The sequence below is a fragment of the Rhizobium glycinendophyticum genome (assembly GCF_006443685.1).
GTDB lineage: Bacteria > Pseudomonadota > Alphaproteobacteria > Rhizobiales > Rhizobiaceae > Allorhizobium > Allorhizobium glycinendophyticum.
Window position 1 is genome coordinate 170,073 of record NZ_VFYP01000004.1, and the last position, 55,671, is coordinate 225,743.

General features: G+C 60.1%; 56 protein-coding genes and 3 pseudogenes (2 of these 59 running past the window's edge). 30 read left to right on the forward strand and 29 right to left on the reverse strand.

Going from position 1 to position 55,671, the window contains the following annotated elements:
• On the reverse strand, positions 1-79 hold the beginning of the coding sequence (locus FJQ55_RS19910; RefSeq protein WP_140831262.1) for an SMP-30/gluconolactonase/LRE family protein. Its footprint begins 809 nt before the window's first position; 79 of the gene's 888 nt are visible here — the first part of the coding sequence; the start codon lies at positions 77-79; its stop codon lies beyond the left edge, outside the window.
• Positions 80-159: 80 nt separating this feature from the next.
• Between FJQ55_RS19910 and FJQ55_RS19915 the strand changes: the two genes are divergently transcribed.
• Positions 160-579: a GlcG/HbpS family heme-binding protein gene (locus FJQ55_RS19915; protein WP_140831264.1), complete on the forward strand. Its 420-nt coding sequence runs from the start codon at positions 160-162 to the stop codon at positions 577-579.
• Between the two features lie 73 nt (positions 580-652).
• On the opposite strand, the gene FJQ55_RS19920 is transcribed toward FJQ55_RS19915, so the two are convergent.
• Both FJQ55_RS19920 and FJQ55_RS19925 read right to left on the reverse strand, forming a co-directional pair.
• The gene (locus tag FJQ55_RS19920) at positions 653-1,690 is read right to left on the reverse strand and encodes an L-idonate 5-dehydrogenase (RefSeq protein WP_140831265.1); all 1,038 of its coding nucleotides are present in this window, start codon (positions 1,688-1,690) and stop codon (positions 653-655) included.
• An 11-nt stretch (positions 1,691-1,701) separates the two neighbouring features.
• Complete coding sequence (locus FJQ55_RS19925) at positions 1,702-2,649, reverse strand: 2-hydroxyacid dehydrogenase (RefSeq protein WP_140831266.1); 948 nt, start codon at positions 2,647-2,649, stop codon at positions 1,702-1,704.
• Positions 2,650-2,745: 96 nt separating this feature from the next.
• On the opposite strand from FJQ55_RS19925, the gene FJQ55_RS19930 reads away from it, so the two are divergent.
• The 5 genes from FJQ55_RS19930 to FJQ55_RS19950 all read left to right on the forward strand — a co-directional run bounded on the left by FJQ55_RS19930 (position 2,746) and on the right by FJQ55_RS19950 (position 6,357).
• Positions 2,746-3,504: an SDR family oxidoreductase gene (locus tag FJQ55_RS19930; protein WP_140831268.1), complete on the forward strand. Its 759-nt coding sequence runs from the start codon at positions 2,746-2,748 to the stop codon at positions 3,502-3,504.
• Between the two features lies 1 nt (position 3,505).
• On the forward strand, positions 3,506-4,015 hold the full coding sequence (locus FJQ55_RS19935) for a gluconokinase (RefSeq protein ID WP_246085209.1): 510 nt from the start codon (positions 3,506-3,508) through the stop codon (positions 4,013-4,015).
• A complete protein-coding gene (locus FJQ55_RS19940; protein WP_140831272.1) occupies positions 4,012-4,899 on the forward strand; it encodes an NAD(P)-dependent oxidoreductase in 888 nt (295 codons plus the stop codon). The genes FJQ55_RS19935 and FJQ55_RS19940 overlap by 4 nt, the downstream gene beginning before the upstream one ends.
• Positions 4,896-5,228, forward strand: coding sequence for a hypothetical protein (locus FJQ55_RS19945; RefSeq protein WP_140831274.1), 333 nt, complete (start codon positions 4,896-4,898; stop codon positions 5,226-5,228). Before FJQ55_RS19940 ends, FJQ55_RS19945 begins: the two co-directional genes overlap by 4 nt.
• A gap of 115 nt (positions 5,229-5,343) precedes the next feature.
• Positions 5,344-6,357, forward strand: a complete 1,014-nt coding sequence (locus tag FJQ55_RS19950; protein ID WP_140831276.1) for a LacI family DNA-binding transcriptional regulator — start codon at positions 5,344-5,346, stop codon at positions 6,355-6,357.
• Positions 6,358-6,454: 97 nt separating this feature from the next.
• Here FJQ55_RS19950 and FJQ55_RS19955 read toward each other — a convergent pair whose 3' ends face one another.
• The 3 genes from FJQ55_RS19955 to FJQ55_RS19965 are packed head-to-tail and all read right to left on the reverse strand — an operon-like array spanning position 6,455 to position 10,176.
• Positions 6,455-7,555, reverse strand: a complete 1,101-nt coding sequence (locus tag FJQ55_RS19955) for a substrate-binding domain-containing protein (protein ID WP_140831278.1) — start codon at positions 7,553-7,555, stop codon at positions 6,455-6,457.
• 41 nt (positions 7,556-7,596) lie between these two features.
• A complete protein-coding gene (locus FJQ55_RS19960; protein ID WP_140831280.1) occupies positions 7,597-8,664 on the reverse strand; it encodes an ABC transporter permease in 1,068 nt (355 codons plus the stop codon).
• A gap of 15 nt (positions 8,665-8,679) precedes the next feature.
• On the reverse strand, positions 8,680-10,176 hold the full coding sequence (locus tag FJQ55_RS19965) for a sugar ABC transporter ATP-binding protein (protein WP_140831282.1): 1,497 nt from the start codon (positions 10,174-10,176) through the stop codon (positions 8,680-8,682).
• Positions 10,177-10,380: 204 nt separating this feature from the next.
• Between FJQ55_RS19965 and FJQ55_RS19970 the strand changes: the two genes are divergently transcribed.
• Positions 10,381-12,012: a phosphoethanolamine transferase gene (locus tag FJQ55_RS19970; protein ID WP_342781727.1), complete on the forward strand. Its 1,632-nt coding sequence runs from the start codon at positions 10,381-10,383 to the stop codon at positions 12,010-12,012.
• Positions 12,013-12,115: 103 nt separating this feature from the next.
• On the opposite strand, the pseudogene FJQ55_RS23725 reads toward FJQ55_RS19970, so the two are convergent.
• From FJQ55_RS23725 to FJQ55_RS19985, 3 genes and pseudogenes are all read right to left on the reverse strand, one after another.
• Positions 12,116-12,444, reverse strand: a pseudogene (locus FJQ55_RS23725) (transposase); the annotation flags it as partial.
• A 210-nt stretch (positions 12,445-12,654) separates the two neighbouring features.
• The gene (locus tag FJQ55_RS19980) at positions 12,655-12,921 is read right to left on the reverse strand and encodes a PepSY domain-containing protein (RefSeq protein ID WP_246085210.1); all 267 of its coding nucleotides are present in this window, start codon (positions 12,919-12,921) and stop codon (positions 12,655-12,657) included.
• Positions 12,922-13,840: 919 nt separating this feature from the next.
• Complete coding sequence (locus FJQ55_RS19985; RefSeq protein WP_140831284.1) at positions 13,841-14,773, reverse strand: recombinase family protein; 933 nt, start codon at positions 14,771-14,773, stop codon at positions 13,841-13,843.
• A 282-nt stretch (positions 14,774-15,055) separates the two neighbouring features.
• On the opposite strand from FJQ55_RS19985, the gene traI reads away from it, so the two are divergent.
• The 13 genes from traI (at position 15,056) to FJQ55_RS20050 (ending at position 26,082) form a co-directional block, all read left to right on the forward strand.
• On the forward strand, positions 15,056-15,682 hold the full coding sequence (gene traI / locus FJQ55_RS19990; protein ID WP_140831286.1) for an acyl-homoserine-lactone synthase: 627 nt from the start codon (positions 15,056-15,058) through the stop codon (positions 15,680-15,682).
• Between the two features lie 2 nt (positions 15,683-15,684).
• Positions 15,685-16,656, forward strand: a complete 972-nt coding sequence (gene trbB / locus FJQ55_RS19995; protein ID WP_140831288.1) for a P-type conjugative transfer ATPase TrbB — start codon at positions 15,685-15,687, stop codon at positions 16,654-16,656.
• Positions 16,646-17,023 (forward strand): TrbC/VirB2 family protein, encoded by a 378-nt coding sequence (locus FJQ55_RS20000; RefSeq protein ID WP_140831290.1) that lies wholly within the window; start codon positions 16,646-16,648, stop codon positions 17,021-17,023. The genes trbB and FJQ55_RS20000 overlap by 11 nt, the downstream gene beginning before the upstream one ends.
• The gene (locus tag FJQ55_RS20005) at positions 17,020-17,304 is read left to right on the forward strand and encodes a conjugal transfer protein TrbD (RefSeq protein WP_140831292.1); all 285 of its coding nucleotides are present in this window, start codon (positions 17,020-17,022) and stop codon (positions 17,302-17,304) included. Before FJQ55_RS20000 ends, FJQ55_RS20005 begins: the two co-directional genes overlap by 4 nt.
• A gap of 9 nt (positions 17,305-17,313) precedes the next feature.
• Positions 17,314-19,770 carry a conjugal transfer protein TrbE gene (locus FJQ55_RS20010; RefSeq protein ID WP_140831294.1) on the forward strand — a complete coding sequence of 819 codons (2,457 nt, stop codon included), beginning with the start codon at positions 17,314-17,316 and terminating at the stop codon, positions 19,768-19,770.
• Positions 19,742-20,545 (forward strand): P-type conjugative transfer protein TrbJ, encoded by an 804-nt coding sequence (gene trbJ, locus FJQ55_RS20015; RefSeq protein ID WP_140831296.1) that lies wholly within the window; start codon positions 19,742-19,744, stop codon positions 20,543-20,545. The genes FJQ55_RS20010 and trbJ overlap by 29 nt, the downstream gene beginning before the upstream one ends.
• Positions 20,539-20,715, forward strand: a complete 177-nt coding sequence (gene trbK / locus FJQ55_RS20020) for an entry exclusion protein TrbK (protein ID WP_140831298.1) — start codon at positions 20,539-20,541, stop codon at positions 20,713-20,715. The genes trbJ and trbK overlap by 7 nt, the downstream gene beginning before the upstream one ends.
• A 4-nt stretch (positions 20,716-20,719) precedes the next feature.
• Entirely contained in the window at positions 20,720-21,898 is a 1,179-nt protein-coding gene (gene trbL / locus FJQ55_RS20025; RefSeq protein ID WP_140831300.1) for a P-type conjugative transfer protein TrbL, read from the forward strand.
• A gap of 21 nt (positions 21,899-21,919) precedes the next feature.
• Positions 21,920-22,582 (forward strand): conjugal transfer protein TrbF, encoded by a 663-nt coding sequence (locus FJQ55_RS20030; RefSeq protein ID WP_140831302.1) that lies wholly within the window; start codon positions 21,920-21,922, stop codon positions 22,580-22,582.
• 16 nt (positions 22,583-22,598) lie between these two features.
• Positions 22,599-23,411: a P-type conjugative transfer protein TrbG gene (gene trbG / locus FJQ55_RS20035; RefSeq protein ID WP_140831304.1), complete on the forward strand. Its 813-nt coding sequence runs from the start codon at positions 22,599-22,601 to the stop codon at positions 23,409-23,411.
• Between the two features lie 3 nt (positions 23,412-23,414).
• The gene (gene trbH / locus FJQ55_RS20040; RefSeq protein WP_140831306.1) at positions 23,415-23,852 is read left to right on the forward strand and encodes a conjugal transfer protein TrbH; all 438 of its coding nucleotides are present in this window, start codon (positions 23,415-23,417) and stop codon (positions 23,850-23,852) included.
• A gap of 14 nt (positions 23,853-23,866) precedes the next feature.
• Positions 23,867-25,165 carry an IncP-type conjugal transfer protein TrbI gene (trbI, locus tag FJQ55_RS20045; RefSeq protein WP_140831308.1) on the forward strand — a complete coding sequence of 433 codons (1,299 nt, stop codon included), beginning with the start codon at positions 23,867-23,869 and terminating at the stop codon, positions 25,163-25,165.
• A 215-nt stretch (positions 25,166-25,380) separates the two neighbouring features.
• Entirely contained in the window at positions 25,381-26,082 is a 702-nt protein-coding gene (locus FJQ55_RS20050) for an autoinducer binding domain-containing protein (RefSeq protein ID WP_161597007.1), read from the forward strand.
• A 1-nt stretch (position 26,083) separates the two neighbouring features.
• Here FJQ55_RS20050 and FJQ55_RS20055 read toward each other — a convergent pair whose 3' ends face one another.
• Positions 26,084-26,509, reverse strand: a complete 426-nt coding sequence (locus FJQ55_RS20055) for a transcriptional repressor TraM (RefSeq protein WP_140831312.1) — start codon at positions 26,507-26,509, stop codon at positions 26,084-26,086.
• A gap of 62 nt (positions 26,510-26,571) precedes the next feature.
• On the opposite strand from FJQ55_RS20055, the pseudogene FJQ55_RS20060 reads away from it, so the two are divergent.
• From FJQ55_RS20060 to FJQ55_RS23730, 3 genes and pseudogenes are all read left to right on the forward strand, one after another.
• A pseudogene (locus FJQ55_RS20060) lies at positions 26,572-26,789 on the forward strand (helix-turn-helix domain-containing protein).
• A 120-nt stretch (positions 26,790-26,909) separates the two neighbouring features.
• A complete protein-coding gene (locus tag FJQ55_RS20065; RefSeq protein WP_140831314.1) occupies positions 26,910-27,533 on the forward strand; it encodes a DUF433 domain-containing protein in 624 nt (207 codons plus the stop codon).
• A 216-nt stretch (positions 27,534-27,749) separates the two neighbouring features.
• Positions 27,750-27,914, forward strand: a complete 165-nt coding sequence (locus FJQ55_RS23730) for a hypothetical protein (protein ID WP_246085211.1) — start codon at positions 27,750-27,752, stop codon at positions 27,912-27,914.
• Between the two features lie 397 nt (positions 27,915-28,311).
• Here the strand turns inward: FJQ55_RS23730 and FJQ55_RS20075 are convergent, their stop codons facing one another.
• From FJQ55_RS20075 to traA, 4 genes are read right to left on the reverse strand one after another with little or no spacing between them, the layout of a single operon-like run.
• A complete protein-coding gene (locus FJQ55_RS20075) occupies positions 28,312-28,923 on the reverse strand; it encodes a TraH family protein (protein ID WP_140831316.1) in 612 nt (203 codons plus the stop codon).
• 14 nt (positions 28,924-28,937) lie between these two features.
• On the reverse strand, positions 28,938-30,107 hold the full coding sequence (locus FJQ55_RS20080; protein ID WP_140831318.1) for a conjugal transfer protein TraB: 1,170 nt from the start codon (positions 30,105-30,107) through the stop codon (positions 28,938-28,940).
• Positions 30,097-30,627, reverse strand: coding sequence for a conjugative transfer signal peptidase TraF (traF, locus tag FJQ55_RS20085; RefSeq protein ID WP_246085212.1), 531 nt, complete (start codon positions 30,625-30,627; stop codon positions 30,097-30,099). Before traF ends, FJQ55_RS20080 begins: the two co-directional genes overlap by 11 nt.
• Before the next feature lie 32 nt (positions 30,628-30,659).
• The gene (gene traA / locus FJQ55_RS20090; protein ID WP_140831323.1) at positions 30,660-33,968 is read right to left on the reverse strand and encodes a Ti-type conjugative transfer relaxase TraA; all 3,309 of its coding nucleotides are present in this window, start codon (positions 33,966-33,968) and stop codon (positions 30,660-30,662) included.
• Between the two features lie 255 nt (positions 33,969-34,223).
• On the opposite strand from traA, the gene traC reads away from it, so the two are divergent.
• From traC to traG, 3 genes are read left to right on the forward strand one after another with little or no spacing between them, the layout of a single operon-like run.
• A complete protein-coding gene (traC, locus tag FJQ55_RS20095; protein ID WP_140831325.1) occupies positions 34,224-34,520 on the forward strand; it encodes a conjugal transfer protein TraC in 297 nt (98 codons plus the stop codon).
• Positions 34,521-34,524: 4 nt separating this feature from the next.
• Entirely contained in the window at positions 34,525-34,740 is a 216-nt protein-coding gene (gene traD, locus FJQ55_RS20100) for a type IV conjugative transfer system coupling protein TraD (protein WP_140831327.1), read from the forward strand.
• Positions 34,727-36,661 carry a Ti-type conjugative transfer system protein TraG gene (gene traG / locus FJQ55_RS20105; protein WP_140831329.1) on the forward strand — a complete coding sequence of 645 codons (1,935 nt, stop codon included), beginning with the start codon at positions 34,727-34,729 and terminating at the stop codon, positions 36,659-36,661. The genes traD and traG overlap by 14 nt, the downstream gene beginning before the upstream one ends.
• Before the next feature lie 169 nt (positions 36,662-36,830).
• On the opposite strand, the gene FJQ55_RS20110 is transcribed toward traG, so the two are convergent.
• On the reverse strand, positions 36,831-37,040 hold the full coding sequence (locus FJQ55_RS20110) for a hypothetical protein (RefSeq protein ID WP_140831331.1): 210 nt from the start codon (positions 37,038-37,040) through the stop codon (positions 36,831-36,833).
• A 1,322-nt stretch (positions 37,041-38,362) separates the two neighbouring features.
• Between FJQ55_RS20110 and FJQ55_RS23920 the strand changes: the two genes are divergently transcribed.
• Positions 38,363-38,425 (forward strand): hypothetical protein, encoded by a 63-nt coding sequence (locus FJQ55_RS23920; protein WP_342781729.1) that lies wholly within the window; start codon positions 38,363-38,365, stop codon positions 38,423-38,425.
• 236 nt (positions 38,426-38,661) lie between these two features.
• The gene (locus FJQ55_RS20125) at positions 38,662-39,093 is read left to right on the forward strand and encodes a thermonuclease family protein (RefSeq protein ID WP_425467562.1); all 432 of its coding nucleotides are present in this window, start codon (positions 38,662-38,664) and stop codon (positions 39,091-39,093) included.
• A gap of 39 nt (positions 39,094-39,132) precedes the next feature.
• On the opposite strand, the gene FJQ55_RS23460 is transcribed toward FJQ55_RS20125, so the two are convergent.
• The 3 genes from FJQ55_RS23460 to FJQ55_RS20130 form a co-directional block, all read right to left on the reverse strand.
• Complete coding sequence (locus FJQ55_RS23460) at positions 39,133-39,285, reverse strand: hypothetical protein (RefSeq protein WP_167507763.1); 153 nt, start codon at positions 39,283-39,285, stop codon at positions 39,133-39,135.
• Positions 39,286-39,570: 285 nt separating this feature from the next.
• Entirely contained in the window at positions 39,571-39,741 is a 171-nt protein-coding gene (locus FJQ55_RS23465; protein WP_167507768.1) for a hypothetical protein, read from the reverse strand.
• Between the two features lie 319 nt (positions 39,742-40,060).
• A complete protein-coding gene (locus tag FJQ55_RS20130) occupies positions 40,061-40,369 on the reverse strand; it encodes a DUF736 domain-containing protein (RefSeq protein WP_052821062.1) in 309 nt (102 codons plus the stop codon).
• A 459-nt stretch (positions 40,370-40,828) separates the two neighbouring features.
• Between FJQ55_RS20130 and FJQ55_RS23470 the strand changes: the two genes are divergently transcribed.
• On the forward strand, positions 40,829-41,002 hold the full coding sequence (locus tag FJQ55_RS23470; protein WP_167507769.1) for a hypothetical protein: 174 nt from the start codon (positions 40,829-40,831) through the stop codon (positions 41,000-41,002).
• A 3-nt stretch (positions 41,003-41,005) separates the two neighbouring features.
• Here the strand turns inward: FJQ55_RS23470 and FJQ55_RS20135 are convergent, their stop codons facing one another.
• The 6 genes from FJQ55_RS20135 to FJQ55_RS20160 all read right to left on the reverse strand — a co-directional run bounded on the left by FJQ55_RS20135 (position 41,006) and on the right by FJQ55_RS20160 (position 46,780).
• A complete protein-coding gene (locus FJQ55_RS20135; RefSeq protein ID WP_140831335.1) occupies positions 41,006-41,929 on the reverse strand; it encodes an ArdC family protein in 924 nt (307 codons plus the stop codon).
• Positions 41,930-42,206: 277 nt separating this feature from the next.
• Complete coding sequence (locus FJQ55_RS20140; RefSeq protein WP_140831337.1) at positions 42,207-42,794, reverse strand: hypothetical protein; 588 nt, start codon at positions 42,792-42,794, stop codon at positions 42,207-42,209.
• Positions 42,795-43,270: 476 nt separating this feature from the next.
• Positions 43,271-43,504 (reverse strand): hypothetical protein, encoded by a 234-nt coding sequence (locus FJQ55_RS20145; protein WP_246085213.1) that lies wholly within the window; start codon positions 43,502-43,504, stop codon positions 43,271-43,273.
• Positions 43,501-44,394, reverse strand: a complete 894-nt coding sequence (locus FJQ55_RS20150; protein ID WP_140831339.1) for a DUF7007 domain-containing protein — start codon at positions 44,392-44,394, stop codon at positions 43,501-43,503. The genes FJQ55_RS20145 and FJQ55_RS20150 overlap by 4 nt, the downstream gene beginning before the upstream one ends.
• Positions 44,391-46,136 carry a ParB N-terminal domain-containing protein gene (locus FJQ55_RS20155; RefSeq protein ID WP_140831341.1) on the reverse strand — a complete coding sequence of 582 codons (1,746 nt, stop codon included), beginning with the start codon at positions 46,134-46,136 and terminating at the stop codon, positions 44,391-44,393. Before FJQ55_RS20155 ends, FJQ55_RS20150 begins: the two co-directional genes overlap by 4 nt.
• Positions 46,137-46,462: 326 nt before the next feature.
• A complete protein-coding gene (locus tag FJQ55_RS20160; protein WP_140831343.1) occupies positions 46,463-46,780 on the reverse strand; it encodes a hypothetical protein in 318 nt (105 codons plus the stop codon).
• A 290-nt stretch (positions 46,781-47,070) separates the two neighbouring features.
• Here FJQ55_RS20160 and FJQ55_RS20165 point away from each other — a divergent pair, with 290 nt between their 5' ends.
• Positions 47,071-47,331 carry a hypothetical protein gene (locus FJQ55_RS20165; protein ID WP_140831344.1) on the forward strand — a complete coding sequence of 87 codons (261 nt, stop codon included), beginning with the start codon at positions 47,071-47,073 and terminating at the stop codon, positions 47,329-47,331.
• 165 nt (positions 47,332-47,496) lie between these two features.
• Here FJQ55_RS20165 and FJQ55_RS20170 read toward each other — a convergent pair whose 3' ends face one another.
• The 5 genes and pseudogenes from FJQ55_RS20170 to FJQ55_RS23570 form a co-directional block, all read right to left on the reverse strand.
• Positions 47,497-52,587 carry a DEAD/DEAH box helicase family protein gene (locus FJQ55_RS20170; protein WP_140831346.1) on the reverse strand — a complete coding sequence of 1,697 codons (5,091 nt, stop codon included), beginning with the start codon at positions 52,585-52,587 and terminating at the stop codon, positions 47,497-47,499.
• 90 nt (positions 52,588-52,677) lie between these two features.
• A complete protein-coding gene (locus FJQ55_RS20175; protein ID WP_140831348.1) occupies positions 52,678-53,283 on the reverse strand; it encodes a DUF1419 domain-containing protein in 606 nt (201 codons plus the stop codon).
• A gap of 74 nt (positions 53,284-53,357) precedes the next feature.
• Positions 53,358-54,431, reverse strand: a complete 1,074-nt coding sequence (locus tag FJQ55_RS20180) for a DUF3991 and toprim domain-containing protein (protein WP_246085214.1) — start codon at positions 54,429-54,431, stop codon at positions 53,358-53,360.
• A gap of 137 nt (positions 54,432-54,568) precedes the next feature.
• Positions 54,569-54,745 carry a hypothetical protein gene (locus tag FJQ55_RS23475; protein WP_167507770.1) on the reverse strand — a complete coding sequence of 59 codons (177 nt, stop codon included), beginning with the start codon at positions 54,743-54,745 and terminating at the stop codon, positions 54,569-54,571.
• Positions 54,746-55,505: 760 nt separating this feature from the next.
• Positions 55,506-55,671, reverse strand: a pseudogene (locus tag FJQ55_RS23570) (hypothetical protein) (its annotated part continues 152 nt past the right edge of the window); the annotation flags it as partial.

A 55,671-nucleotide genomic window follows, 5' to 3' on the forward strand; every position in this document is an offset into this window, starting at 1 on the left:
CGCTCGCGATTTCCTTGACGGGCGCGTTACCCAGTACATAGGTAGCAAAGATCGGATCGACGACTTCGAAGAATGCCATTGCGATTGCCTCCCGCATGCGTCCATGGTGTGATATCGATAACATAAACGGTTTTTGCCGCAAGCAGGAGAGTGACCGAGATGAGCTTTACACAGGACAGCGCCCGCCTGACGGATGCCGGCGTGCTCGCCATGCAGTCGGCTGCGATCGAGGCCGCATCCGGCATGGAGCAACCGCAATGCATCGTCATCGTCGATGCGAGTGGCGTCGTCTTGAGTTCCTTCCGGATGGTTGGATCACGTTTCCTGTCGTTGAAAAGTGCGCTGGCCAAGGCACGCACGGCCGCCTCGATCAACGGTCCGAGTGCCAGCATTCCAGAGCATGCCCGTCTGCTGATCGCCGGAGCCACGCAAGGGGAAGTCACGGGCCTGAAAGGCGGACTTCCGATCCGCATCAAAGGTGTGCTTGTCGGCGCCATCGGCGTCGGCTCCGGCTCTGGCGAGCAGGACGAGGTGGTCGCTCAGGCGGCGCTGGCTGCAATCGGCGCCGAAGCCGTTTGATTTCCATCCTCTGAAGCATTGGAGGCGGCGGGACAGGCAGGTCTCGCCGCATCGATTTCTTATAAGCCCTTGTTCACGCCGCCGAAAAGGTGATCTGCGCCTTCATCGCCCGGCTGCGATCCGAGGCGATCTCGAAGGCCGAGATGGCGTCGGAAAGCGGCACGGTATGGGTGATCAGCGGTTTCACATCGATCAGCCCCTTGCGCATCAGTTCGACCCCTGTCGCAAACTCCTCGTGGAAGCGGAAGGAGCCGCGCAGCTCCAGCTCCTTGGAGGTGATCGCCATCATCGGCAGGTTCATGTCTCCGCCGAGACCGAGCTGGACGATGACGCCGCGCGGGCGGAGCGCCGCAATGCCGCCGGAAAGTGCTGCAGCTGCGCCCGAGCATTCATAGAGCACATCGAATGTGCCCTTGTCAGCCGAATAGGCGGCCAGGGCTTCCGGCTCGTCTTTCGTATTGATCACCCGGTCGGCCCCGGCGGCCTTCGCTATGGCAAGCGTAAAGTCGGAGAGATCGGTGGCAACGATTTCCTTCGCACCCGCCCGTCTGGCGGACAGGATCGACAGGACGCCGATCGGACCGCAGCCCGTGACCAGCACGCGCTTGCCCAGCATCTCGCCGGCGCGGCGTGTCGCATGCAGCGTGACCGCCAGCGGTTCGGCCATGGCCGCTTCGCCGGCCGATAGGCCATCGGCCGCGACGCACTGGATGGCATCGGCGACCAGGCTTTCGCGAAAGGCCCCCTGGATATGGGGGAAGGGCATGGCACTGCCATAGAAGCGCATGTTGAGGCACTGATTGTGCAGGCCCTCCTGGCAGTAACGGCAGCTGCGACAGGGCCGGGACGGGGAGACGGCCACCAGCTGGCCGACCTCGGGCGCCGTCACGCCTGCGCCAAGCTCCTCGACGATAGCGGACACTTCGTGCCCAAGGATCATCGGCTCCTTCAGACGGACAGCGCCGAAGCCGCCGTGATTGTAGTAATGCAGGTCACTGCCGCAGATCCCGCCGGTGGCGAGCCGCAGGCGGACTTCACCAATACCCGGGGCGGTGTCGGATGTTTCCTCGATGCGGACATCCTTGGCAGCATGGGCGACGATGGCTCTCATCTGACAGCTCCTTACAGAACAGGCGTCGGCAGGGGATTGCCGGCGAAATGGGCGGTCAGGTTGTCGCGCACGAGCTGACCCATCGCCTTGCGGGTCTCGATCGTGCCCGAGGCGTGGTGCGGCTGAACGAGCACGTTGTCGAGCTTCAGGAAGCGCGGGTTGAGCTTCGGTTCGCCTTCGAAGACGTCGAGCGCGGCCGATCCCAGGCTACCGCTTTCCAAAGCGTCCAGGAGAGCCTCTTCGTCGATGTTCGAAGCGCGGGAAATGTTGATCAGCATGCCCTCAGACCCGAGTGCGGCAATGACCTCGCGCCCGACGATGTGACGCGTGTCCGCAGAGGCGGCGAGCGTGACGAAGAGGAAGTCAGAGCGCTCGGCGAGCTTCACCGGATCGGCAATGAACTCCATGCCCTCCGCAAACGACTTCGGCCCGACATCGCTATAGGCGATCTCCATGTCGAAACCCTTGAGGCGCTTGGCAACCTCAAAGCCGATGCGGCCAAGACCGAGCACACCGGCGCGGCGTCCCCAGACGCGGCGCTTGAGCGGATAGAGACCCTTCGCAGCCCAGCTGCCGTCCTTCACCCAGGTCTCCGCGCCAATCATGCCACGGGAATGGCAGAGCATCATCGCGACGCCGAGATCGGCGACGTCATTGGTCAAGACGTCAGGCGTGTTGGTCACGCGGATGCCGCGCTCACGGCAGGCTGCGAGGTCGACCGCATCGAAGCCGACGCCATAGACGGAGATGATCTCCAGGTTGGGGCAGGCTTCGATCATGGCGCGGTTGGCGCCGAGTTCGCCACGGGTCGCAATGCCCCGGATCTCCGACCCAACCTTTGCAAGGAAACCGGCCTTGTCTTCTGCCTCGAAATAGCGATGGACGGCGAAGGCTCCGTTCAGAGGCTCCTCGTCCCATTGCGGGTAGGGACCTATCTGCAGAATACTGGGTTTCGTCATTGTCGGCTCCTCCCGGTGAAATGGCTTGACAGTTTATGTTATCGATAACATAACCGTGGTCACAGGTGCTTGTCGAGACAAAATGTGGAGGAAACCATGTCGCTCAAACTTTTCGATCTGAACGGTCGTCGTGCGCTGGTCACCGGCTCGTCACAGGGCATCGGCCTTGCACTCGCCAAAGGGCTCAGCGATGCCGGAGCTGAGATCGTGCTCAACGGCCGCGATCCGGCCAAACTTGCCGAGGCATCCTCGCAGTTTGCAAAACCCGTACAAATCCTGACTTTCGATGTGACAGACCATGCGGCCGCCCGCAGCGCAATCGACGGTTTTGAAGCTGAGCACGGCGCGATCGATATTCTCGTCAACAATGCCGGCATGCAGCATCGCGGGCCGCTCGAAGAGTTCCCTCAGGACGCATTCGACCGTCTGCTGAAAACCAACATCTCCAGCGTCTTCAATGTTGGCCAGGCTGCAGCCCGCCACATGATCAAGCGCGGTCGCGGCAAGATCATCAACATCGCCAGCGTCCAGACGGCGCTGGCCCGCCCCTCGATCGCGCCCTACACGGCTACCAAGGGCGCCGTCGGCAACCTGACCAAGGGCATGGCGACCGACTGGGCTAAACACGGCCTGCAATGCAATGCGATAGCACCGGGCTATTTCGACACGCCGCTGAATGCCGCCCTCGTCGCCGATCCGGAGTTCTCCGCCTGGCTGCAGAGGCGCACTCCCGCCGGACGCTGGGGCAAGGTTGAAGAACTGGTCGGCGCCTGCATCTTCCTGTCGTCGGACGCGTCCACCTTCGTCAACGGCCATACCCTTTATGTCGACGGCGGCATCACGGTCTCGCTGTGAGATGGTGAGGAACCGCAAGATCATCGTGATGGGTGTTGCCGGAAGCGGAAAATCGTCGGTGGGTGCAGCCCTTGGTGCCGCCATGGGCGCGCCTTACCTCGACGGCGACGACCTGCATTCGGCCGAGAACATCGCCAAGATGAGTGCGGGCATTGCGCTGACCGACGACGATCGCTGGCCCTGGCTGACAAAAATCGGCGAAACGCTGACCGGACATCCCGGCACGATCCTGATTGGCTGTTCGGCGCTCAAACGCACCTATCGCGATCTGATCCGAAAGACCGCAGAGAGACCTGTCACCTTCATCCATTGTGCCGGCAGCCGGTCGCTGATTGCCGAACGCATGGCGAAACGGCCGGGGCATTTCATGCCAATGTCATTGCTCGACAGCCAGTTTGCAGCACTTGAACTACCAGGCGCCGACGAAGACGCGATCACGCTGAATATCGCAGCGCCGCTTCTCGATCTCGTGGCCAAGGCGATGACGCAATTATTGGAGGACAGGACATGACCCTGAAGGTTGCCCTGATCGGGGCTGGTGCCATGGGCGGCGCGATCGGTACGCGGCTGGTGAAGACCGGCAATGCCCTGACCGTTTTCGATCTGGATCCGGAGAAGGTCGCCGCGCTGACGGCGCTTGGGGCGACATCCGCCGCCTCTGCCGCCGAAGCGGCCTCCGTGTCCGACTATGTGATCCTCAGCCTCAACGCCCCGAGGATCGTACGGGCCGCCGTGCTTGGCACAGGCGGCGTGGCCGATGGCGCACGTGCCGGGACATTGATCATCGACATGTCCTCGATCGATCCGGATGCGACGAAAGACATTGCGGCAGATGCGGCGGAACGCGGACTGCGCTGGGTGGACAGCCCGCTCTCCGGCGGCGCGCCCAAGGCGCTCACCGGCCAGCTCACCCTGATGGCCGGCGGCAGCGAGAAGGACGTGGCGGATGCCCATGTCGTGCTGAAGCACGTCGCCAGCAACTACACCCATATGGGTCCAGTTGGCGCCGGCCAGACGACCAAGCTGATCAACCAAGTGCTGTGCGGTCTGAACTTCCTCGCCGTCGCGGAAGCCACACAATTGGCGCTCGATGCCGGCGTCGATGCCGCCAAGATTCCACAAGCGCTGAAGGGTGGCCGGGCCGATAGCGCGATCCTTCAGGAATACATGCCGCGTTACGTCGCCCGCGATTATCGCCGGACGGGGCGGATCGACAACATGGTCAAGGACCTGAACGGCGCCCAGGACCTGGCGCGCCGGACGAATACGACGATGCCGCTGACGGCCGTCTGCGCCGAGGTTCACCGCATGCTGACCGCCGCCGGCCTTGGTGGCGAGGACCAGGCGGCATTGATGGAATATTTCAAGGGAGCGAGGAGCAAGTTGGAGCCATGATCACACGTTACGCCCTGTTCGAAGGGACCATCAAACCGGGCCAGACGGAGGCCTTTCGCGCCGCCGTGATGGCGGAGATCCTGCCGCGCTGGAAAGAGTTTCCGGGCGCACTTGATGTGCGGGTCTCATTTGCCGAAGCCCGCGACGATGGCGCACCGGAATATCCGATGATCCTCGCGATCAACTATCCGGATCTGGCCGCCGTCGACGCAGCCCTTGCGAGCCCTGTGCGCACCCAAGCCAGGGCTGCGACCGAAAGCGTGCTCGCACGCTTCTTCGACGGGCGCATCCATCATCACGTGACGCTCGCCAACGAGTTCACACTCTGAATCGAGCATCCCCATGCAGGCCGTAAACTGCCGCATGGGGATGACTAGGTCTCCCTTCTTGCATTGCTGAGGCAAACACGCTGTAGTGCCCTGATATCGATAACAAAGGGCGGATATGAGCCAGATTCGCAAGCCACCCACCATGGCGGATATTGCGCGGGTGACCGGTGTGTCTCCCATGACGGTCTCGCGCGCCTTCAAGACCGACAGCCTGATCAGTAAGGAAACGCGCGAAGCCATCCTGCAGGCGGCAGAAGAGCTTGGTTATGTCTTTGATTCCACCGCGTCGAACCTGCGCTCACAAAAGACCGATTTCGTCGCCGTCACCATTCCCTCGCTGAACAATGCCAACTTCGCCGATACGGTGGGCGGGCTCTCCGAGACGCTGGCTGCACGCAACATGCAGATCCTGCTTGGCTATACCAATTACGATATGGCGGAAGAGGAGCGGCTGATCGAGCAACTCTTGCGGCGTAAGCCCCAAGCCATTGTGGTGACTGGGGGCAAACACACGCCGCGCGGGCGCAAACTGCTGGAAAACGCTCATATCCCCGTCATTGAGACCTGGGATGCGCCGGCGGAACCGATAGGCCATTTCGTCGGCTTCTCCAATGCCGGGGTGGTGCGCGAGATGGTCGACCATTTCGTCCGGGCGGGTTACACCCGGATCGCCTTCATCGGCGGTGATGCCGGACGCGACACGCGCGGCAGCGATCGCCGTCACGGTTTCCTCGAGGCGATGAAAGCGCATGGGCTTGATACGTCGCGGCTGATTGCGGCCGGTCCACCACCAATTTCCATGCGCGAGGGGGCAAACGCCATGGCGCGGCTGATCGCCGATTATCCCGATACGGAAGCCGTCATCTGCGTCTCCGATCTGTCGGCCTATGGCGCACTCACCGAATGTCAACGCCGGGGCATTTCCGTTCCAGAGCAGATCGCCATCGGCGGGTTCGGCGCTTACGAAATCGGCAGCATCTGTGTGCCGACGCTCACCACCATCGATGCCCAGGCGCGCGAAATCGGCAGGCGTACAGGCGCCCTTCTCATCGACATTCTGAACGGCAGAGAAGATGTCGGCGACGTGCTCATCAAGCCGGAACTGATCGTGCGCGAAAGCACGCGCTGACCGAACGCACTCTCGGCTCCAGATCTCGACCAATACCGCCCGAAACGATAAAGGCGCGGGACATGCCCGCGCCTCATTCAATCTCAGTTCTGGACGGTCACTTGCCCCAGATCGCTTTGTAGGCGTCGCGGTAGCCGTTGTCAGGGTCGAACGTGTTCTTCGGCCCGCCGTCGAATTCGACGTTTGCCGTGGTGACAACATGGAGCGGCGAGACGTAGCCGGACCACTGTTCACCGGCGAGCGCACGGTTCAGTTCGTCGATCAGCTGCCAGCCCTGCAGGTTCAGCGGCTCGGCAACGGTGACCGACTGGAACTGCTTGGCGCGGATGCGCTGATAGGCGCCTTCCGAACCGTCACCGGCGGCCACACTCTTCGGCGCGCCGTCACCGGCGATGCCGGCTGCTGCGAGCGAGGGGCCCATGAAGTCGAAATAGATGTCGTTGATGGCGAGCGAGTGAGTCCATTTCTCACCATACTTCTGCAGAAGCGTGGTGGTGAGCTGCGGCATGCGCTGCGAGGTCTCGGCAATCGGCGTGTCGACATATTCGAGCACCGTACCACCGAGCTTTTCGATCTCCTCCTTCATGCGGTCGGCCTTGGCGATGGCGATTGCATAGGTCGAGTCTGTGAAGATGATGACGCCCGGCTTGCCGCCCGCATCGACATAAGCCCAGTTGGCCGCGGCCTTCGAGACTTCCATGGCGTCGGTGGTGACATTGGCGAAGACGCCGACTTCAGGAACCGGACCGACGGCGGGTGCCGCGTGCCAGGAGACCATCGGGATGCCGGCAGCCTTCGCCGCTTCCATCGCCGGTTTCTGCTCGACGGCGTCGAAGCCGTTGATGATGATACCGCTCGGCTTCAGCGTCATGGCCTGGCCAAAGGCGGCGGTGCGACCATCGATCGAACCGGCACTGTCGATCACAGTGACCGTCCAGCCGATCGCGGCTGCCGCTTCCTGGATACCGTTGGTGACGCCCAGGATCCCCCCATTCTTCATGTCGGCGGCAACGACGACGATGGACTTGCCCTCTTGCGCCTTGGGACCCGTTGTCGGGCCGTCCCATTTGTCGACCTTGGTGGCATATTTATCAACAATGGCCTGAGCGTCCGACATTGCATCGGCGAGTACCGGGCCGGCTGCCAGAATGGCGATGACAGTCGCGGCTGTGGTAGTCAGGAAGTCTCTGCGTTTCATGATGGTCTCCTCCCAATGAAACTCTGGTTGAACTTGGTCTCTTATTCCGGTTTGGCAGTCTGGACGGCGGCAGAGGCCGGCTTCATATCGGCGCGGGCGATCCCACGGCGGCGCTGGGCATAGCCGGCAATGCCGATGGCGATCAGCAGTGTGACGCCGTTGAACAATGGCTCGACAAAGAAGGAGCCACCGAGCTGCTGGATGCCGGCAATGCCGACGGCAAGGATAATGACGCCGGTCATCGTGCCCCAGACATTGACGCGGCCAGGCTTGATGGTGGTCGAACCGAGAAAGGCGCCGACCAGCGCCGGCAGCAGGTATTCGAGACCGACGCTCGCCTGGCCAATACGCAGCTTCGAGGCGAGCAGGACGCCGGCAACTGCCGAAAGCGTGCCCGAGACGATGAAGGCGGCGATGACGAAGCGGCGGACAGGGATGCCGTTCAAGGCAGCCGCCTTCGGATTGGCGCCGATGGCATAGACGTAGCGGCCGATCGGCGTGTATTCGAGGATGATCCACATCACGATGGCGAGTGCCAGCACATAGAAGCCGGTGATCGGCAGGCCGAACAGCATGGTGCCGTTCAGCGCATAGAAGCCCTCCGGAAGCACCCCAATCATCTGACGGCCGCCGGTGTGCCACAGCGCCAGAGCATAGATGACCGTGCCTGTTCCGAGCGTCGCGATGAAGCTGTCGATCTTCGCCACTTCGACAAGGACGCCGTTGAGGAAGCCGGTGGCGGCGCCCAGCAGCAGTACGACCAGCACGGCGACCGGCCAGGGGAAGCCGTACATCGTCTGCAGGCTGATCGCGAGGATATGCCAGAGCACGATGCCATAACCGATGGTGAGATCGATGCGACCTGCAGCCATCGGGATCATGGCTGCAAGCGACAAGATCGCAATGATCGTCTTGTTGGCGACGATGGAGCGCAGGTTCAAGACCGTCGGGAAGGTGTCCGGCAGAAGCAGCGAGAAGAATAGGATGAGCAACACGGTCAGGATGACGAGACCGTAAACGGGGGTGAGCCGTAGCCACTTGTCGGTCGTGCTCATGCCCTTCATCTCGGCCTTGGTCGGTTCAAGCGCTGTGGATTGGATCGAATTCATGGGCAAATCTCCCGGTCAGGCCGCTTCGGAAGCGGAGGCTGCGGCAATGACGGCCGTGGTTGTAAGAGCGGCACCGCTCAGTTCCCGGACGATCTGTCCGCGGGAAAAGACGAGGGCGCGATGGCAGATATGGGCGATTTCCTCGAAGTCGGTGGAGATGACGAGCACCGCCAGCCCTTCCTCGACGGCTCTTGCGATGAGGCGGTAGATATCGGCCTTGGCGCCGACATCGACACCGGCAGTCGGATCTTCAGCAATCAGCAGCTTGCGACCGGTCGACAGCCACCGCCCGACCACGACCTTCTGCTGGTTGCCACCCGAGAGCGCCTCGATGGCAAGCGACTGGTCATTGGGACGAAGCCCCACAGTTTCACCGAGGGCATGGGCAAGTTCCGCCTCGCGCTTGTGCGACATGAAGTTAAAGAGGGAACGACCGGACGCCTTTGGATTGATGAAGGTGTTTTCCCTAAGGCTGAGAGCCATTGCGACCGACTCCTCCGTGCGATCGCGAGCGATCAGGCCAATACCGGAGCGGACTGCCGAGACGGTGTCGGTGAGATCCGGGCTCGCGCCATGGATCTTGACCTCGCCAACCGACGGTTCGGCCCCGAACAGAGCCCGGCCGACCAGTTCCTGGCCGGCACCGCGCAGACCAACGAGGCCGAGCAACTCGCCTTTGCGTAGATCGAAGGAGACAGGACCTGCGCCCCGGCATTGAAGATTGCGCACCGTGACAAGCGGCGCACCGGCCACGCTGTCAGCCTTGGCGAACATCTGGTCCGCCTTGCGCCCGACGATCATGCGGATCAGTTCGTCGGAATTTGTGTCCTGGACGCGGGACTGGCCGACGAGGCGCCCGTCGCGCAGCACCGCGACACGGTCGGCGATGCGGAAAATCTCGTCCAGACGGTGAGACACATAAATCATCGCCACACCGCGCTCTTTCAACGGCCGGATCGCCTTGAACAGGCGTTCCACTTCGTCTGCAGGCAGGCTCGCTGTCGGCTCGTCCAAGACCAGCACGTCGGCCTCGACAGCCAGCGCCCGCGCAATGGCAACGAGCGACTTTTCCGTCCTCGTCAGGTCCTGAACGCGGGTTGACGGGTCGAAGTCGCAGCCGACCATTCGCAAGGCTTCGGCAGTGCGACGTTCCGTGCCACCCCAGTCGATCAACCGGTTGCGTATCGAAAAGCCTTGAGCCAAGCCGACATTTTCGCTGACCGTCATCCATTCGATCAGCCCCAGATCCTGGTGAATGAAGGCGACCGACTGACGAGTATTGGGCTTGGGCGGGCAGTGATTGTAAGGCTGTCCGCGAAACAGAATCTGGCCACCATCGGGCCTGTAGATCCCCGCAAGCGTCTTGATGAGTGTGGATTTGCCGGCTCCATTTTCTCCGAGAAGCGCGAGAATTTCCCCCTTGTGGAGATCGAGCGACACATCCGTCAGGGCCCTGGTGCCCCCAAATTCCTTCGAGACGTTCTGAAACGCCAGAAGCGGTTCGTCCTCCATTTGCTCCTCCCAAAGCCAACTTCAAAGGAGATTATGTTATCGATAACATGCCTGTCAAGCGGGATGACGGTCTGCTGAATTAAACCGCCTTGCCTCGGTGAGTTGGCGAAGGCCGTAAGGCACCGATCTCGGCCTCGTTCAGGTGCGTGTCAGCTTTCTGCGCCAGTGCTTCGCGCAACATGTACGCCGCTTAAGGAATTTGCATTGCCGACCTTGTTCAGATCCATCCCCCGACCCCGCATAAGCAGCGAATGGCTGAGCATTATCGTCTCCGCCTATCTGCTCGTATTCTTGAACGCTACCTTCTGGCACAAGTCGGCGACCTATCTGTCGGGTGAAACTTTCGCACTGGTCTGCCTCGCGATTGGTCTCTTCGCCGGCTTCGTCGCGATCCTCGTGACCTTTTCCGCTAAATACGTGATCAAGCCGGTCCTAATCTTCCTGATCCTGACCGCGACAACGTCGGCCTGGTTCATGGAACAGTTTGGCGTGGTGATCGACAGCGAGATGATCCGCAATGCGGCAGAAACGACTGGCCCGGAAGCCGGCCACCTGATTACACCGACCTTCCTTCTCCATGTCGCACTCTACGGGCTCCTGCCGTCGCTCCTGGTGATTTGGGTCGAGGTCAAGCATCGAACGCTGCTCCGTAAGGTTGTTCGGAACCTCGCGGTGATCGTGCCGGCCGTCCTCGTTCTGGCCGGGGCGGGCGCCTCGAACAGCGGCACGATCATCTTCAACATCCGGGAACACCGCGACTGGTTCCGCAGCCTGAATCCGATCTTTCCCATTGGCGCCGCCATCAGCTACGGCGTCAAATCGACGGAAGAGGCCAATATCAAAGCCGAACCGATCGGCCTCGACGCAAAAGTCACCGATGCCTTTGTGCCTGGGGCACGTAAACCCCGTGTCACGATCATCGTGGTCGGGGAAACGGCGCGGGCGCAAAACTTCCAGCTCGACGGCTACGAGCGCGAGACCAATCCGGAACTGTCCAAGCGCGATATCTTCTATTTCAAGGATACATCCAGTTGCGGTACGGCCACCGCGATTTCAGTGCCTTGCATGTTTTCCCGCTACACCCGCAGCCAGTATTCCCATGCCAAGGCGCTAGCGACGGAGAACCTCGTGGATGTGCTCGGGCATGCGGGCGTGCGAACAGAATGGTGGGACAACAACACCGGCGACAAGAATGTTGCCGACCGTATCGGCAGTCAGGACTTCTTCAAGATGAAGGATCCGCGCTATTGCACGAACGGTGAGTGTCTCGACGAGATCATGCTCGACAAGGTCGATGGCTGGCTCGATAGCGTGAAGGGCGATTCCGTCCTCATTCTCCACCAGCTCGGCAATCATGGCCCGGCCTATTATGCGCGCTACCCCGAGAAGTTCCGCAAGTTCATGCCCGACTGCCGCACCGTCGAATTCAAGGACTGCACGCCGGAAACCATCACCAACGCCTATGACAATGCGCTGCTTTACACCGACTTCATCTTGTCATCGATCATCGACAAGCTGAACGCGCGCGACGCTGATATAGACGCCTCGATGATATACATGTCGGACCACGGCGAATCGCTGGGTGAAAACGGGCTTTACCTGCACGGCACGCCCTATATGTTCGCGCCGAGCCAGCAGACCCACATCCCCTTCGTTCTTTGGCTGGGTTCGACGGCAAAGGCTGCTATCGACACCACCTGCCTCACCGAAAAAACGGCAGAGCCTGCATCGCATGACAATCTCTTCCACACCGTGCTCGGAATGATGCACGTCGAGACGGAGGTGCGAGACCCGACGCTGGATGTCGTGACGAATTGTAAACAGGCGGCAAGCTGAGCCGAGAGGGAGCGGTTCATCCCGCCCGACACGCCGGGGCTACAGCAGCGTATAATCCAAGCCCGGCCATAAGGAACTGACCCTGTAAGGTTCGATGATTTAAGGGCTGGGTCCTGTATTGAACAGGGCTCAGCCCTTTGAGTTTCAGCCTGTTGCGTTCGTTGTTGTAATAGGAGACGTCGTCCTCGACGCTGTCGCGCAGGCTGTCGATGCTCTCGAAGTGACCAGGATAAAATCACTTGGATTTGAGCGTGGCGAAGAAGCTTTCCATGGCGGCGCTGTCGAAGCAATTTCCCTTACGTGACATCTTTGAGCGATGTTGCGGCTTTCGAGCATTCGGTTGAGGCCGGGCGTCTGACACCGCCATCCCTGATCGAAATGCAGGATCGGCCTGTCTTTTTCATCGAGCGTGGTCAATGCCGTGCCGAGCACTTACCTCCGAGCAGCTCTGAACGCCACTACCGCAATACTCAACCACACTCAGCTCTAATGCCGTGCTGTACTTGGACATGCCCCCCGATGCCGGGTGTCCAACTTTTGTGGATCATTTAATGACGGCCGGGTTTTTTGATGTAGTAAGGATCACGGAAGAACGGCTACTCCATCTGAAGTAGGAATTCCGGTCGCTGGACCAAGGTGCTTTCAATCGGAAAGCCTGATGTCGAGAGGCCTGAAGCTGTGCGGATCAAACTGCGCGATCACGTGACGGCCTGTGCCATCCGTAGCGGCTGCCTCGTAGCATCCTTCCTCGGCCTTGATCGACCGGACCCGCCACCCATGCTCCTCAAGCTGTGCCTTTAAGGCCTCGCGCGGCCGCCAATCCGCCAGCGGGACTTCGCACGAGACTGAAGCGTGGACACTGTTCGCCGCAGCCGCTGCGATCATGAAAGTCGATATGAACCAATACATGGAGGAACCTTCTGGAGCCTTCCACCTACCACATGAACTCCAAACCTGACGGACACCTGAACCGCGGGAAGATTGCACCCAAACTGTCGGAAATCAGACGATCTGCTATCAAGCTGGATTGCTTCAGACTGGGCAACGCTGATTGCTGCTCAAAGCCTCCAGCCCGTTAACCCAGATATCTGCCCGATAGAATTTGTAATCGACAAAGAAACTTTTAAGCATATTATATTAAAATTCCCGACAAGGCGGCGGCAAACTAATGAACACATTTCTAATACTGCTATACGTGGTTGTCTGCGCGTTGCTGGCGACCCAGATCTACGTCGATGTCAAACGGACTTCGGAGGGTTGGAGCGTTGTCAATCGCCTCGGCATCCTTGCATGTTTGATTTGGCCTCCAATACTGCTGGTCGTTTCAATTATGTCATTGGCGTTTCATGCATTTCCTGCACTTCAAAGTTGGAGCTCGGAGGCTGAAAGGTGATCTGAGTTTGGATGAGTGCCGGCTTCCTGCAATCTTGTCAGATTGATTATTCAACGGGTTAGTTCGATCCGAGCTTATGCTACTCGTCGTCCCAGTAGGGCCGAAGTTTGCACGGCGTGTCGCAATGCCGGCCCGGAAAAATATGCAAAGCCCGGCTGAGCTATTTTTCGCTGACAGCTAGGGTGCACAGCTCTACAACTTTGGCCGCAAGCTGCACGGTGTGTTCACGAGCCTGGCAAAACCAAATTCCCTGCCGCGCCCGCGTGCGCAACGCACAAGTAGTTGCCCTTGATCCCCCCAGCCACTCCGACTTGAGTAACCTTCGCGCCTCGGCGCAATAAACTCTTGTGAACGATCCGCGCCTGGACCTGATCTGGCCATTGGCGTGCACATCTGGTCGGCTCCGCCCCGTCTATTGAACCTCAACCGTGAACTCTAGAGAGGTAACTGACTAGACCTGCCCGTAAGCCGACGGGCATTCGCGCGTTTCCCATTAGCTTGCCGTCGCTTCACCCTCTTCCACAACGCGTCTGAGACGATACGCAGTTCTGGAATCTCCTGCACGATATGCTGTTCTGGCGAGTTTAGCCGGGACACCCGGCGTTCGCTTACCGGGTTCTTTCGGTATACGAACCTATTGAACACCAAGCGGCCAATGTACAACTCATTGTTCAAAATCCCGGTCCCTCTTCGCCGGTGGCCTCTGATCGCCGTTCCTCGCCAAGCCTGCCCGCGAGGGCCAACTACACCTTTCTTGTTGAGTTCGTCGGCGATTGCGTCTGGACTAGAGCCCTTTGCATACTGTTCGAAAATCCAAACAATGACATTGGCTTCGTCGGGATTGATGTTTCTCAGGCCACGAATAGGCTCGCCGTCTGCTCCAAGTACCTTTTTGATCACGTAGCCGTAGCAAATGCCGCCGGGCACTCGTCCCTTTTTTGCTACCGTCTTCATCCCTTCTCTTGTGCGATATCGGACCTGCTCCAGCATTTCGCTGTTGAGGACGGCCCGAAGGCCAAGCTCCATTGACGACACCTGCGAGCTACCATGAACGGTCCAGAGCTCGACCTCATGAAAGTGCAGTAACTTCAGCACTTTGGCGCTGTGTTCGAAGTCTCGCGATAGCCGATCAAGCGTCAGGCAGAGAAGGACCTCGAATGAGCCATCTCGCGCCCCCTGCAAGGTTGCCTGAAGACCTGGCCTTGTATCGAAGCTAACGCCGCTTACCCCTGCATCTACAAATGTCTGACAGAGTGTCCACCCACGCTCCAAAACAAATGGCGTTGCCAAATCGATCTGGGTTTCAATGGACGCAGGGTTCTGCTGATCTGTTGAGTAACGCGCGTATATGACCACTCTCTTGCACATATCGGCCTCCGAAAGACGATGGAGGTCTACGGTATCGCGAACTATAGGCTCAGTTTTTGGCGGAGAACACGCTCATTGTGGGGCAAGACAAGGAGACAACAGCGCTTACCATCAAGCGCCTTAGACTTTTCAGATAGACCGAGCCGGCTCTGGCCATCCGCCAGCACGCCAATGTTACATAGCGTCGCCTAAACTAACTGCGACTAACACTTTTGTCAGTAGATCGAAGCTGGATGCCCCGGCAAAGCTCCTCGCACCACCACAGCAGGGGAGATTTGCTCGATGCGCATCGTCGCGATCACGAAGCCAAAGAACGAACCGGAACACTGCCTCATTCACGAGATGCAACGTCTCCGCGCCCGGGTTTTCTGCGGCAGACTGGCTTGGAACGTGCCTTGCACATCCGGGCTCGAGGTAGACAGCTTCGATGAGCTGAACCCGACTTATATTCTTTGCCTCGACTGTTCAGATGCAGTGATAGGATGTGCGCGCCTCTTGCCCGCGACAAACGGCACGATGTTGGAGAAGGTGTTTCCGCAGCTCCTAGAAAACGCGCATTTGCGAACTCATGCCCGCATGATCGAAAGTTCTCGATTTTGCGTGGATACGAAAGCCGCTGGAAAGCAACAACAGGCGGGCCTTCACACAGCGACGCTCGCGATGTTCGCCGGTATTGTCGAGTGGAGCATACTTAATGGGTACTCCGAGGTCGTGACCGCAACGGACGTCCGGTTGGAGCGTATCCTTCGTCGCGCTGGCTGGCCGCTAAAGCGCCTAGGCTCACCCGTCCAAATCAATGAGACGCGAAGTATCGCCGGAGTGCTTCCCGCAAACTGGGAGAGCTTCGATCGCCTTCGCCCCGGCATCTATTCGTCAAACCTGCCAATCTCCAAAAAGGAGGTGGTCTGATCATGCTCGGCACCCAAAACCGTTCACTTCCCCGCCTCGTCAGCAAACTGCAGAACGCGTTGGGAGATCAACTTTGTATTGCGCTCGAAGACCCCGGTGTCGTTGAGATCATGCTGAACCCTGACGGTCGGCTGTTCATCGAAAGGCTCGGTCACGGAATGGCCGCAGCAGGAGAGATGACACGGTCTGCGGCAGAAACCGTCATCGGCAGCGTCGCTCATGTTCTGAACTCCGAGGTCGATGATGATCGCCCGATCGTTTCAGGCGAACTGCCAATCGGGGGGCACCGCTTTGAAGGACTACTCCCTCCCGTCGTTTCAGGCCCGTCTTTCACCATCCGCCGTCGAGCGTCGCGCCTCATACCGCTCGACGACTATGTGTCCAGTAATGTGATGACCGCAAAGCATGCCGACGTCATTCGAAGTGCAATTGCTTCGAAGCTCAATATCCTGGTTGCCGGCGGCACGGGATCGGGCAAGACCACGCTGACAAACGCCATCATCGCCGAGATCGTTGCGAGTTCCCCCGATGACCGTTTGGTCATTTTGGAAGACACCGCTGAGATTCAATGCGCCGCGCACAACGCAGTAAGCCTGCACACCAGCGACGCCGTCGACATGTCGCGTCTCTTGAAAAGCACGATGCGCTTGAGACCAGATCGGATCATCGTCGGCGAGGTTCGCGACGGCGCAGCACTGACTATGCTCAAGGCCTGGAACACGGGACACCCCGGCGGGGTCGCAACAATCCATGCAAACAGCGCACGATCGGCGTTGCAGCGCTTAGAACAGCTAACAGCCGAGGCCAGTCATCAACCGATGCAGGCAGTCATCGGAGATGCGGTCGATCTTATCATTTCTATCGAACGAACGGCCAAAGGACGCCAGGTCAATGAGATCCGTCATGTGACCCGCTTTGCCGGGGGGCAGTACCTAACTGAAGCTTATGCCGAGGACAGCCGCGATGCAGCTTGAGAAGTCAGCCCTAACCATTGCGGCTATTGCTATCGCAGCGATCGCCGTTGCATCACCAACTTTTGCCAGTTCAGGCGGAAGCCTTCCCTGGGAAGGACCACTTGAGCAGATCCAGGAGTCCATCACTGGTCCGGTTGCGGGCTATATCGCACTTGCCGCAGTCGCCATTGCCGGAGGCATGCTCATCTTCGGTGGTGAGCTCAACGACTTCGCTCGCAGACTGGTCTACGTAGTGCTGGTCGCCGGCATTTTACTTGGCGCAACAACGATTGTCGGTCTCTTCGGCGCGACAGGCGCCTCGATTGGCGTCACGGCCGAGCAGATTATTGGGCCTGATCAGAGCAGAGAACGGGAGGGGGCGCTATGAGCCTTCACCGCAATCGTATCCATCGTGCGCTGTCCCGACCGAACCTCTTGATGGGTGCCGACCGTGAGCTGGTGTTGATCACTGCGCTTGCGGCCGTGATCCTGATCTTCGTGGTGCTGACGGTCTATTCGGCGCTCTTTGGCGTGGCCGTCTGGATCGTCATCCTTGGTCTGCTTCGCATGATGGCCAAATCCGACCCGCTAATGCGGCAGGTCTATGCCCGTCACATTTCCTACAAATCCCACTACCGGCCGACGGCCGCACCGTGGCGCAAGTACTAGAGCTGTCCAATGGCTGCCCTCAAACGTTTCCGCGCGACCGGTCCATCTTTCGCTGATCTTGTTCCCTATGCCGGCCTTGTAGACAACGGCGTACTACTCCTGAAGGACGGCAGCCTCATGGCTGGCTGGTATTTTGCCGGTCCTGACTCCGAAAGCGCCACCGACCTCGAACGCAACGAGCTGTCCCGACAGATCAATGCAATCCTGTCGCGTCTGGGGACGGGCTGGATGATCCAGGTCGAAGCCATCCGGGTGCCGACGGTTGAGTATCCCACGCCATATCAGTGCCATTTCCCTGACCCGGTCACACGCGCGATCGATGCCGAGCGCCGGACCCATTTCAGGCGTGAGCAGGGGCATTTCGAGAGCAAGCATGCGATCATTCTTACCTACCGGCCGCTTGACTCGAAGAAGACCGCGTTCACCAAATACATCTACTCGGACGGAGAAAGCCGGAAGAAATCCTATGCGGACACAGTGCTATCAGTGTTTCGAAACGCGATCCGGGAAATTGAACAGTATCTGGCCAACACCCTCTCGATCACCCGCATGCTGACCCGCGAGGTCCGTGAAAGCGGAGGAGCGCGTCTCGCACGCTACGACGACCTCCTGCAGTTCGTCCGCTTTTGCATCACCGGTGAGAGCCATCCAGTCCGCTTGCCCGAGGTGCCGATGTATCTCGACTGGCTCGCGACGGCGGAGCTGGAGCATGGCCTGACGCCGAAGGTTGAGAACCGGTTCCTCGCGGTTGTCGCCATCGATGGCCTGCCGGCCGAGAGCTGGCCCGGCATCCTCAATAATCTCGACTTGATGCCGCTGACCTACCGGTGGTCATCGCGGTTCATTTTCCTTGATGCGGAAGAGGCGCGGCAGAAGCTTGAACGCACGCGAAAGAAATGGCAGCAGAAAGTGCGGCCTTTCTTCGACCAGCTCTTCCAGACGCAGAGCAGATCGCTCGATCAAGATGCCATGACCATGGTTGCCGAGACCGAGGACGCCATCGCTCAGGCGTCGTCCCAGCTTGTCGCTTACGGCTATTACACTCCGGTCGTGATCCTGTTCGATGAGGACCGCGACGCCCTGCAGGAGAAGGCGGAGGCCATCCGTCGGCTGGTCCAAGCAGAGGGGTTTGGAGCACGCGTCGAGACCCTGAACGCGACGGATGCGTTTCTCGGCAGCCTGCCGGGAAACTGGTACGCCAATATCCGTGAGCCGCTGATCAACACCAGGAACCTGGCGGATCTCGTCCCGCTGAACTCGGTATGGTCGGGCAATCCCGTGGCGCCGTGCCCATTCTATCCCCCGAACTCGCCGCCGTTGATGCAGGTTGCGTCGGGATCGACGCCGTTTCGCCTGAACCTGCATGTCGATGATGTCGGACATACCCTGATTTTCGGACCAACGGGCTCGGGCAAGTCGACCCTCCTCGCGCTGATCGCAGCACAATTCCGTCGTTACGAATTTGCCCAGATCTTTGCGTTCGACAAGGGTAACTCGCTCCTCCCCCTGACGCTTGCTGCCGGTGGCGATCACTACGAGATCGGCAACGACCAAAACGGGGAGGGGAGAGCACTGGCGTTCTGCCCTTTGTTCGATCTTTCGACCGATGGCGACCGGGCCTGGGCGACCGAGTGGATTGAAATGCTCGTCGCGCTGCAGGGCGTCACCATCAGACCTGATCACCGAAATGCGATATCCCGCCAGATCGAGCTGATGGCGACGGCACCTGGAAAGTCGCTGTCGGACTTTGTCAGCGGCGTGCAACTGCGCGAGATCAAGGATGCGCTCCATCACTATACCGTCGATGGCCCGATGGGTCAGCTTCTCGACGCGGAAGTGGACGGTGTGACGCTCCGGGCGTTTCAGTGCTTCGAGATCGAGCAGCTCATGAACATGGGCGAGCGTAATCTGGTGCCCGTCCTCACCTATCTCTTCCACCGGATCGAGAAGCGGCTGGACGGCTCGCCTAGTCTAATCCTCCTCGACGAAGCCTGGCTGATGCTCGGGCATCCGGTGTTTCGCGAGAAGATCCGGGAGTGGCTGAAGGTGCTGCGCAAAGCCAATTGCGCCGTCGTTCTGGCGACGCAATCCATGTCCGACGCTGAGCGCTCCGGCATCATCGACGTGCTGAAGGAATCCTGCCCAACCAAGATCTGCTTGCCGAATGGCGCTGCGCGCGAGCCGGGCACGCGGGAATTCTACGAGCGGATCGGGTTCAATGAGCGCCAGATCGAGATCGTCTCAAGCGCCATCCCCAAGCGCGAATATTACGTCGCCACGCCAGACGGACGGCGGCTCTTCGATATGTCACTCGGGCCGGTGGCACTGAGCTTTGTCGGCGCATCCGGAAAGGAAGACCTGAAGCGGATCCGCGCGCTGAAGGCGGAACACGGTCAGGACTGGCCGACCCATTGGCTTCAATCGAGAGGAGTTCACGATGACACGTCGCACCTCAATCTCCAGTAACTGGATCGTCGCAACGATGACCGCGGTAATCGCGCTTTACCCAGTTGCATCAGCCCATGCGGGATCTGCAACGGGCGCTGCCACTGAGTGGACGCAGCTTGCCAACAATGCGCAGCTCATCGACATTCTTAAGAGCTCGGGCCTGCAGGTCGACAACCAGCTGACGCAGATCACCCAGCTCACGGAACAGATCCAAAACCAGCTCAAGATCTATGAGAACATGCTGCAGAACACAGCGCAGCTCCCTGATCATATCTGGGGTCAGGTCGAAAGCGACCTCAACCGACTGCGCAGCATTGTCGATCAGGGGCAAAGCATCTCGTTTTCGATGGGCAATGCCGATGACGTCCTCCAGCAGCGGTTCAAGAGCTATGCGGATCTGAAAACCAATCTGCCGAACGCTGAATCCTTCTCGAGCACCTACCAATCCTGGTCGGACACAAACCGGGACACGATCGGCAGCACACTGAAGGCGGCGAGCCTGACCGCGGATCAGTTCGATACAGAGGAGGGCACGATGAGTTCGCTGCGATCCATATCGGAGTCGGCTGACGGCCAATTGAAGGCCCTCCAGGTCGGACACCAGATCGCCGCTCAGCAGGTTTCCCAGATGCAGAAACTGCGCGGCCTGGTTTCCCAGCAGATGACGATGATGGGGACGTGGCTGCAGACCGAGCAGACGGACAAGGACCTCGCGCAGGCGCGCCGTGAGGAATTCTTCAAGTCAACCGCGCCCTCCACATCAGGCGGTGAGAAGATGAAGGTGGAATGGTGAGAACAAAACTGATCCTTGCCATGGTCGTCGCAATCATCGCTCTCGGAGCAACGGGCCTCTGGTTCACGCTATCGGAGCGGCAGGAAGCGCAGCAGCGGCGCGAAAAGTTCTTCGGGTCGACGAAGGAGTATCCGACGTCGGGCGGCGAGAAGATGAAGATCGAGTGGTGATAGCATGCCCTTTGAGCTCAAAAAGATCAGGGGCATTGCGGTAATCGTCGCATCGATCCTCGTGTCATTCCAACCCGCGTTTGCGCAAGAGGGGTCGGTCCTGACAGCCCTTCAGAACGAAATCACCACCGCCGCCAAGGGTTGGGAGACCACCGTGATGGATGCGGCGAGATCCCTGTTCTGGATCCTTGCCGGGATCGAGATCGGCATTGCTGCCGTCTGGCTGGCACTTCAGGCCGCGTCGCTGGACAGCTGGTTCGCTGAACTGGTTCGACGCGTCATGTTTGTGGGCTTCTTCGCGTTTGTGCTCGCCCAGGGTCCGACCTTCGCGAAGGCGGTCGTCGATAGCCTGTTTCAGATCGGCGCTGGTGGAGGCACCGCTTCGCCAGCGGATGTCTTCAATGCGGGCTTGGCCGTTGCGACCAAGATGTCAGAGAAAGTGCAATTCGGGCTGTTCGAGGACAACGCGCTCGCAATCTCGGCGGCATTCGCGATGGTGGTGACGGTGATGGCATTCTCGCTTGTTGCCGCGATCTTCGTGTCCGTGATGGTCGAGATGTATCTCGGCCTACTCGCAGGCATGATCATGCTTGGCCTAGGAGGCTCATCCTTCACCAAGGATTTTGCCGTCCGTTATCTGGTCTATGCGTTCTCAGTTGGCATGAAGCTGATGGCACTGGTGATGATCTCGCGGATTGGATCTGAGGTTCTTATTGGTCTCGCGAACCAACCTGATATCGGGGATCAGTTCCAAACAGCTCTCGCGATCGCCGGCATCGCATTCGTCGTCTTTATCATCGCTATGTATGTCCCGAACATCATCCAAGGTGTCGTTCAAGGCGCGTCTGTCTCTGGCGGCATGGAAGCCATCCGGCATGGCGGGCAGGCCGCATCATTTGCGCTTGGCGCGGCATCTCTAGCCGCCGGCGCAGTCGGAGCCGGAGCCGCTGCAGCCCAATCCGCCCGAGCCGCGGGCTCCTCTGTGGCGGGCGCAGCACTGCGCGGTATGGGCGCCGGGATCGGATCAGCCGGGAAGGCGGCCGGCTCGGCCGCCAAGGAAAAGGCGATCGGTTCGCCCGGCGCCTATGCCGGTTCGATCATGGGGCTTGCCAACGCCAAGCTAGACCAGAGCCGCACCGGTCAAGCCGGCCCAAAGACGCCACCCGAACGAAACGACAAATAATCATCAGGAAGGCAAAAAGCGATGTCAGCAAACCGGCCACCCGACAGCCCTTACCTTGCCGCACGGCAGGAATGGACGGAACGATATGGATCTTATGTCCAGGCGGCGCGCGCATGGCGGATCGTCGGCATTCTCGGACTATCGATGGCCGTGATCGGCTTTACCTATGCCATGTATCTCAGCACGCAGGTCAAGCTGGTGCCCTACATCGTCGAGGTCGACAAGCTCGGCACCTCGGTCACGGCAGGCTTCCCCCAACAGATCGAGTATGCCGATGCGCGGGTCGTCCGCGCGACACTTGGCAACTTCATCACTAGCTTGAAGTCGATCACGCCGGATGCCGTGGTGCAAAAGCAATATATCGACCGGACCTATGCGCTTCTCAGGACATCCGATCCTTCGACCCAGAAGATCAATGCCTGGTTCCGCGGCAACTCGCCGTTCGAAAAGGCCAAGACATCGACCGTCGCCATCGAGGTCAACAATATCGTGGCGCTCTCCAACCAGACGTACCAGATCGACTGGACCGAATATGAGCGCGACCGCAAAGGCAAGGAGACCGGTACGCGCCGGTTTCGCGGGATCGCGACCGTCGCGCTAACCGCGCCACAGGACGAGGCGATCATCCGCCTCAACCCGATCGGTCTTTATGTCCAGGACTTCGACTGGACCGCACAGCTTTAAGGGCAGGGGAATTCACATGCACAGAACTGGATTGATCGCGGCCGTCGGCTGCATAGCCGGGCTCGTCCTCGCGGACTGCGCGATGGCGCAAAGCATGACGTCGAACGAGGTGAAGGGGACCAACATCTCGCGGAAATGGCGGGGGACGCCCGGTCTGGTGACGACCGGACCCGATGGTAAGGTTATCTTCCTCTTCGGCGAAACCCAGCCCTCTGTCGTCTGCTCACCGCTTCAGGTTTGCGACATCGAGCTGCAGGGCGGCGAAATCGTCCGCGACGTGCTCGTCGGTGACACAGTCCGCTGGAAGGTCGAGCCGGCGACGTCAGGGGCGACCGGCGGGCAGGCAATCCACCTGATCGTCAAGCCGTCCGAGGCCGGCTTGGTAACGTCGATGGTCGTCACGACGTCTCGGCGGACCTATCATATCCAGCTCAAATCCCATCCCAGCCAGTACATGGCCCGGATCGGTTTCGAGTATCCAGAAGATGTGTCGACCAAACTCGCCGACATCAATGCCCGGCTTGAGACCGGCGGAGCCCCGGGGACCGCTCCCGAAAGGCTGAACTTCTCCTACTCGGTCAGTGGCGGCGCCTCATGGCGGCCGAAGCGCGTCTATTCCGACGGCACCAAGACCTACATTCAATTCCCCCGGTCGATCTCCGGGCAGGACGCTCCGGTGCTGTTCGTCGTCAGCGGCGGTCAGAACCGTATCGTCAACTACCGCATGAAGAACGACATGATGATTGTCGACTATGCCGTAGACAAGGCTGTGCTCGTCTCCGGTGTTGGGTGGCGCCAGCAGAAAATCACCATCCGGCGGAGAGGCTGACCGATGAAGAAGACAATCGCCACCATCATCATCGCCTCAGTTCTTTCCGGTTGCCAGACTGCGGATGAAACCCTGACCACGAATTCCACCCCGATCGCCGTCACCGGCGCTACCGCAAGCGCGATCGCCGGCGACATGGCAAGCCGCCTCGCCGAACAGGTCGGGCCAGCCGGCACCACCACCCTGAAAATGGACAACGACAGTTCTGAATACGCCGCCGCTCTTGAGGCCGCGCTGAAGGGTTGGGGATACACGGTCATCGCCGAAGGGAAAGTTGGCAAGGATCAGAAGCCGGTCGAGGTTGCTTGGTCGATCGACAGTTTCGATGGACAGGTTCTGGCATGGGTCAGCACACCGGCCATCGCGCTTGGCCGAGCCTATACAGCGACGTCAGTGGGTGCGACGCCCGCCAGTCCGCTTTCGATCATGCAGCGAAACTGAGGGGAGGGGAGAGCATGGTTCAATCGCTCCAGCTCGGCACGGCGGGAAATGCTGACGATCAACAAAGCATGCGACGCCTCAATCGCCTGCCGATCATCGTCGCGATCGTCATCATCGTTCTGTTTTTCGGCGTCGTGATCATCGGCTTGTCCTGGCGCGGTCTCTCCTTCAACCGGGGAAACGAACTCGATGGCACCTCCGCTTCTCCGGCAACCACGTTTGGCGATCAGCTGAAGCGCGGGGTGTCGGACGGGATCATCGGTGAACCGGAGCAACGCGAGGTATTTCAGCCGACGCCTGTCGTTGTTGAGCGGGAGCCGGTGAGAGAGGCCGCCGCGGAGCGGCAGAACGAGGTCCGGACGGAACGGCGATCGCAACTCGAGCCGGAATCCGAGTGGAAAGCTCGGCTGAAGCGGGAACAGGACGAACAGATCCTTCGGGAGGCGCAGCGGCAGAGGATGGCCAGCCTGCAGGCGCGGGCAACCGCGCTTGATTCGCCGCTGAAGGTGGATGTGTCCGACATTCAAAAGGATACGGCCGGCAGCAGAAACGACGCCCGCCAACCGCTCAATTCCACGACGAACAGTGCATCCGACCTCTACAGCGCAGCGATGCAGTCCGGGTTGCTCGGACAGAACGGCGATCAAAACGGTCAGACCTCGAAGGAAGACTTTTTCAATCAGGACATCAAGGATCTCGGCTATCTGCCGAACCAGGTGGTCCCGCAACTCTCCCCCTACGAATTGAAGCGTGGATCGGTCATCCCGGCCACGATGAACACCGGCTTGGATTCGGATCTTCCCGGGCGGATCAGCGCACAAGTTAGCCAGAATGTGTATGACAGCGCCACTGGCTACCGCCTGCTTATCCCGCAGGGAGCAAAGCTGTTTGGTCGCTACGATTCCAAGGTCTCTTTTGGGCAGGAGCGCGTGCTTGTCGTGTGGACCGACCTGATCTTCCCCAACGGCTCCACACTTCAGATCGGCGGCATGTCCGGCACGGATGCCGAGGGGTACGGCGGCTTCAAGGACAAGGTTGATCGTCACCTCTGGCGCACGTTCGGCTCTGCCGCGCTCGTCGCCATCATTGGCACGGGAATCGATATGTCGATGCCGGAGAGCTCGACACTCGCTACACAAGATACGGCGTCGGAAGCAGCCCGACGGAACTTTGCCGAAAGCTTCGGCCGAGTGGCCGATCAAAGCATATCAAAAAATCTGAATGTCCAGCCGACGGTCAGGATACGGCCGGGCTACAAATTCAACGTGTTGGTAGATCAGGACATCGTCTTTCCAGCCGCTTATCGCGACTAGCCGACCAGTCCTGCCCCGCAAATGCCACAGACAGATTGAATCGTCATGGGCCAATGCAATCTTGCATGGCTAAAAACTTTCATTAATGGTCAAATTCAAAGCCGCATGCTCCTGTGCGGCGACTTGTCTCGGAGCTATCGCGCCCTCAGCCAAGGGCATCCCTACATGACTGCAACTGTGCTGCAGTCATACCCTCAGTCGAAGGAGGCTGTGAATTGAATCAATGGTTCGAGCGTTTGACTGAGCAGGTTGCCCTGGCTCATGACGAGGCCGCAGTAAGGGCCACCCTGGAAAAACTCAGTCAGGAGGCAGGTTTTGGCGCCTTTGCGTATCTGAGCCTTCAGGCAGAAACCCACACGGCAATCTCAAACTATGACATGGAGTGGCAGCAGCGATATCTCGAAAGAGCATACGCATCGATCGATCCAGTCGTGCGAAACGCGCGCGACAAGCTTGAGGCCTACGCGTGGTCCAATGAAGCATCAATGCGAATGAGCAAGGAGCACAGGACCTTCTACGGAGAGGCCGGTGAGTTCGGAATCCGCTCAGGGATCACCATTCCGATCAAGGCGGGCTTCGGGCGTATGGCGATGCTCACACTTGCCTCTGCAGATGCGGACTTCGCCCAAGGACAACAGCTGAACCCGGTCCTTGCGGCTTCGGCAGTCGCGCAACTGCATGCGAGGCTCGAAGACTTGGGAGCGAAGCCAACATTTCGAACACCAATTCGATTGAAGTCGGATGAGTTGACTTGCTTGCGCTGGTCGGCCGAGGGGAAATCGATGCGTGCGATCGCGATCATCGAGAACACAACCTATGCCAACGTCGCGTTCTTCATTCGCAATGCCAAGGCTGCATTGGGTGTGACGACCTTGCCGCAGGCGACAGCCATGGCCACGAAATTCGGCCTTATTTAAGTTAGTGTCCCTTTGCTCTCGGCATGTCCGGAATGTAGCCTAGAATGTCGAGAAGCGTGGACACGACCGTCTGCTGGGCATGCACCGCAATCATCGCCTGTATGTAATCTTGGCTCGCCTCTCGCACCGACTCCGGGTCGGCTGCGGCATCGATTTTAGCTTCGAGCATGACTGCGTCGTTGCGCAAGCGGCGATGTTTCTCGATCTCCCGCACAACATGGCGTTCGATCTCCTCAGGCGGTTGATCACTCATCAAACCGATGAGTGGACGCAATATGAGTTTGTTGTCAGACACTGGCCCGGCTGCACTTGTTTTTAAAATGATCGATCCAGTTACTGCCCATATGCGGTCGGTGTAAACCGTCTTAAAAATCTGAAACGCGGCGGGGTAAGCCGATATAAAAATCGACGATGTACTATAGTTCATAAACTCAAAGTATGTAAATGGCGTTCTTCAACTCAAAGTATGTAAACGGTTCTCTGCCGCGCATGGATATGCGCAAGCTGGTCGGCCGAAATTTCGCCCGCCTCCGTCGTGGAAAAGGCCTGACGCAGGGGGACGTCGAAGCGCGCTCGGGCTTCAGCCAGCAGTATCCGGGCGGTCTCGAACGGGGGAAGCGAACCCGTCCATCGTCACGCTTCATGAAATCGCCCAGGCGCTTGGAGTGAGCCATGTTGAACTGGTCAAGCCCGACAAAACAGACTGATTGAGCAAGGCTCTCTTCGCTGGTCAGTCTATGAAGTATTCTGCGATCGTACGGACTACCGAGGTCCCACTTCACAATGCGCAGTGAAGTCGATATATGCTCTCCCAAAGGAGAATAATTATGGCTCAGACGTCGCGTGCCTACACACCCGCAGAAGCAGCTGCCGTCAGCGAAATCGCCGTGAAATCGGTACACAACGCTATCGACAAGCGGATCATCGCACGACGGCGTTCCGAAGAGGAGGGTAGGGCACTCTCTGACGATGACTTGCTGCGTCTCAAGCTGTGGTACGGGGTCGGCTCGATCTTGTCCGCCGAGCGCCGCCAGCGGCTTTTCGACACGATTGACCAGAATCCCGACGCCGATACTGTGCGGGCAGATGACTATCTAATCGTCGATGTTGCCCGCGCCCGCGAGCAGCTTGCTGCGCGTGCGGAGGCACTCCGGGAAGCTGAGCGGGCGATTGAATCCCTGAAGGGTGTCCTTGGCGGCGAACCTGTTTTCAACAAGACCCGCGTCCCTGTCAGGACGATTGCCGCAATGAAGGCCCAGGGTGCGAGCACCGACGAGATCCTCGAGGGGTATCCGGCGGTTACCGCACGGATGGTTGAACTCGCGGAGATCTGGACGGCCGCTAACCCTGCAAGGGGTCGGCCTCGCAAGCTTTCCGACCTTGGCGCCACCGTAAAGTCGTCAAGGCGGCTCCCACTTTCGAAGGCTGCCAACAGGCCATCAGGCAGCTGAGACCGTGAAGTTCCTGATTGATGAGCGCCTGCACACTTCGCTGGTGGCCGTCGCTAACGAGAATGGCCACGACGGCTACCACGTAAATTGACTTGGCCTGAGCGGCGAAAAAGAATGGGATCTCATGCCGCGCATCGTTGCGGAGGATTAAACCTTCGTCACCAACAACGCGCGCGATTTCAGAAAACTCTATGCCAATGAAGAAATCCATGCTGGTTGGTCATCATCGTGCCTCAGGTTGTTCCGGCTTTGCAGCGCGAACTATTCACGCCACTCCTCGAGGAAGTGGCCGGCGGCGAAGAACTTTTAAACGAAGTGATTGAGGTCAGCATCGAAGGCGACGAAGCCGTTTTCACCCGTTGTTCTCTTCCGACAAACTGAGAAATGAGACGATACCCCTCGAGCGGGCCGGTTCATCGTCTGTTTACAGGCACGCACCCTTTACCGATCAAATTGGGTCTCATCGGTAACCGCCTACCTGTTCCGCCATATCCACAATAAGATCGGTTCCGGCGGCACTTAGACTACCCGAACGGGCCAATGTTAGGCGTAACTGATGTTTTGTCGCAAACACGCGAGCAGTCGTTCAGTCCTAACCTGGATAGTTAGACCGAATGGCTAACTGCCGAGGCTACCCTAGAAGAGGCAGCCCTCTCCGAGCGACAAATGGCTGCGAATTTAAACGCAAGCAACCGGCCGTTCTTAACCGAAGCTCCGTCCAATCTTAAGCCGAAGTCCGTCTGATCTAAATCCGATAGACCTCTAACATAAAGCAGCATCACTTCTGGCCCCCAATCCGTGTAAGATCGATCCGGATACCCGCGTCGTTAGGTTTGGCGTGCGCTTGATCCGGGACCTCGACGATTTCGTCTTCCTCTTTATGGATAGCAGCGTCCCTCTCGAACACGGACAACTGTTGCAAGACTGCTCCACCCGGATCCTCAGCCTGAAACACGCTCTCCCCTTCGAACTTGCCGGTTCGCCAGGCGTGGATCGCATCGTCGAACAGCTGCGGGAACACCTCTTCGCTCGTTGGATTTCCGTACCACTTGGCAACGATGCGCAGGATCTTGGCGAACATCGCTGTGCCCATACGCAGATTGGCGCACGGGTCGACAAGATCGACCTTCAGCTCCGACGCGTCCTTCAACCCAATCCCTGCAGGGATCTGGTTGAGACCCACGCGGACGACGGAGCCGCCGGTGTTGTCACGGACAATATCGATCGCTTCTTCAGGCGTCTTCGCTTTGGGAACGAGGATGAGACGGCTGCCGGACTTCACCACGACGGCAAGCGGATCATCAGAGCCGACTGCCTGGACGAACTGCTCGACAATTGCCGGCTTCAACGATGGGTCGGCACATTCCTTGATCAGCGCAGCATCCAGCATGCGAGCTCCATGTTTCAAGTGTTGAATGAGATGACGAGAGGAAGATCAAACAGGCGGGCCCAGGCCTCGCTGCTCGCTCGTTGAATGTCGATGATCGATGTCCCTAAGGTCCACCATCCGTTTCCAACTGCAATAATGGCGTCAGGGCGGTGGAACGCCGATTGCAAAACCGGCCACACGAGGAGCTGCTCGTAGCAGACCAGCGGCGCGACTTTTGCAGTGCCGACCTCGACGACGGAGTTGGCGAAGAAATGTGCCCGCGCGCCAGCTACATCATCACCACCACCAATCAAGCGTCTCCAAGGCTGCCACATCGATCCAGGCACCGGCATCCTCTCCCGGTAAAGAATCTCCGTCCTCTGAGAGGATATCGTCACGAGCACGTTGTCATAGCCGCGACCATCGATAAGCGCCGCTCCAGCGATGACCGTCAGTTCCGTCCCGGTGAGCCCCATATGCCAAAAGCGAGCCAGAGTCGGCGTCCAGAAACCAAGAGCGCTTTCCGGGAACACGACCGTCGTGCCCGGCGGGTGACGGCGAACAATGTCGATCAGATCTTGTTGCCGCTGGAGGGCCGCGTCGCGGCCAAGAGATGCACCCATTTCCAGATCGACAGCGGTCCACGACGTCGGTAGGATCGGCGGCGTCCACTCAGCGGCGGACCAGAGCCAGAAGCCTGCCACGGCCAAGGCTGCAGCAGGCCGATACCGCGTCGTCATGACGATTAGGCCGGCTGCCATCGCTCCCAGACCCCACCATCCCCAGCCGGGAAACAGAACGCCTGCGGCGGTGATCGGATGTGCCCATCCCAGGATGCCGAAGGGTGGAACCGCCATGGCGACGCATGCAGCCAGGTAGCGAAGCGGCTTTTGCCATCCCTTGCGATCGGCCCAGAGCACCGCATGGACCGCCACGAAGGCGGAGGAGGCGACCAGCCATAGCAAGAGACCCGGCCAGATATCCGAGGAGTAGAAGTTCGCCGCACCCTGCGGCAGACCACGCGATGCCGCGAGGAAATAGACAGCGGAAATGACGGACGCCTGGAGACGCGTCACCGCCAAGGACCAAAGCATCGGGAATGCCCCAGTGACGGGCAAGAGAAGCGCGTCACCGCTCCAGCCGATCCAGCCGGCGCTGATCGATAGTGTGACGAGCAGACCCGTTCGGACGAGCTCACGGCGCATAGGTCCAGACCTCTCGCGCCAGTCCGAGGATTCCATCCATCGACAAAGGACCGGAGTACCGGCTGTCGAATGATCCCGGAAACTCGGAATGCAGGAAGACTGCGCCGGGCGGTACGACTCCGCCATCGTAGTGCACCATCTCTCGACCCTGACCGTCTATCCGTGCAACGCGAGAGTGAGGGAGTGGCCGACCGTCGATGCGGACATCGTCATGGATCTCGATCACCTGTCCGGACGTCGCTACGACCGTCTTGATCAGAGGCGCAACGCGGCCCGCGCAGAGGCCGAAGCGCAGATATCCACGCGCACGCGCCTCGCGCATCGTGTCGGTGTTCGGTGGGCAAATGAAGACCAGATCGCCGACCAGGATCGGCCGATCGGGTTTGACGATCCGCCACAGGCCCAAGGGCTCGCTTGGTGTGAGATTGACCCTAAAACCCTGACCTCCGAGCAGTACAATGAGGCCAAGCGCAAACAGGCTGACGCTGCTGATCCGATAGAACCAGACGAGCCGTTTCATGCGCCGTAGCACTCTATGTCGATGACGCATCTTCATTTTAGAGTAAGCCCCTGAGCCCTTGTCTGCCGCAGCGCTTCAGTCTGTTTGAGTGCCGTCACGCTGCGCTTGTGGGCAGACAGTTGCTGCACGGTCCGCATCGTGTTCCAGGCCTCTTGCACCTCGCTTTTCTGGGCGGCGTTCATACCTGACGTCACCCGATGGAAAGCCTCGCCGGTGGTGTCCTTCGCGGCGAGGGGCAGGAAGGTTCTTTCCCCGAAGCGTTCGGTAACCGCCTTGGCGAAACCTTCGAGTTCAGCCTTCACCATTTTATCGGCGAGCGCATATTCGAGACCCGAGGGAAGGTCGTTGCGGTCGATGGCGTCACGCACCCGCTCCAGCACGCCTTTCGCATTTGACGAGAGAGCCGGGATCTCCAGCGCAACCTGACGACGCACCGCCAGTTCTTCGGCGTGATTTCGACGCTCGGCATCGCCACGCTGGCGGAGATAATCGCTGATGCTGTCGGCGAGCGGCGTCACATTCTTGAGCGCCCGGTCCCGGTCCGATTTGTCAGCGCGGCTGGCGAGGATACCCGTCTTGCCCTTGAGGGCACCGAAGGTTTCAGGCTCGCTGGCGATCCTGGCGATGGTCTTTTCCGCAGCTGCCTGGTCGCGCAACATCGCATCGAGGTCGACGGCTTTGAAGGCGCTTTCCGGCTGCGCGTAGACGTGATGGAAGCGCATCGAGACTTCTTCCCATTGCTTCTTGAGCGCCGGGTCTGCAGCGAGCTTGTCCTCGACCGCCTGGTCGATCGATTTCGGGAAGGTGGTGATACCGGCCACCATGGGCTTGGCCTCCTTTGCTGCAGTGGGAACTGTTCTGGCCGTCGATGTTGCAAAGCCGAGTTTGGCACCGATGGCCGCAAGCTTGCCGGCGAGATCGACGAGCTTTTGCCTCTGCCGGACCGTCCATTCGAGACGGTCGCGCGCGACGGTTCTGGCGACGTTGACGATGTGAAGGCCGCGCGCCTCGGCAAAGCGGAGGGCCTGCCGGTAGATGCTGCCGCCGGCGTAATCGAGTGTCGTATCTTTGGAATTCCTGCGCGACAGGATCTCGACCAGACCGCCGGCTTTGGCGAAGGATCGGCGGCCGTAATAGACGCCGAGATCTTCACGGTGGCGGGTCATCGCCACATAGGTAAGGTGACGATCCAGCGAAAGGGGCGCCAGCACCTTGACCCGGTCTACGGTCGCGCCCTGGCTCTTGTGCACCGTAGTCGCATAGCCGTGATCGATATTGTTGTAGAAGCGCTGTTCGACCGTAACCTGGGCGCGATGTTCGCCATCGCCAATCACGGCCACGAGGCGACCCGGTGTGGCTTCCAGCACCTTGCCCAGCATGCCGTTCTTGACGCCAAGCGAACTCTCGTTTTTCAGGAAGACAATCTGGTCGCCGGCAGCAAAGCTTCTGACACCGTCATCCGTCTTGAACGGCGAACCGTGCTCGATAATGCCGCGCTCGATCAGTTTCGTGCGCGCCAGCTCATTCAGCATGCGGACGTCACGGCGCAGGTGCGCAAGGATCAATGTGGACTTGGCAGGATCGTATTCGCGGTTCCAGTCCGAGATGAGGTTGGTCACCGCATCGGCCTTCAGCTCTGAGCCAATCATCTTGCCATTAGATTGATAGGCTACGAGGGCTTTGCCGACATGGCTGCGCGCGAGATCGAGCGATGCGTCGCGCATCCATTGCTCTCGCTGGCGATAGATTTTTTCAAGTTCTGCATAGCCGATACGATCGGCAATAGCGCGGAAGGCAGCACCCGCCTGGATCGGCTGAAGCTGCTCAGGATCGCCGACAAGCACGAGCTTGGCGCCAGCTCTGGTGACGGCTTTGACGAATGTCGCCATCTGCCGCGACGACACCATGCCGGCCTCGTCCAGAACAAAGATACTCTTGTCGTCGAGCTGGTCGCGACCCTGGTTCCATCGGAGTTCCCAAGACGATAGGGTACGGGAGAAAATGCCCGCTTCCCTCTCCAGACCTTCAGCCGCCTTGCCGGCAAGCGCACCACCGACGACACGATAGCCGGCAGCCTCCCATGCCTCGCGCGCAGCCCTCATCATCGTGGTCTTGCCGGCGCCGGCGCGGCCGATCACGGCGGCAACCCGTTCAAAACCAGCGACATGTTCGATGGCGACTTTCTGCTCATCGGAAAGACGTGCATGGCGCGCGAGGGTCGCCTCGAGCACCGGTTTCCGGACGCCATGCGAAGACCGCTGCGAGAGCCAGATCGCGCGCTTGGCCATCTCAGCCTCGAGGCGGATCAGCTCGCGTGTCGTGTATTTTGCCGGCGCACAGATCCCGGTCACGAAGTCCAGGCGTTCGCGATCGAGCCGGAGGGTTTCCGGGCTCTGCAGGATGCGCGCCATCAGGCTTTGGAAGAGGCCTGCATCATCGATATAGCGATGCAGGATCTTCGCGACATCGCGCTCGTCGAAGACGCTCTTCTCCCGCGTAATCATGTCGAGCACGATCTGCGGATTGCGTAGGATGCGGCGGGCGTTCTCAGCCCGACGTTCCTCTTGAAGCTCCAGCCGTTCGAGCGCAGCTTTCTCCTCCGCAGCTTCCGCTTTCCGCTCGATCGCCTTCGTGCCGACGCCGAGATGGATCGTCGGGGTCAGCTCAATGCCCTGCTTCTCGAAGGACCGACCATCGATCCTGATATCGAGACCGGCAAGTGCCAGGTGCCTGTTCTGGCAGGCGAACCATCCGTCGCGAAACGCGTTGAAATCATCAAGCCCACCGGCCCAAAGCTCATAGACGATTTTGCCGCTGTCATTGCGCAGCGCCTTGCCGTCCGGTCCCACGGCGGCCACCTTCTTCGGCCCGAACCCGTCCTCGGTCAACGGCCGCAACGTCGTCATCAGATGGATGTGCGGATTGCCAGGCGCGTTGTGGAATACCCAGTCTGCCACCATGCCCTGAGCTGTGATGTGCCGCGCCACAAAGTCCCTGACGAGCTCGATGTTCTGCTCGGCCGAGAGTTCAATCGGCAAGGCGATGGTCACGTCCTTTGCAAGCTGCGCATCAGACCGTTTCTCGAACTCCTCGACCTTGTTCCAGAACGCTTCCGAAGCTCCCGAGACAACCCGATCGGCAATCATCGATTGCAGCCATTCAGGCGCATCGGCGGGGATGATAAACTCCTCATGAAGCAGACCCCGCTTGCGGGTGTAGTCGGTCGTCCGGGCTTCCCGCTCATAGTCCATCTTGGCGCAATGGCGATACGCCGCCGACAGCACCGCGCTGCGGCCGGAGCCGCGGGCGACGATGCTGACTGAGAAATGCGGGACCGCCATGAAGAGACAAGCTCCTTCGATCAAATAAAATCATTGCGTTGGACAGGAGCTGGTGGCCCCGCCAAGGGGCAGAAGCAGAGCGTCGCATCAGCGACGTATAATTGCGCCCTTCGGATCCGTTCCTGCGAACGGACGGGATGATGCTCAAATGCGTAGGCTTCGCCTACTCGCATTTCTGTTAGTAGATCGGCACGCCGATCTGAACGACTCTGGCCGCGTGATCCATGTCATGCAGCAACAGAGGACAATCCAGAGATGAAGAAGCCATCCTCCAAGATCCGCGAAGAAATCGCCAAACTCCAGGAGCAGCTCAAGCACGCGGAAACGAGAGAGGCAGAGCGCATCGGTCGCATCGCGCTTCGGGCAGGGCTTGGCGAGATCGAAATCGAGGAGACCAACCTTCAGGCGGCGTTCGAGGAATTGGCGAAGCGCTTTCGCGGAGGCAAACCCGGCACGAGCGGACGGAAAGGGGCAGGCGACAGCAGCACGGGCGGCGGGCAATCCGAGGCGCTCGCGTCTAGCAAGGCTTCGAGCGGCGCTGGCGAGGCTTGAGCGGATGAGCAGGAACGCAACGTCCGACGCCCGAAAGAAGGACACGCGCGACAAGATCGAGCTTGGCGGCCTGATCGTCAAAGCCGGTCTCCGCTACGAGAAGCGGGCGCTTCTGCTCGGCGCTTTGCTGGATCTGCAGCGTCGGCTGAAGTCCGACGACAGTGAGCGAGCACGATTGATCGCGATGGGAGCGGAGGCGTTCGGCAATGAAGGCGAATAAGATCGCTCTCGTCATTCTACCTGGGGTCATGATTGGCGCAGCGATGTTTGCGCTCACCGGCATTGAGACGTGGCTTGCCGGGTTCGGAAAGACCGAGGCGGCAAAGCTCGCGCTTGGACGGGCAGGGGTCGCGGCGCCATACTTGGCGGCTGCCGCCCTTGGCTTGATTTTCCTGTTCGTAACAGCCGGATCAGCCAGCATCCGTGCCGCGGGCATTGGTGCCACAATCGCAAACGCCGCAGTTATCCTGACAGCGTGCGTGCGGGAGGGAGTGCGGCTTGCAACACTTTCCTCGCAGGTACCGGCGGAGAAACCCGCACTGTCCTATCTAGATCCGTCGACCATGATCGGCGCGGCTGCAGCACTGATGTCTGGCTGTTTCGCAATGCGCGTAACGCTGGTTGGTAACGCCGCCTTCGCGCGGGCAGCACCGAAGCGCGTTACTGGCAGACGTGCCTTGCACGGCGAGGCTGACTGGATGACAATAGTCGAAGCCGCCAAGCTCTTCTCGGCCAGTGGCGGCATCGTAGTCGGCGAGCGGTACCGGGTCGACCGCGACGGTGTCGCCGGCGTTTCGTTCCGTGCCGATAACAGCGAGACTTGGGGCGCCGGCGGCAAGTCCCCGCTGCTCTGCTTCGACGGATCGTTCGGTTCCTCGCATGGCATCGTCTTCGCCGGATCGGGTGGTTACAAGACGACCTCCGTTACGGTCCCGACAGCGCTCAAGTGGAGTGGCTCGCTCATCCTGCTCGATCCCTCGAACGAGGTCGCTCCCATGGTCTCGAGGCATCGGGAAGAGGCTGGCCGTCGTGTACGGATCCTCGATCCGCGCAAACCCGCGACCGGCTTCAACGCCCTCGACTGGGTAGGTCAATTCGGCGGCACGAAGGAGGAGGACATCGCCTCGGTCGCATCGTGGATCATGAGTGATATCGGTCGCGCGAGCGGGGTCCGTGACGACTTCTTCCGTGCCTCAGGCCTGCAGCTCCTGACCGCGATCATCGCCGATGTTTGCCTCTCCGGGCATACGCCGAAGGAAAAGCAGACGCTCCGCCAGGTCCGAGCCAATCTTGCAGAGCCTGAGCCACAGTTGCGCAAGCGCTTGCAGGAAATATACGACAATTCCGGCTCGGACTTCGTGAAGGAAAACGTCGCCGCCTTCGTCAACATGACGCCGGAAACCTTCTCCGGCGTCTATGCCAATGCCATCAAGGAGACGCATTGGCTCTCATACCAAAACTATGCAGCGCTCGTTTCAGGGTCGACATTCCGGACCGAAGACATTGCGTCGGGCAAAACGGACGTGTTCATCAATATCGACCTGAAGACGTTGGAGACCCACAGCGGAGTGGCACGCGTCGTGATCGGCTCGTTTCTGAACGCGATCTACAACCGCGACAGCGCAATGGAAGGCCGCGCCCTCTTCCTCCTCGATGAGGTCGCCCGTCTCGGTTACTTGCGCATTTTGGAGACCGCCCGTGACGCCGGTCGCAAGTACGGCATCACGCTGACGATGATCTATCAGTCGATCGGCCAGCTGCGCGAAATCTATGGCGGGCGAGACGCATCGAGCAAATGGTTCGAGAGCGCGAGCTGGATCAGTTTTGCCGCCATCAACGATCCGGAAACCGCAGACTACATCTCTCGCCGCTGCGGCATGACGACGGTCGAGATCGATCAGGTCAGTCGCAGCTTCCAGTCGCGCGGGTCATCGCGGACAAGGTCGAAGCAACTGGCTGCTCGGCCACTCATCCAGCCACATGAAGTGCTGCGCATGAGGGCGGATGAGCAGATCGTGTTCACCGCGGGCAATGCGCCACTTAGATGCGGGCGCGCCATCTGGTTTCGGCGGAAGGATATGACAGCATGCGTTGAGCAGAGCAGGTTTTGGCGGCGCGAAGCGCCTGCAGACCAACAATGAAGAGTATCGGAGAAATCAGCATAGCGACGACCGCCAGGGCGTGATTTCGGGAATTCTCGTCATGCTTCGGTCGGATAACGGGCAGCCGCGGGAGGCTCAGCATAGCGCCGCGCTAGCGGAAGCCGGGACCGACTGCCCCCGTCCGAGGCATTCTTCTTGAGAAGGTCGTCTACTCGTCGGAGACCCCTTCGGTCAGTCCGTTGAAAACCTCTATCATCGCGTTGGTGAAGGCTTGGCCGGGAGCGTTTCCCGCCAAGCGGACGTCTTCCTCGCAGCCACCGCTAGCAGCACGAGCAAGTTCATATCCCTGATCTGCGACGATCTGCTTGGCCACTTCGATCGTCCAAAGTCCGAAGTCTCCGCGGCTGTCGATCTGGATGGCGTCTTCCGTCTGCGTCTCCCGTGATGGTTCGTCGTCTTCTTTTCATGGGCGTTGCGCAACGACAAGCGTGAGACAACGATGTGGTGAGGCAACGGCCGACCTTAAGGGACCCAACGACCGTGCGCATCTACGCCAAGCCCGACGATAGTGCTCATCACCGATTGCGGCGGTCCGCTGTCGGCCCAAACCGGTCACTCAGACGCTAACATGACTGCTGATCAATCCATCGGCGGCGAACCGATGAACGATAATCATGGGCGGATCGTTCACGGCAGGAACGCTAGGGCCTCCGAACCAAAGTGGGTTCGCGGGGCAGATCGAGCCGCAAATGTGAGTAGGAATCGCCGCCAGGGTCGCGCTCATAGGTCGGTGTACGTGACCGGACGAGATTGCCAGTGGTCTAACGGAGCGCTGGTTCAAAAGTGCACTTAGCTTCTCTCGTCCCTGCGCGATGACCGCGTCAATCGGTGGAATTCCGCATGGAACGACGTGGTGGTGCGTGAAAATGAATGTTGACTGTGCTCCCGGCAGATCCAGAGTTTGTTTCAGCCAGTCCAGATGTTGAGCTACGTCTCCGGCCGCCGATCCATATAGGGTAGTGTCCAACCCTACCAACCGAATTCCGCCGAACTCGGCTCTGAAATGAATAGCTTCCCTGCTATCGACCTGACCGTAACGATTCGTAAATGCCGAGCTAAGCGCACGCCGATTGTCTGAATTTCCTGGAACCACCAAAATGGGACAATTTAGCTCGTTAAGGCGCCCCCCTATTTCAGGATATCCCTCGGTCCACCCTTATCGATGAGGTCTCAAGATACCACAACTGCATCAGGCTTGATTTCCGCCAGCCATGACACTGCACGAGTGAGACGCGACAAATTTTCGTTGCCCGGCGCAGCGTGGATATCGGAAATTTGCGCAACAATCATCTTGCACCTCGTAAACTCGCTGTCCCACCGTAGGGCCGAATACCTGTCGGCGGAAGATGCCGTCGAGCCGAGCGATAATTCTCTATCGGATTGAGACAAGTCAGCTTATGACCGCATTTGGCGCGAAGCCGCCGGACTTTTAGCCTGCGGGAGGATCGTGACCCGAATGGGCGAAGACCGAACGCGGGCTTCGTTCGCGCGATCGAATAGAGCCGTGCGCCGGAGGCGGACCGCCAAAACACGATTGCGTTGCCAGATCACGATCATGAATCGATGGCACCGGAACGATTCAAAACTCTCGTTGGACGGCACTTTCCAGAAACACGATCATGTCAGCATGATCAACCGCCCTATTACCTTTATGTCGAGCGGACAGACCTGACGCAAAACATGGCCCGCTTCTATGCGATGTTCATGGAGCCAAACCTGTTCGGGGAGGCTTGCCTGATGTGATGTTCGGGTCGTATCGGAACGAGCGGGCAACGATGAGCCCATTTTGAAACCGAGCGTGAAGCCGTCGGTCTGTTTCTCAAACTCCTCCGACAGAAAAAGCGCCGCGGCTAATCAGCCGTGGCCCGAAAAACGCGCGCCGGCAACTGATTTGAGACTCGTGAACTTGAAGGATAGGAATGAAGACGAGATCAGAAGTGGGTGCTGATAGGCGAGTGTCGAGATCGATAGGATTAACCTTGCTCGCGCTAGTCGCAGCTTTTCCAGCCTTCAACGCGTCAATTAGGAATTCAGCTTACGCGAGCGACAACAGATCCAAGGTAAGCCTGCAATTCCATAAATGCGCAACAGGCTCGCGCGACGCGTGCGTCGTCGACGGAGACACGATCTGGTTCAAGGGCCAGAAGATCCGTATCGCCGATATCGACACACCGGAGGTGAGTGAACCGAAGTGCTCATCGGAGCTGGCACTTGGCAACCGCGCCACAGACAGGATGCTCGAGCTGATAAACGAGGGTCCATTCGAGATCAAAGCGTGGCCCGGCCGTGATACCGACCGATATGGCCGGAAGCTTCGCGTCCTGATCAGAGACGGCCGCAGCCTTGGCGATATTCTCGTGTCGGAAGGCCTCGCCAGGACCTGGGGCGGCCGACGAGAGCCATGGTGCTGAGGCAGGAAAACCGGCCCGGCGTGCCGGGCCGGTAGAGCGTTAGCGCCGTCGGTTCCAGTCGGTCTCGAAATTCACCTCGATCTCGACGAAGAACGGGATCTTGATCGCGATCTCCAAACCGACTTTGTATTTGCGGAGAAAATGACAGGTCACCTTGGCGAGGGTGCCAAGCCGGCGGCCGGTGGCAGTCAAGAAGTCGGTTAGCTGTTACATATGATTTCTCCGGTCGATTGCGTTTCGTCGCGGGGTGAAATGCGGATCGGGAAGGAGTGCCGCACCGAGCACGGCCGAAGCGCAGCGGAGGACCTGAGGTTGGCTGAATTTTGCTGCGCGAGGAGCCAAAGGCTAAGGAAACTTCTGCCGGCATCAGGTTGCGGCGGGACGCACGATCCGCATCATTCCCAATGTCGATGAAATGGGATCGACAGGAGAATTGCGGCAGCTCGACTTCGAAGACGACGGACGATGGAAACCGCCTCAGAAAGGCGGTTCGCTTTCTGCAAGGCCGTCCAGCTCTGCGCCCGCGACAATCAGCTCTGCCTGAGCCATTTCGAGCTCGGCCTCGATCTGGCGGCGCTCGACGCTATCGACAGCGTTGCGCAGCTCGGCCCGCAGTTCTTCGATCTGGATTTCGAGTTCGTAGGTCATCTTCGTCTCCTGACGTTTGTGAACGATGACCGTCGGGTCCGAGAGGCGATGGCGGGGTCAGGGATCGCGCCAGCGACCGGCAGAGCCGGGAGTGGGGGAGCCGATTTGCGGAAGCTGCCCTCGAGGGCAGGTGAAGCAAATTGGGGGAACCGCTCATCCTTGAGGCCGGTGTCGCCGCTTGGCACAATCATGCATTCTGAGCAGCTTCCCCGTTCACCATATGCCACCAAAAAAGCCGGACCTGGCTCGATGCCAGATCCGGCTTTGACTTATCGGCAGGAAAGAAGGCCCCGCCGATGGCGGAGCCTCGAGATCCTGATCAGTCGCGGTTCGGGCGGGACCAGATGAGCTGGAGGCCTTCCTCGCCTTCGACCTCGGCGAGCGTTGCGTAGATCGGAGCCGGGAAGCTCGGATCGTCGAGCTTGACCGAGAGGTAGTCGCGGCCCTGCTCGGAGGTCTTCTGCCAGGCGGCGCCGAGTTCGACGCTCCCGGCATAGACGCGGAACTGCGGGCCTTTGTCGGAGGGGTTCTCGACCCGGGCGATGCGTGCCTTGACGTTGAGGGCGAGCGTGCGAATGGAGCCGGTGAAGCCGTTTTCGGTGGAGGTGAAGGTGCCGATGGTAGCCATTGTCGTATTCCTTTTCTCAAGTTCGGGCCGCGCCCATCGCGGCCTCGATGGCAGTCGACAAGACCGGAGACGATCGGGCCGCACCTGATAAGGCCGCAATGCAATGGAGGGCGGCAAGTCGCAGATTTGTTAGTGGGCGAGGAGGGGACCACAGGTCGCCGGGGTAAGAAATCTGAGCCTTGTCGTTGCGGGAAGACGATCGAGGCGCAGCCGGTCTCCGGTCAGACATGCCCCATCGAGCCCGCAGATGGGCTGCCGGAAACTCTGTCGTGAAGGGATATGGCAATGGCGCTCACCGCCTTTGCTCATGGGAAGAGTGGCAACCCGGCTTATGCTCCGCCCGTACAGGCGTCGGAGTCCGCCTCGGTTGGGGAATGGGTCCCGTGCGAACGTCGTCCGACTTGCCTGCCATGCCCGGTGCGATATCGTCGCGCTCGCGAATCGCAGCCTGGAGGATCAATGCGTCAGCAGACCAAGCCGTTCATCATTGAGCGCAAACCTTCCCGCAAACCGAAGCCAGACACTCAAAAACCGTCGATCTGGGGACGGCTGGATGCAGACATCGCACAGGGTCTCCAAGATCAGCGTGATATGGAACAAGCGGCCGCCACCGGTGGTGACGACCACGCCTGACCTTCAGGCCGCAGCCTTCAGATCCGCCTCTGGCTGCAGGGAATGCAGGAAGCTCACCGCGCGCTGCGCGTGAGCCGCCGCCTGGAAGATGGCCCGCTTGTCGTTGGCAAGGACCGATAGCCAGGACTGCAGGTAGGACGCGTGATCGGGCCGTGGCTCAAGCTCCGGAGCGATGCCAAGGTCGGCGCAAAGGAAGCAACTGCCGAGCTCGGCGATGAGCTCTTCACGGGCTCGTTCTGTCCGATCCTTTGCATAGCGCGACAGGTCACGGCCGACGCGGCCCTCGGCTGCTGTCCAGTGCGTCGCCTCATGGCTGAGGACGGCCGCGTATCCAGCAGCATCGCGAAACGCCTCGAAGGGCGGCATCTGGATGTAGTCCATGACGGGTGAGTAGTAGGCCTGACTGCCGCCGTGCCGGATGACTGCGCCCGTCGCGTTAATAAAGCGATCGGCGCTCTCAATACGCCCGACAGGATCCCGCATCGTGGCCGGCGGGGTATAATAGATGTCTGGCAGGCCATCGATCTGCTCTATATTGAACACCGAATACGCCTTCAGGAACGGGATTTCCCGGTCGACATCGTTGCCATTCCCGTCAGCCACCGCCTTGGTGAACCGACTGGCGAAGACCACCGTCGAGCCCGTTTCGCCCTTTCGCACCGCTCCGCCCAGTTCGAGAGCCTGCTTGAATGTCATCCACATCGAGGAGGAGAAGCCGCGCGACAGCTGCGCCGACCACAACAAGAGCACGTTCATGCCGGAGTAGGGCAGGCCGTTATGGCGCACCGGCCGGGTAATCCGGTCACTGGTGTTGGCGGCGCTCCACGGCTTCATCCAGGGGCGCACGCCCTGTCCGAGATCCTCGACGATCCGGTCGGTGATCCGCGTGTAGATGTCGATGCGATCCGCTTCCGTTTTCCTGGTCATGGCTTCTTCTCCTTATCTCAAGACCGCGCCTGTCGCGGTCCGTCACGGAGGTCCGAAGCCAGGAGCCGATGGTGCGCCCATGCACCGGAACGGCCGCAACAGCGTGGAGGACGGCAAAGCCGTTGCATGGGCGCCCGGCTCCTGCAGGACCGCCGAGCGGGACGGGCCACGATAGCGCACGTCTTCAGCCTTCATTTTCGACACAAGAAAAGGCCGGCGCTGCAGGCGCTGGCCTCGGGGGGAAGAATGAGGGCGGGGCGTTGCCCCGCCGATGGTGTCATCCGAGAGCAGTCATCTGAGCTTCGGCCGCCTTGCGGTCGAGCGATGCGCCGGGGTTCTCGACCGGGCGGTCGAACGGCTTCCAGCTCTCACCGACAACCTGTTCGTAGGCGGCCACAGCCCCTTCGGCCGCCATTCGCAGCGCGTGGGACTGGACACCCATGTCGGCGGCGAATTCGCGCTTGCGCTGGGCGGCGCTGCCATAGCCTACCGGACCGTCGAGGTCTTCGTCGCGGGCGTCATTCGATGCCTTGGCGGTAGCGTCACGCGCCTCTGTGACGGCGCGGGAGTAGAATTGCCCGGCGCCATGCGCGGATCCGACGAAGGCCCCGACAATGCGCTGGAGATGGATCTGCATCGCCTTGTCGCCGAGGCCTTCGGACAGGCTTTCGGCGGTCTCGACGATCAGCCGCTCATGCAGGCTGCGGATGCCATCGCTGTCGATGACTGCCGTGCCGAAGCTTGTCGCAATCTTGGACGCTTGGGTGGCGTCGGGGCAGGAGAGGCGGACCATTTCGAGGGTGGTAGAACGGCGAGATTGCGAGACCCGTGCGTTTGAGCGATTTGGGGTAGAGGCCTTGGCCATGTCTGTTCCTTCCTTGGCTTCCGAAGCGGTTCCGGCCCGTGCCGGTCTGCCCTTCGATGCGGGCACTCAAGAACCGGCAAGGGACGGACGGCTTCACAGGTTCGATCCGACCGAGCCAGCAGGGCAGGTTTGCGGGGCCAGCAGGTCTTGACCTGAGCAGGCCCGCAAGCCTGCCCTCGCGCAAAGAGGTTGGATCGGCCGCGCCGCGGCGCGCTAGCGGCCTTGAAACGACCGGCCGCCGGTTCAGACCGCAACGAAAAAGAAGGGCAGTCCGGCACGGATCAGTTTTCAGATGCATACCAACGAGGGACCATATGGGCCGAGCCCGCCACCCAGGGAGATGCCGTGGCCGCAAGCTGACTAGATGCCACCCAACGCACATTCCCGTTAGAGGTCCGCCTATCCCGCCACCGGCGAGTTGGACGCATTACCGCAATGCTCGAGCGCGTCGATGATCTGGTCTTGAACCGCCAGCCTCAATGCGAGCGTGTCGAGTTCGCCCCACCGTTCGAAAGCCAGGTGATCGGCCAGCTCCGATAGTAGAGCCGGGGACTGAAGCGGCGGCGCGCCCGGCTCCGGACCTTCACGGGGATCGCCTGCCGCCCGGCGCGCGCTGCAATCTGCCGGGCCAGGCAATCGAGATGCCGCTGGGTCTCACGTCGGGTGCCGATTGCCTTGTCCAGCGGTTTCGGAGCGCGAACGTCTATCATGAGCCATCCCCCCGACCTCGCCAGCCGATGAAGGAGGACGGCCCATGATATTCGGCGTGACGGTCGGGATCCATGACAAAGCCAAACCGGTCGCGCCCAGCATACTCGTCGCTCGGCACCAGGAAGCGACGCTCATCGTCGTCAGATCTCCGGTCACCACCGACGACAGCCACGACCTCGGTCATGCCGGGGTGTTGAACGGAGAGGATTGCCGAAGTGACGATATAGTCTGCCGCATGACGCTGATCGAACGCCCGTCGATCCCTCGCCCAGCTTTCTCCCTCGGCCAGCTTGGCGCCGTGGATCGCCTCCCAGGCATCCGGCCAGGTATTGCGGATGGTCTTTTCGGCCGCGGCTCGCTCATATCCAGTGAACAGGTCCGGAAAGGTGATTGCCACGATCGCCCATTCGCAATCTTCCTCGTACCATGGCGTGTCCTTCCGCAGCAGCGGATGGATTTTGGCATTTCGGTCGGCAGATAGGTGAAAACCACCGTGGCCGGCCGTGCTATGAGCGACGACGCCCTCGGTATAGATGACCGCCATCTGCGAGCCACCCCAGGGCGTGCTCATAGACATGCGCGTCCGCGCGCGGTTCAGTTCCGCCAGATCGCGCTTGTGACCGGCGATCTCGGCAACGCGCGCTCGAAACTCATCCTCGTCGGCCACCCGCCCGTCGTGTCCGATGAAATCGGCGCGGGTCAGCTCAGCGAGCGGCCGGCGCACGAAGACGGCACTCGCTAGGAATACGAAGCCGCTGGGCGACGTGACCATGGCAAGGACGGTGTCATCAATGCGAGCGACGGGCATGCCGTCCGCGCTTGTCGCAAACTCCACCCCCGAAAGATCGGGGGTGGGTGTTGCCGAGCTTGACTTCAGGGCGCCGGTCATGCGGCCGCCCTCTGATCGAAATCCTGGTCGTGGCCATCGTCGACCTCGGCGTCGTGCAGATCATCCTGACCCGCCTCCTCTTCGACCGGCCCCTCATGCTCTTCAGTGGTGCCGCCAGTATCACCGTCTTCGTCATCCTGGGAGCCCGTGCCGATGACGTCAGCGGCAGCACCCGCGCGGATCCAGTCGAGTAGTTCGTCGGCCGGCGGCGCGAAGCGGCCGGAAGGATGGACGAAGTGTTCGGTCGCAAAATGCTCGACGAGCGCTGCGCGGGTTTCCCGCACCTTCTGCCGTGGCTGAACCGATGCCTCGGCGCAAGATGCTTCCAACGCCTGGCGCGACAGGCACAACAGGAAATCTTCCGAACCCATGTTCGGCAGGAATTCATCAGCGCCGATCGCCTCGCCGGCGATGCGCGCGACCATGCCGCTATTCGACATGCCGCGACGGCACGAGAGCACATCGATCAGCACAGAGCGAACGGCGACTCGAAGCGCATCTTGATTAAAGGCGAGCTTGCCATGCTCGTCGAACAACCCGACGGCGTGGCGCGAGAAGCGCTTGCCGCCATAGAAGGTCCCATCCGCGCCGGAGTCGATGCGGGCGTTCTGGCCGGCAAAGGCCAGCACCATCAGCGCCATCAGCATATCGTCCTCGATCGGCGCGCGGCCTAGTGCGTCGTGCAGCGCATCAGTGCGGAAATCGCCGATCATGTCATGACCCTTCTGGGTCACATCCGGTCGGGCCTTATGCGTGGCGATTGCGTCGTCGTCGCCACCGACAGAGCCGTTACCAGCAGTGCCCTTCGGCTTCGCGGTCTCGGGCATGCGATAATGAACAGTTTGCACCTTGCCGTCGCGATCGAGATAAAGTGCCGTGTGGTCCGACTTGGACGGCTTGCCGTAGACTTGAGACGCCTTCTTCGGCAGCTCCGGCTGGCCCCAGCTGTTGACATCGACGATCGCACCCTTCTTCGGCAGATTGTTCGTCATCCATTCATGCTGGGCACCGAGAAATCCCTCGACATTGGTGGTGTAGCGGCCGTCCTGATCAGCCGGCGCGAAGAGATCCTCGACCCATTCGATCCCGTAGGCCTGAGCAAGATCGTCGCCAAAGCTCGCATCCTTGGCGTACATGCGCTTCTTGGTCAGCGCGTTGGCGATCTGCCACCAGGGCGCGGTGTCACCCTGCTTCGGTTTGTGGGCTTTCCAGACCTCCTTCTGGTCGACCTGGCCGGCAGCCGCGATGACGCGCAACTGCTGCTCGGACGGCATGTCACCCAGGGCCATCTGTTCGAGCATGGCCGGCAGGACGTTGGCGAGCAGGCGCAGCTTGCGGATCTGGCGGACGGGGAGGGCAAGAGCAACCGCGATCGCTTCCTCGGTCCAGCCGAGAGCAACCAGCCGTTCGATACCGCGCCACTGGTCAACCGGGTTAAGAGCCTCGCGAACGCTGTTCTCGACCATGGACCGCATCGCCCCGTTATCGTTGGCAGCGTCTGCGACGGGGATCTCGATTTCTTCGAGACCGGCGGCGATAGCGAGCCGGACGCGACGATGGCCGGCGTCGATGATATAGCCGTTTCCGCCATCCATTTCGGGTGCAACCACTGGCGGCTGGACGATGCCGACGGCCTTGATCGTCGCCAGCATTAGCGCATCTGCCTGCGGTGACGACTTCGACTGGCGCATCCGGTCGGGGTTTTCCTTCAGAGCGCGCGGGTCAACCTTCATGATCTGCATGGGACGGTTCCTTTCAGGAGAGTTCCGGACCGGCGCCTTGCCAGTCCTTCCTGTCTTCATTTTCTTTTCGAAGACACCTCCCGGACCGCCGATCAGCCGGACTGCCGCAACTGCGGCGGAGCATCCCTGCTGCGTAGAGCGAGCGGGGCTAACAGTCTTGCGAAGGACAAGCAGCCGGGATGACGCAGGCGGCGGTTGAGCGAAAGCGGCGGCAGGAGCACCGATCTGCGACCGGTTCACCTTCCAGCTTTTCTTCTCCTCACTTTCAATTCGAATCGACGCTCGAAGACGATAGAATGGTGAGGGCTCGACCTTCAAAGACGAGACTACGTTCGGCGCCCAAGAAGAGCCAGACCATCGGCGAGCATACGCTTCAGGATCAGCTTTTTACTTTCCGTTGCGGGAGGACCGGCTTCGGAGGTAGCAACAGCAGCAGGCGGTGGATCGGCGGCGTCGGATAGCGAGACCGGCAGAGGCTCTTCGGCCACTGCGGCGACCACAACGTGCGTGATCGTTATTTCATCCGATTTGACCGCGACGGTGACCTGTCCTCCGGAGCGGAGGCGGTCGACGCCCTTTTGAGCGGCCTCCTGCTCACCTAGAGCCTCGACCAGCGATGCCTGCGTCACGAGAAAAAATGGCATGTATTCCCACAGAGTGTTTCGGTGAAGATCTCAATCGCAAAGGTGGCGTGGTCAAGTGCAGCATCGCATTTGCAGCCACATCGGACACAAAAAAGGCGCTCAACCCGTGAGGGGAGCGCCTTCTTCTGTATCCCGGGACAATATCAAACGCCTCAGCAATTGCAGCGAGCACGACATCGTCTCATCAGGAAGTGATGCTCAGATATTGTTGACGAAAGGCATTTTCAAGTCGTAATTCAACTTGCCGCCAGATAGGGCTCGCCGCTTATCAGAATGCCAGGTGAAACAACATGGGCACAGATCCCGAGGCCCGCAGAGCGATCGCACAACGCGCCATTGATCGCGCGAAAGGGCGTGGGACGGCGATCGACACGGATCCTGCCTTCCTTGCCTTACTGGAGGAATGGATCGGGGGAGAAATCGACATGAAGGCCATGCGCTTACGATACCTTGAAATGACCGCTCTACAAGTTGCCGAGCGGCGGGGCTCGCGCAATAGCCTCTCCGGCATAAACCCTTCGGAATCATCGTACGAGGTGACCAAAGAATAAAAAAATGGGCCTGCGGAAAACCGCGGCCCATGAAGTGTGGAGATCTAAAACCTCCAGAGGGGAACAGCTGCTGCGACGGAATTGGGAGGTGACCGTCATGCGCATCAGCTGAAGGCACTTTGCCCGAGTTTTGACCAGCTGGATAACATTTATTGTGCAACGCAGCTATGCAGCTGCCGCGGCGGTCACGTTGTCCAGACCTTCCGCCAGCTGTGCGTCGATTGACCTCAACTTCAACCGCGTTTCCTTGAGGTCGTCTGCGAACGCAAAAGTGCCTCCGTCTCGGGACCGGTAGGACACTAATCGCCGCTTGGCCTCTTCGAGCTGCCGGCGATACTGGTTCTGTTCCACATCGAAGCCCCTGAGAGCGTGTTCCAGGCGTGATATGGCTCCGAGCGGTGTGACCGTCACCGCCAGATCGATCTCGTAGTCGGCCCCGGTGCGCTGTAGCAGCGTCTCATAACGATAACCATCGCCTTTGCCGAAGCGCTCACCCTCATAGACAAGATCGAAGCCACCGATCGTCCCCAGATGCACCTCGCCCTCTTGCCGCAACTGCAGAAGCGTGAGGATCTCTTTCATCAGCGCGCGACCGGCCTCCTTTCGCTCGGTATATTCTTGCCCGAGCACCGTCATGGTGAAGGCATCGCCGCCGGTCGGCTTAAGCCGGGCGGTGTCCTGTTCGATTTCGCCGATACGGCGGTTCGCCGTTTCGATCTCACGCTCTGCATCACGCATCTGTCGGCGGACGGCATACTGATCGTCTTCGTGCGCGGCCCGTAGCCGTTCGAGCCTGGCAATATCGGCTTCGAGGCCAGCCTTCTGCATCAGCCGCGCATCGCCGGAGGCGATAGCCTTTGCCATGGCGAATTGGCTGGCGGCACCTTCGCCGATGTCTTCGAGCCGGCGGATTGAGGTATCTCCCGACAAGGCGGCGGCGATGAAACGGGCCTTGCGCTCATTGTTCTGCCACATGCTGGCGTCGAGCGAACCCTCCGTGGCATAGGCGAAGATGTCGACCTCGTCATGCTGGTTGCCCTGTCGCACGATCCGACCCTCGCGCTGCTCAATCTGCGACGGCAGCCATGGAACGTCGAGATGGTGGAGGGCCTTAAGCCGCAGTTGGGCATTGACCCCTGTGCCCATCGTCTCGGAAGAGCCGATGAGAAACCGGACCTTGCCGGCGCGAACGTCGCCGAACAGCCGCTGCTTGGCCTCGGTTTTCTTGTAATCCTGCATGAACGCGATCTGCGCGGCGGGCACGCCAAGCCGGATTAGTTCATCGCGGATGAACCGATAGGCGGAGAAGCCGCGGGACTTTTCGACATTGATCGTGCCGAGATCGGAAAAGATCATCTGTGCGGCGCCGGGGAGATCAAAGTCCTTGCCGTCAGGGCGGCGATAGATGGCCTCGCCGGTCTCTATCCAGATCCGGTGGGCATTGCGGACCAGCAGATTGAGCTTATTGTCCGCCTCATTGCCGGCTGCCGGCATGACGAAGCGCAGGTCGATCGCGGCATGGCGTCCGTCAGTGATAACGGAGAGCAGAATGTCATCGCCGGGCTTGGCCGGACCTTCGCGTTTCTCGATCGCCTTGATCCTGGTATCGAGCATCTGCTGGTAGGTCTTGAACAGCGCCGTCGGCTTGGCCGTGAGGATCTGCCGGCGGCCGGTAGAGAGGTTGGGCACCTTCACATATTGCCTTAGATCGTCCGGCAAGACGACGTCGGCAAAGGTTCGGAACATGGCAATCAGTTCGGGCACGTTGACGAAGGAGGCGAAGCGGCTGACCGGCTTGTATTTGCCGGACGGCTGGATTTCGAGTTCGGTCGTCGTATCGCCGAAGCAGGATGCCCACGCATCGAACTCGTGAAGCCCGCGCTCAGCAAGTGCCGCGTGGCCAAGCAGCCGTTGGATGGAGAACATCTCGCCAAGCGTGTTGGTGATCGGCGTGCCGGAGGCCAGGACCAATGCGCGGCCCGGGTTTTTCGTCTCGATATAGCGTGATTTGACATAGAGATCCCAGGCGCGCTGCGAGCCGTTCGGGTCGATACCCTTTAGCGTCGACATATTAGTCGCGAAGGAAAGCTTCCGGAATTCCTGCGCCTCGTCGACGACGATCTGGTCGATGCCGATTTCCGAGATCGTCAGCAGGTCGTCCTTGCGAGTGGCAAGACCTTCGAGCCGCTCCTGCAGTCCTTCCTTCAGCCGCTCGAGGCGCTTGCGCGAGACGCGATCCTCGCTGTCGACTTTGGTCAGCAGATCCTCATAGAGCTTCAACTCATCCTGGATCATCGCCTGCTCAAAGGTGGAGGGAACCGCGATGAAGCGGAAGGCTGAGTGGGTGATGATGATCGCATCCCAGGTCGCGGTCGCCGCTCGGCTGAGGAACCGTGCGCGCTTGTCCTTCGTAAAATTGGTCTCGTCGGCGACGAAAATACGGGCATTCGGATAGAGACCTAAGAATTCGCGGGCGGCCTGAGCCAGGCAATGGCCGGGCACGACCAACATCGCCTTAGCAATCAGGCCGAGCCGGCGCTGTTCCATGATGGCGGCCGCCATGGTCATCGTCTTGCCGGCGCCGACGGCATGGGCGAGATAGGTGGAACCATCGGCGATGATCCGCCAAATTCCGCGTTTCTGGTGCCCATAAAGAACGAAGGCGCCAGAGGCGCCGGGGAGTTTGAGATGGGACCCGTCGAATTTGCGCGGCGCGATATTGTTGAAGCGGTCGTTGTACTCCCGCGCCAACCGATCAGTGCGGTCGGGATCGGTCCAGACCCAGTCCTGAAAGGACAGTTTGATCCTCTGCAGCTTGTCGCGCGCGGCCTCGGTATCGACGACGTTGAGGACCCGGCGCTCGCCGTCGACATCCTTGATCACGTCGAAGATCTGTGGGACCCGGCTGTTCAAGGCATCGGCGAGCAGATCGCCGGCATGCCGGCGGCTAGTGCCCCATTCGGATGTGCCGGCGGCGCTGTAGCCGAGTTGGCGAGCTTCGACGGTCCACGACCCGAGCTCCGGCATATGGTGGATGCGGATATCGACTTCCATCGTTTCTTTGACGAAAGCCACGACATCGGCAGCCGGGATCCATGGGGCGCCGAGACGAACCGTGATGTCGGAGGGGCGAAGATCGGCCGGCTGAACATCGGTCAGGGCGCAGACATTGCGCTCATAGATCGGATCGAGCTCGGTCGCCGCTTGCGCGGCAGACAGCTTGGTGCGCACAGCCCCGGAGAGGTACCCATCGGCTGTCTGCCACGATCCATCGGCCGGGTCACGGAAGATAGCCTCTCCCAGCTCGTCGATCACATCAGCTGGATCGCTATGGAGCAGCTCGGCGATATGGTCGATATCGACATGGCCGCGTTCGTTCAGCACGACGGCGAGCGCATCTGCCGGCGATGTGATGCTCGGCGGCGCCGGCGGAGCAATCACCCGTTCGGAGAAGATCGGACCGGGCTTTGCCGTGTCTGTCTCGAGATCGTAGTCCTCGATCGAGGCGACCAGCCAGCAATCCGGGTCATCCCGGAAGGGGGCAAGGTTCGGTTGGCGGTGGGTCTCCTTGACCTCGCCTGTTTCGGCGTCTTCCTGAATGGAAACGGTCGTCTTGTTGACCGGCCCGAAATCCCGCACGAAGCTCGACCAGGCGATACGCAGCCGCACCTGAAGATCACGCCAGGGGCGATCGCTTTCCTGTGCCTTCAACACCTCGCGCACGGCATCGCGGATCGGGATCAGCTTGCTGATGATCCGGATATGCTTTTCCGAAATCCCGTCGCCGGTGCGGCCTTTGCGGACGGTAATCGGCGCAGCCGATCCGTCGAGCATCTGCATCAGGCCCTTGGAGCGGTCGAGGAAGAAGCTGCCCTCGCGAACAGGCACGCCCTTCGGTTGCAGATCGACAATCTCCCCGAGTTCATCTTCCAGATCGAGATCGATGGGCGTGGGCTCGCCGTCGTAGAGGTTCGCCGGCAGAAGATCGACAGCAGCGGCGAGCGCCGCTTCAAGATCTTCGCCATCATGGGAACGGCACGTATAGGTCTCGCCGAACGGCCCCGAGGTCAGGGTGTGGGTACCGAGTACGAAATCAGGATGGTGGGCAAACCACCTGTTGACACGGATCGCACCTTCATCGTTGGTGGCCGGCCTGATCTCATCGACATCGAGCCACAGCTGATTGCCTTCAGCCTCACCGGCCTTGCGTTTGCGGAAGAACAGGATGTCGACAACGACGTCAGTGCCGGCGTCCAGGCGAAAACTGCCTTCGGGCAGACGAATGGCCGCAATCAAGTCTGCGGACTTGGCGATATGCTCCCGCGCTGTCGTGTCCGCCTTGTCCATCGTGCCATGTGAGGTGGCAAAGGCGGCGAGCGCGCCGGGCTTCAGAAGATCGATCGACCGGGCGATGAAATAGTCGTGGAGACGAAGGCCGAGTCCGCGATAGGTGCGGTCCGAGCGGACAGTACGATCGGAAAAGGGCGGGTTGCCGATGGCAAGATCGTAGATCGGCGCCAGATCGGTGCGGGCGAAGTCGCCATTGATAATCCGGGCCTTCGGCTGCAGCAGGCCGACGATGCGGGCCGTGACCGCATCAAGCTCGATCCCGGTGAGATAGGTGGCATCGCGAAAGCGCTCCGGCATTAGGGCCGGGAACAGACCTGTGCCGATGCCCGGCTCCAGCACCCGGCCGCCGCGCCACCCGAGTTTTGCTATCCCAGCCCAGATCAACCGGATGATAAATTCTGGCGTGAAGTGGGCGTATTGGGTGCAGCGGGCGAGGGACGCATAATCTGCCTCGGAGACGGCGCTTTCGAGCGAGGAACCGAGATCGTCCCAGCCTTGCCGGAAATCGACCTCGCCCGGCCGGCGGAACATGCCGTTGGCGAGCTCGTCGGCGCCAAAGCCGGTGAAGCGGATCAGCTGCGTCTGTTCTTCACACGTTGCCGGCCGGTCCTGCTTGGCAATTGCGTCGGTGATGAGGATCGCCGCAACATTCGCGCGGGCGCGATCCTTCCAGGAGGCGCCCAACTCGCGGTCACCATCAAGATAGAAGTTTGCTGGAGACACTGCTCGCCGAACAGGCGCGGCAGTGACGGGGAGGGCAGGGGCCGATGCCGGCGGAGTGGGATCTGGATCATCGTCATTGGCGGGATCGGGAGAGAAACCGCCAAACGCGGTCACACCAAACCCGAGCCCGGAGGACAGGGCAGAGCTGCCGAACATGTCGAAGGTAAAGGGATCATTGCTCATGAAAAGCTCCTTTGGAAAGCGGGCGTGCGAAATCGACCGGTCGAGAGTTCGACGAGTTGCAGCGCTCGGATTGTGGGGACTGTTTCTGGCTTAGGCTGCCAGGACCGCGGGGAGATGGCGCAGATGCACCGGCAGCTTGGCGGCGATTTCGTCGTCGGTCAGCGTGTCGAGCAGCTTCAGGAAGGTACCTTCCTTGCCACCATAGAGCAGCACCGTGCGATGGCCCTGCACTGGCTTCGGCCAGCGGGGACCGGCATAACCGCGATAATCGTCCGCGGTGGTACTCCAGATATGCTCGAGCCGTTCTTCGCGACTCATTGCCCCGGCCAGTCGGGTTTCGCGATCAAGGATCGCAGAGCGCATGGCCTCGACCGAGTTTGGATCAGAGAGATCGCAGTAGGTGTGGAAATAGCGGACGGCGTCATCGATGCGGATCGCGTAGAAGACGGAGGTTACGGAACCGGTCATAAACTCGCGCATCGCAAAGATCGGTCCACGCATCCATAGCGGCGGCAGAATGTCGAGCATATAGGAGTAGGAGGTCTCATCGATTTCGAACCATTCGCCGGCATAGGTGTCGGACTGATCACCGCCAAAACGATGTGGGCGCTTGGCGTGCCGGTCGAACATGCGGAACATGTCGGCGCGCTTGGCCACACCCTGAAACACTTTGCGGGGGAGGGATATCGAAGTCATCGGCCTGGTCCTTCCGGAGTTTTGAGGACCGAAGTCGGCAATGTCGTTTCGACCTCACCATCCTCTTCAGTCCTTCATGACCCCTCCCGAGCGGCCGGCCTCGCGTCCGGGCGGGTCAAGGGCCAGCCTTGGCCGGGCAAAGCCTCCCTTGATGCGACCGGCGCGCATGCGGCAGGCCTCATCTTCTTCTCCATTTTCCTTTCCCATCTCTCCTTCTCTCTGTTCTTCAAGACCTCGTTCCAATCATCCGCCGAAGGTCGAAGGCGCTGCCAATTGCAGCCGGACACCTCGGCGAGCGCACGCAAACGCGCTGCGTAGATGTCTCCTTGGGAATTGCCATCTGTCGCGGCCACCAGTGTCAGCCCCGGCCGGAGGGCGAGTTCGCAGAGCGCTGCATCTGTCGCCGGTGACCACCCGCCGCCTGTACTGAGATAGAGCGTGCCCTCGCGTGAACCCTCGAGCGCTGCGAGGCTCATCGCGTCGATCGCGGCCTCGGTGACGCAAATGCGGTTGGCATCACTCGGACCCAATCGGAACAGAAGCTTCGATCCCCTGGTCGAAAATCCGCGCCATTCGGGTCCGCGTTCTTCCCAGCCGACCACTCGGCCATGGCCATCAACATGCGCCGCCCACATGCTGCCGAAAGGTCCTTCCCGCAGGATGTCTACCCGAATGGCCTGCCGGATTATGGCAGACGGGATCAAGCGCTGCCAAGATAGATAGCGCCACGCGCCCGATCCGGGCGAAGGCGAGCGCCGGCATCGCCAACGGTCAGCAATGGCCTCGTCTGACACTGCAGACCGCGACGGACGCCATTCCGGCCGGGTAAGCTGAAACCCGACCAGCGCTGCGACAGCGTCCGCGGCGGCCGGGAACGTCGTCTTTTCCAGAAACATCGCGAGGCCGAAGACGTCACCCTTCTCGTCACTCAGCGGATCGAACCAGCCTCGTCCGTCATGGGTCACGATAATGATGCTGCCACCATGCCGGTATTTGACGGCGCGACGCGTGCTTTCTCTCAGATCGAGTTCGTATCCGGCTTTCTCCAACAGGGCTTCACAACTGACCCTGGCGCGCAGCGCCTCTAATTTTTCTCGTTTCATATTTCTTTCGGCCGTGTAGCGGACGCTCCTTCTTTGTTGCCGCAATCTGCGGGTCACCTCTGTCCCGCCGCGAAGAGCGGAGGGGGCAAGGGCGCAGTGCGCAACTGACAAAAGTTGCAGCAAGCGCTGCGGTGAAGCTTCCCTTGCGGCCGACAGGTCGCCAGCGGCAGGACATGCGGGTCTCAATGAGACCCGCAGGGGAGATACTCATGAACGATCTCAAGATCGTCTTCGTCATCGAGTTCGTCGGACGGAAGCACGCCGAATTCGTCGCCGGATTTGAACAGGGTGATCGGGACCATGAGGATGCGCGTAAGAGAAAATGCGTGGGCTTGTGCGAGTGCAAGATCCTGTGCCATTTGGGAAACCTCCGTCCGGAGCGGGCCGATCCCGCTCGATGGCTCCTCGAAAGGACCAGGACAGATCGCGATCACCGCGCAGGCGAAGACAAGCGGCGGCAGCTTGCTAGCCGACCCCGATAGTGGGTTGATCGACGGAGATCCGGACTTGGTCCAGGACGCCATCCATAAAGAGCGGGATTGATCTGCTTCGGCCGGAATTGAGGTATCCGGCACAGATCAGTTACGGAAGCCAGTTCAGCATTTGTTGCCGAGCACCTCTCTTGCCAACCCACCAGTCAGCCGCGGCCAGCATTGTCCTGATCGGACTAGGCTTGGAGGACAGCGAAATCCGTCTCAGCTCGTGGCTCTACCAGGGCTACTTCGCTGGCGATTTTTTGACCCGTGCCAGAACTCGTCGAGATCATCATCGGCCCGGCTACGGAACGCATGGCGTTGCGCTTTATAATAGGATCCCAGTAGATCTAAAGCTGCTACAAGCCTGGCATCTATCTGACATCGCTGCCTGTTGCACGGCAATGTATGATCCATCGTGTGAGGAAGCGGATTATCTTTCTCCCGAGAACGGTTGTGACGCAGGCGACACACCACATATCACGAAAGGAGATGCAATATACAGTAACGTTTTCACTAGCTTATCAAAAATCGCATAATGTGAATTATGGAACGTATCGTCAGGCGGACGAACAACCTTGTGAAAAGCAGTCGAAAATTTCCCAAAGCGTATGGAAGCTTCCGCAACGGTAACGCGGAAATTTCCCAACTGTCGTCGTGTGACATGTTTGCCTTTCGCGTGGTAGAACATCTCGATGTTATCAAACACGTCCTGGCGAGCCTCTTAGCGCGAACGATGGACCTTGCGGCGTACCCGCTCCCGCCTGGAGAAGATTGCAGAATCTTTCAGCCACCGCATTGTCATGGCAGTT

What these genes read in the sequence shown, in the direction of transcription:
- FJQ55_RS19980 (WP_246085210.1), bottom strand. Translation starts at nt 12,921, where the DNA reads ATGTATTGGTTCATATCGACTTTCATGATCGCAGCGGCTGCGGCGAAC.
- FJQ55_RS23465 (WP_167507768.1), bottom strand. Translation starts at nt 39,741, where the DNA reads ATGACCTACGAACTCGAAATCCAGATCGAAGAACTGCGGGCCGAGCTG.
- FJQ55_RS20160 (WP_140831343.1), bottom strand. Translation starts at nt 46,780, where the DNA reads ATGCCATTTTTTCTCGTGACGCAGGCATCGCTGGTCGAGGCTCTAGGT.
- FJQ55_RS19915 (WP_140831264.1), top strand. Translation starts at nt 160, where the DNA reads ATGAGCTTTACACAGGACAGCGCCCGCCTGACGGATGCCGGCGTGCTC.
- trbL (WP_140831300.1), top strand. Translation starts at nt 20,720, where the DNA reads ATGCCCTTTGAGCTCAAAAAGATCAGGGGCATTGCGGTAATCGTCGCA.
- traI (WP_140831286.1), top strand. Translation starts at nt 15,056, where the DNA reads ATGCGCATCGTCGCGATCACGAAGCCAAAGAACGAACCGGAACACTGC.
- FJQ55_RS20165 (WP_140831344.1), top strand. Translation starts at nt 47,071, where the DNA reads ATGGGCACAGATCCCGAGGCCCGCAGAGCGATCGCACAACGCGCCATT.
- FJQ55_RS19950 (WP_140831276.1), top strand. Translation starts at nt 5,344, where the DNA reads ATGAGCCAGATTCGCAAGCCACCCACCATGGCGGATATTGCGCGGGTG.
- FJQ55_RS20155 (WP_140831341.1), bottom strand. Translation starts at nt 46,136, where the DNA reads ATGCAGATCATGAAGGTTGACCCGCGCGCTCTGAAGGAAAACCCCGAC.
- traF (WP_246085212.1), bottom strand. Translation starts at nt 30,627, where the DNA reads ATGAAACGGCTCGTCTGGTTCTATCGGATCAGCAGCGTCAGCCTGTTT.
- FJQ55_RS20130 (WP_052821062.1), bottom strand. Translation starts at nt 40,369, where the DNA reads ATGGCTACCATCGGCACCTTCACCTCCACCGAAAACGGCTTCACCGGC.
- FJQ55_RS19935 (WP_246085209.1), top strand. Translation starts at nt 3,506, where the DNA reads ATGGTGAGGAACCGCAAGATCATCGTGATGGGTGTTGCCGGAAGCGGA.
- FJQ55_RS20140 (WP_140831337.1), bottom strand. Translation starts at nt 42,794, where the DNA reads ATGGCCAAGGCCTCTACCCCAAATCGCTCAAACGCACGGGTCTCGCAA.
- FJQ55_RS19955 (WP_140831278.1), bottom strand. Translation starts at nt 7,555, where the DNA reads ATGAAACGCAGAGACTTCCTGACTACCACAGCCGCGACTGTCATCGCC.
- FJQ55_RS19960 (WP_140831280.1), bottom strand. Translation starts at nt 8,664, where the DNA reads ATGAATTCGATCCAATCCACAGCGCTTGAACCGACCAAGGCCGAGATG.
- FJQ55_RS19985 (WP_140831284.1), bottom strand. Translation starts at nt 14,773, where the DNA reads ATGTGCAAGAGAGTGGTCATATACGCGCGTTACTCAACAGATCAGCAG.
- FJQ55_RS19930 (WP_140831268.1), top strand. Translation starts at nt 2,746, where the DNA reads ATGTCGCTCAAACTTTTCGATCTGAACGGTCGTCGTGCGCTGGTCACC.
- FJQ55_RS20135 (WP_140831335.1), bottom strand. Translation starts at nt 41,929, where the DNA reads ATGACCAGGAAAACGGAAGCGGATCGCATCGACATCTACACGCGGATC.
- traD (WP_140831327.1), top strand. Translation starts at nt 34,525, where the DNA reads ATGAGCAGGAACGCAACGTCCGACGCCCGAAAGAAGGACACGCGCGAC.
- FJQ55_RS19920 (WP_140831265.1), bottom strand. Translation starts at nt 1,690, where the DNA reads ATGAGAGCCATCGTCGCCCATGCTGCCAAGGATGTCCGCATCGAGGAA.
- FJQ55_RS20000 (WP_140831290.1), top strand. Translation starts at nt 16,646, where the DNA reads ATGCAGCTTGAGAAGTCAGCCCTAACCATTGCGGCTATTGCTATCGCA.
- FJQ55_RS19945 (WP_140831274.1), top strand. Translation starts at nt 4,896, where the DNA reads ATGATCACACGTTACGCCCTGTTCGAAGGGACCATCAAACCGGGCCAG.
- FJQ55_RS20055 (WP_140831312.1), bottom strand. Translation starts at nt 26,509, where the DNA reads ATGAACTATAGTACATCGTCGATTTTTATATCGGCTTACCCCGCCGCG.
- FJQ55_RS20080 (WP_140831318.1), bottom strand. Translation starts at nt 30,107, where the DNA reads ATGCGCCGTGAGCTCGTCCGAACGGGTCTGCTCGTCACACTATCGATC.
- trbB (WP_140831288.1), top strand. Translation starts at nt 15,685, where the DNA reads ATGCTCGGCACCCAAAACCGTTCACTTCCCCGCCTCGTCAGCAAACTG.
- trbH (WP_140831306.1), top strand. Translation starts at nt 23,415, where the DNA reads ATGAAGAAGACAATCGCCACCATCATCATCGCCTCAGTTCTTTCCGGT.
- FJQ55_RS19965 (WP_140831282.1), bottom strand. Translation starts at nt 10,176, where the DNA reads ATGGAGGACGAACCGCTTCTGGCGTTTCAGAACGTCTCGAAGGAATTT.
- FJQ55_RS20150 (WP_140831339.1), bottom strand. Translation starts at nt 44,394, where the DNA reads ATGACCGGCGCCCTGAAGTCAAGCTCGGCAACACCCACCCCCGATCTT.
- FJQ55_RS20145 (WP_246085213.1), bottom strand. Translation starts at nt 43,504, where the DNA reads ATGATAGACGTTCGCGCTCCGAAACCGCTGGACAAGGCAATCGGCACC.
- FJQ55_RS20005 (WP_140831292.1), top strand. Translation starts at nt 17,020, where the DNA reads ATGAGCCTTCACCGCAATCGTATCCATCGTGCGCTGTCCCGACCGAAC.
- FJQ55_RS23470 (WP_167507769.1), top strand. Translation starts at nt 40,829, where the DNA reads ATGCGTCAGCAGACCAAGCCGTTCATCATTGAGCGCAAACCTTCCCGC.
- FJQ55_RS23475 (WP_167507770.1), bottom strand. Translation starts at nt 54,745, where the DNA reads ATGGCACAGGATCTTGCACTCGCACAAGCCCACGCATTTTCTCTTACG.
- FJQ55_RS19940 (WP_140831272.1), top strand. Translation starts at nt 4,012, where the DNA reads ATGACCCTGAAGGTTGCCCTGATCGGGGCTGGTGCCATGGGCGGCGCG.
- trbK (WP_140831298.1), top strand. Translation starts at nt 20,539, where the DNA reads ATGGTGAGAACAAAACTGATCCTTGCCATGGTCGTCGCAATCATCGCT.
- FJQ55_RS20170 (WP_140831346.1), bottom strand. Translation starts at nt 52,587, where the DNA reads ATGAGCAATGATCCCTTTACCTTCGACATGTTCGGCAGCTCTGCCCTG.
- traA (WP_140831323.1), bottom strand. Translation starts at nt 33,968, where the DNA reads ATGGCGGTCCCGCATTTCTCAGTCAGCATCGTCGCCCGCGGCTCCGGC.
- FJQ55_RS19925 (WP_140831266.1), bottom strand. Translation starts at nt 2,649, where the DNA reads ATGACGAAACCCAGTATTCTGCAGATAGGTCCCTACCCGCAATGGGAC.
- FJQ55_RS20030 (WP_140831302.1), top strand. Translation starts at nt 21,920, where the DNA reads ATGTCAGCAAACCGGCCACCCGACAGCCCTTACCTTGCCGCACGGCAG.
- trbJ (WP_140831296.1), top strand. Translation starts at nt 19,742, where the DNA reads ATGACACGTCGCACCTCAATCTCCAGTAACTGGATCGTCGCAACGATG.
- FJQ55_RS20175 (WP_140831348.1), bottom strand. Translation starts at nt 53,283, where the DNA reads ATGACTTCGATATCCCTCCCCCGCAAAGTGTTTCAGGGTGTGGCCAAG.
- trbG (WP_140831304.1), top strand. Translation starts at nt 22,599, where the DNA reads ATGCACAGAACTGGATTGATCGCGGCCGTCGGCTGCATAGCCGGGCTC.
- traC (WP_140831325.1), top strand. Translation starts at nt 34,224, where the DNA reads ATGAAGAAGCCATCCTCCAAGATCCGCGAAGAAATCGCCAAACTCCAG.
- traG (WP_140831329.1), top strand. Translation starts at nt 34,727, where the DNA reads ATGAAGGCGAATAAGATCGCTCTCGTCATTCTACCTGGGGTCATGATT.
- FJQ55_RS20065 (WP_140831314.1), top strand. Translation starts at nt 26,910, where the DNA reads ATGGCTCAGACGTCGCGTGCCTACACACCCGCAGAAGCAGCTGCCGTC.
- trbI (WP_140831308.1), top strand. Translation starts at nt 23,867, where the DNA reads ATGGTTCAATCGCTCCAGCTCGGCACGGCGGGAAATGCTGACGATCAA.
- FJQ55_RS20010 (WP_140831294.1), top strand. Translation starts at nt 17,314, where the DNA reads ATGGCTGCCCTCAAACGTTTCCGCGCGACCGGTCCATCTTTCGCTGAT.
- FJQ55_RS20075 (WP_140831316.1), bottom strand. Translation starts at nt 28,923, where the DNA reads ATGCTGGATGCTGCGCTGATCAAGGAATGTGCCGACCCATCGTTGAAG.